The sequence below is a fragment of the Lentzea sp. HUAS TT2 genome (assembly GCF_051853195.1).
In the GTDB taxonomy this organism is placed as follows: Bacteria; Actinomycetota; Actinomycetes; order Mycobacteriales; family Pseudonocardiaceae; genus Lentzea.
The window spans coordinates 1915046-1968515 of record NZ_CP196667.1 but is presented as its reverse complement, the minus strand read 5'-3'; the positions used below and the strand labels follow the sequence as shown (position 1 = coordinate 1968515).

At 69.4% G+C, this 53470-nt stretch carries 59 protein-coding genes (1 of these 59 only partly in view); 23 read left to right on the top strand and 36 right to left on the bottom strand.

The genetic code is table 11. The features are described 5' to 3' along the window. The first annotated feature begins 78 nt into the window (after positions 1–78). Positions 79–615 (top strand): SMI1/KNR4 family protein, encoded by a 537-nt coding sequence (locus tag ACSHWB_RS09645; RefSeq protein WP_439661744.1) that lies wholly within the window; start codon positions 79–81, stop codon positions 613–615. Here ACSHWB_RS09645 and ACSHWB_RS09640 read toward each other — a convergent pair. The 5 genes from ACSHWB_RS09640 to ACSHWB_RS09620 form a co-directional block, all read right to left on the bottom strand. Then, complete coding sequence (locus tag ACSHWB_RS09640; RefSeq protein ID WP_439661743.1) at positions 612–1202, bottom strand: MarC family protein; 591 nt, start codon at positions 1200–1202, stop codon at positions 612–614. The genes ACSHWB_RS09645 and ACSHWB_RS09640 overlap by 4 nt on opposite strands. A gap of 66 nt (positions 1203–1268) precedes the next feature. Then, positions 1269–1727, bottom strand: coding sequence for a hypothetical protein (locus ACSHWB_RS09635; protein ID WP_439661742.1), 459 nt, complete (start codon positions 1725–1727; stop codon positions 1269–1271). Between the two features lie 48 nt (positions 1728–1775). Continuing rightward, a complete protein-coding gene (locus tag ACSHWB_RS09630) occupies positions 1776–2294 on the bottom strand; it encodes a VanZ family protein (protein ID WP_439661741.1) in 519 nt (172 codons plus the stop codon). A gap of 77 nt (positions 2295–2371) precedes the next feature. Then, positions 2372–4549, bottom strand: coding sequence for an FtsX-like permease family protein (locus tag ACSHWB_RS09625; RefSeq protein WP_439661740.1), 2178 nt, complete (start codon positions 4547–4549; stop codon positions 2372–2374). Then, positions 4546–5220: an ABC transporter ATP-binding protein gene (locus tag ACSHWB_RS09620; RefSeq protein ID WP_439661739.1), complete on the bottom strand. Its 675-nt coding sequence runs from the start codon at positions 5218–5220 to the stop codon at positions 4546–4548. Before ACSHWB_RS09620 ends, ACSHWB_RS09625 begins: the two co-directional genes overlap by 4 nt. 109 nt (positions 5221–5329) lie before the next feature. Here ACSHWB_RS09620 and ACSHWB_RS09615 point away from each other — a divergent pair, with 109 nt between their 5' ends. The 3 genes from ACSHWB_RS09615 to ACSHWB_RS09605 are packed head-to-tail and all read left to right on the top strand — an operon-like array spanning position 5330 to position 7277. After that, complete coding sequence (locus tag ACSHWB_RS09615; protein ID WP_439661738.1) at positions 5330–6460, top strand: sensor histidine kinase; 1131 nt, start codon at positions 5330–5332, stop codon at positions 6458–6460. Continuing rightward, on the top strand, positions 6457–7083 hold the full coding sequence (locus ACSHWB_RS09610; RefSeq protein WP_439661737.1) for a response regulator: 627 nt from the start codon (positions 6457–6459) through the stop codon (positions 7081–7083). The genes ACSHWB_RS09615 and ACSHWB_RS09610 overlap by 4 nt, the downstream gene beginning before the upstream one ends. After that, positions 7080–7277 (top strand): helix-hairpin-helix domain-containing protein, encoded by a 198-nt coding sequence (locus tag ACSHWB_RS09605; RefSeq protein WP_439661736.1) that lies wholly within the window; start codon positions 7080–7082, stop codon positions 7275–7277. Before ACSHWB_RS09610 ends, ACSHWB_RS09605 begins: the two co-directional genes overlap by 4 nt. A gap of 3 nt (positions 7278–7280) precedes the next feature. Here ACSHWB_RS09605 and ACSHWB_RS09600 read toward each other — a convergent pair whose 3' ends face one another. The 8 genes from ACSHWB_RS09600 to ACSHWB_RS09565 all read right to left on the bottom strand — a co-directional run bounded on the left by ACSHWB_RS09600 (position 7281) and on the right by ACSHWB_RS09565 (position 13555). Beyond that, positions 7281–8144, bottom strand: a complete 864-nt coding sequence (locus tag ACSHWB_RS09600; RefSeq protein WP_439661735.1) for an aldehyde dehydrogenase family protein — start codon at positions 8142–8144, stop codon at positions 7281–7283. Continuing rightward, positions 8137–9564, bottom strand: coding sequence for an aldehyde dehydrogenase family protein (locus tag ACSHWB_RS09595; protein WP_439661734.1), 1428 nt, complete (start codon positions 9562–9564; stop codon positions 8137–8139). The genes ACSHWB_RS09600 and ACSHWB_RS09595 overlap by 8 nt, the downstream gene beginning before the upstream one ends. 4 nt (positions 9565–9568) lie before the next feature. After that, entirely contained in the window at positions 9569–10525 is a 957-nt protein-coding gene (gene deoC / locus ACSHWB_RS09590; RefSeq protein ID WP_439661733.1) for a deoxyribose-phosphate aldolase, read from the bottom strand. A 55-nt stretch (positions 10526–10580) separates the two neighbouring features. Then, complete coding sequence (locus ACSHWB_RS09585; protein WP_439661732.1) at positions 10581–10919, bottom strand: hypothetical protein; 339 nt, start codon at positions 10917–10919, stop codon at positions 10581–10583. After that, positions 10919–11563, bottom strand: a complete 645-nt coding sequence (locus ACSHWB_RS09580; RefSeq protein ID WP_439661731.1) for a DUF1707 SHOCT-like domain-containing protein — start codon at positions 11561–11563, stop codon at positions 10919–10921. The genes ACSHWB_RS09585 and ACSHWB_RS09580 overlap by 1 nt, the downstream gene beginning before the upstream one ends. Positions 11564–11582: 19 nt before the next feature. Continuing rightward, the gene (locus ACSHWB_RS09575) at positions 11583–11780 is read right to left on the bottom strand and encodes a hypothetical protein (RefSeq protein ID WP_439661730.1); all 198 of its coding nucleotides are present in this window, start codon (positions 11778–11780) and stop codon (positions 11583–11585) included. 100 nt (positions 11781–11880) lie between these two features. Further along, positions 11881–12873 carry a Gfo/Idh/MocA family protein gene (locus ACSHWB_RS09570; protein ID WP_439661729.1) on the bottom strand — a complete coding sequence of 331 codons (993 nt, stop codon included), beginning with the start codon at positions 12871–12873 and terminating at the stop codon, positions 11881–11883. A 34-nt stretch (positions 12874–12907) separates the two neighbouring features. Then, positions 12908–13555, bottom strand: coding sequence for a maleylpyruvate isomerase N-terminal domain-containing protein (locus ACSHWB_RS09565; protein WP_439661728.1), 648 nt, complete (start codon positions 13553–13555; stop codon positions 12908–12910). On the opposite strand from ACSHWB_RS09565, the gene upp reads away from it, so the two are divergent. Both upp and ACSHWB_RS09555 read left to right on the top strand, forming a co-directional pair. Further along, entirely contained in the window at positions 13554–14177 is a 624-nt protein-coding gene (upp, locus tag ACSHWB_RS09560) for a uracil phosphoribosyltransferase (RefSeq protein ID WP_439661727.1), read from the top strand. The two genes, ACSHWB_RS09565 and upp, sit on opposite strands and share 2 nt — an antisense overlap. Before the next feature lie 95 nt (positions 14178–14272). Beyond that, positions 14273–15571, top strand: a complete 1299-nt coding sequence (locus ACSHWB_RS09555; protein ID WP_439661726.1) for a glycoside hydrolase family 18 protein — start codon at positions 14273–14275, stop codon at positions 15569–15571. Positions 15572–15609: 38 nt separating this feature from the next. On the opposite strand, the gene ACSHWB_RS09550 is transcribed toward ACSHWB_RS09555, so the two are convergent. Next, positions 15610–16251 (bottom strand): TetR/AcrR family transcriptional regulator, encoded by a 642-nt coding sequence (locus ACSHWB_RS09550; RefSeq protein WP_439661725.1) that lies wholly within the window; start codon positions 16249–16251, stop codon positions 15610–15612. 56 nt (positions 16252–16307) lie between these two features. On the opposite strand from ACSHWB_RS09550, the gene ACSHWB_RS09545 reads away from it, so the two are divergent. The 4 genes from ACSHWB_RS09545 to ACSHWB_RS09530 are packed head-to-tail and all read left to right on the top strand — an operon-like array spanning position 16308 to position 18307. Further along, a complete protein-coding gene (locus tag ACSHWB_RS09545) occupies positions 16308–16514 on the top strand; it encodes a ribbon-helix-helix protein, CopG family (RefSeq protein WP_093591654.1) in 207 nt (68 codons plus the stop codon). A gap of 32 nt (positions 16515–16546) precedes the next feature. Then, complete coding sequence (locus ACSHWB_RS09540) at positions 16547–16933, top strand: type II toxin-antitoxin system death-on-curing family toxin (RefSeq protein WP_093591657.1); 387 nt, start codon at positions 16547–16549, stop codon at positions 16931–16933. A gap of 34 nt (positions 16934–16967) precedes the next feature. Beyond that, positions 16968–17345, top strand: coding sequence for a MerR family transcriptional regulator (locus ACSHWB_RS09535; RefSeq protein ID WP_439661724.1), 378 nt, complete (start codon positions 16968–16970; stop codon positions 17343–17345). Positions 17346–17392: 47 nt separating this feature from the next. Further along, positions 17393–18307 (top strand): aldo/keto reductase, encoded by a 915-nt coding sequence (locus tag ACSHWB_RS09530; protein WP_439664555.1) that lies wholly within the window; start codon positions 17393–17395, stop codon positions 18305–18307. 70 nt (positions 18308–18377) lie between these two features. Here ACSHWB_RS09530 and ACSHWB_RS09525 read toward each other — a convergent pair whose 3' ends face one another. Continuing rightward, positions 18378–18830, bottom strand: a complete 453-nt coding sequence (locus tag ACSHWB_RS09525) for a flavodoxin family protein (protein ID WP_439661723.1) — start codon at positions 18828–18830, stop codon at positions 18378–18380. Beyond that, positions 18830–19297: a hypothetical protein gene (locus tag ACSHWB_RS09520; RefSeq protein ID WP_439661722.1), complete on the bottom strand. Its 468-nt coding sequence runs from the start codon at positions 19295–19297 to the stop codon at positions 18830–18832. The genes ACSHWB_RS09525 and ACSHWB_RS09520 overlap by 1 nt, the downstream gene beginning before the upstream one ends. A gap of 20 nt (positions 19298–19317) precedes the next feature. Here ACSHWB_RS09520 and ACSHWB_RS09515 point away from each other — a divergent pair, with 20 nt between their 5' ends. After that, positions 19318–19944, top strand: coding sequence for a class I SAM-dependent methyltransferase (locus ACSHWB_RS09515; RefSeq protein ID WP_439661721.1), 627 nt, complete (start codon positions 19318–19320; stop codon positions 19942–19944). Between the two features lie 39 nt (positions 19945–19983). Then, positions 19984–20307, top strand: coding sequence for a hypothetical protein (locus tag ACSHWB_RS09510; RefSeq protein ID WP_439661720.1), 324 nt, complete (start codon positions 19984–19986; stop codon positions 20305–20307). Here ACSHWB_RS09510 and ACSHWB_RS09505 read toward each other — a convergent pair. From ACSHWB_RS09505 to ACSHWB_RS09495, 3 genes are read right to left on the bottom strand one after another with little or no spacing between them, the layout of a single operon-like run. Further along, positions 20300–21901 (bottom strand): phospho-sugar mutase, encoded by a 1602-nt coding sequence (locus ACSHWB_RS09505; protein ID WP_439661719.1) that lies wholly within the window; start codon positions 21899–21901, stop codon positions 20300–20302. The two genes, ACSHWB_RS09510 and ACSHWB_RS09505, sit on opposite strands and share 8 nt — an antisense overlap. Further along, positions 21898–22689: a purine-nucleoside phosphorylase gene (locus tag ACSHWB_RS09500; RefSeq protein ID WP_439661718.1), complete on the bottom strand. Its 792-nt coding sequence runs from the start codon at positions 22687–22689 to the stop codon at positions 21898–21900. Before ACSHWB_RS09500 ends, ACSHWB_RS09505 begins: the two co-directional genes overlap by 4 nt. A gap of 9 nt (positions 22690–22698) precedes the next feature. Next, positions 22699–24336, bottom strand: a complete 1638-nt coding sequence (locus ACSHWB_RS09495) for a serine/threonine-protein kinase (RefSeq protein WP_439661717.1) — start codon at positions 24334–24336, stop codon at positions 22699–22701. A 93-nt stretch (positions 24337–24429) separates the two neighbouring features. Between ACSHWB_RS09495 and ACSHWB_RS09490 the strand changes: the two genes are divergently transcribed. The 6 genes from ACSHWB_RS09490 (at position 24430) to ACSHWB_RS09465 (ending at position 32263) form a co-directional block, all read left to right on the top strand. Continuing rightward, positions 24430–26145, top strand: coding sequence for a methylmalonyl-CoA mutase family protein (locus ACSHWB_RS09490; protein ID WP_439664554.1), 1716 nt, complete (start codon positions 24430–24432; stop codon positions 26143–26145). Further along, positions 26142–28277 carry a methylmalonyl-CoA mutase gene (scpA, locus tag ACSHWB_RS09485; RefSeq protein WP_439661716.1) on the top strand — a complete coding sequence of 712 codons (2136 nt, stop codon included), beginning with the start codon at positions 26142–26144 and terminating at the stop codon, positions 28275–28277. Before ACSHWB_RS09490 ends, scpA begins: the two co-directional genes overlap by 4 nt. Further along, a complete protein-coding gene (meaB, locus tag ACSHWB_RS09480) occupies positions 28270–29262 on the top strand; it encodes a methylmalonyl Co-A mutase-associated GTPase MeaB (protein ID WP_439661715.1) in 993 nt (330 codons plus the stop codon). The genes scpA and meaB overlap by 8 nt, the downstream gene beginning before the upstream one ends. A gap of 56 nt (positions 29263–29318) precedes the next feature. Next, a complete protein-coding gene (locus ACSHWB_RS09475) occupies positions 29319–29612 on the top strand; it encodes a hypothetical protein (RefSeq protein ID WP_439661714.1) in 294 nt (97 codons plus the stop codon). A 204-nt stretch (positions 29613–29816) separates the two neighbouring features. Continuing rightward, positions 29817–30989, top strand: a complete 1173-nt coding sequence (locus tag ACSHWB_RS09470; RefSeq protein ID WP_439661713.1) for a M20 family metallopeptidase — start codon at positions 29817–29819, stop codon at positions 30987–30989. Further along, positions 30986–32263 carry an amidohydrolase gene (locus ACSHWB_RS09465; RefSeq protein ID WP_439661712.1) on the top strand — a complete coding sequence of 426 codons (1278 nt, stop codon included), beginning with the start codon at positions 30986–30988 and terminating at the stop codon, positions 32261–32263. Before ACSHWB_RS09470 ends, ACSHWB_RS09465 begins: the two co-directional genes overlap by 4 nt. Before the next feature lie 55 nt (positions 32264–32318). Here ACSHWB_RS09465 and ACSHWB_RS09460 read toward each other — a convergent pair whose 3' ends face one another. Further along, positions 32319–33758, bottom strand: a complete 1440-nt coding sequence (locus ACSHWB_RS09460) for an alkaline phosphatase D family protein (protein WP_439661711.1) — start codon at positions 33756–33758, stop codon at positions 32319–32321. A gap of 30 nt (positions 33759–33788) precedes the next feature. Beyond that, entirely contained in the window at positions 33789–35498 is a 1710-nt protein-coding gene (locus ACSHWB_RS09455) for a glycerol-3-phosphate dehydrogenase/oxidase (protein WP_439664553.1), read from the bottom strand. A gap of 284 nt (positions 35499–35782) precedes the next feature. On the opposite strand from ACSHWB_RS09455, the gene ACSHWB_RS09450 reads away from it, so the two are divergent. Next, complete coding sequence (locus tag ACSHWB_RS09450; RefSeq protein ID WP_439661710.1) at positions 35783–36526, top strand: MIP/aquaporin family protein; 744 nt, start codon at positions 35783–35785, stop codon at positions 36524–36526. 13 nt (positions 36527–36539) lie between these two features. Beyond that, the gene (gene glpK / locus ACSHWB_RS09445; RefSeq protein ID WP_439661709.1) at positions 36540–38048 is read left to right on the top strand and encodes a glycerol kinase GlpK; all 1509 of its coding nucleotides are present in this window, start codon (positions 36540–36542) and stop codon (positions 38046–38048) included. 81 nt (positions 38049–38129) lie between these two features. Here the strand turns inward: glpK and ACSHWB_RS09440 are convergent, their stop codons facing one another. The 4 genes from ACSHWB_RS09440 to ACSHWB_RS09425 all read right to left on the bottom strand — a co-directional run bounded on the left by ACSHWB_RS09440 (position 38130) and on the right by ACSHWB_RS09425 (position 41492). Beyond that, positions 38130–38669, bottom strand: coding sequence for a sortase domain-containing protein (locus ACSHWB_RS09440; protein WP_439661708.1), 540 nt, complete (start codon positions 38667–38669; stop codon positions 38130–38132). A 66-nt stretch (positions 38670–38735) separates the two neighbouring features. Beyond that, the gene (locus ACSHWB_RS09435; protein WP_439661707.1) at positions 38736–39431 is read right to left on the bottom strand and encodes a hypothetical protein; all 696 of its coding nucleotides are present in this window, start codon (positions 39429–39431) and stop codon (positions 38736–38738) included. A gap of 10 nt (positions 39432–39441) precedes the next feature. Then, complete coding sequence (locus tag ACSHWB_RS09430) at positions 39442–40035, bottom strand: class F sortase (protein ID WP_439661706.1); 594 nt, start codon at positions 40033–40035, stop codon at positions 39442–39444. 53 nt (positions 40036–40088) lie between these two features. Beyond that, positions 40089–41492 carry an NAD(P)H-quinone dehydrogenase gene (locus tag ACSHWB_RS09425; protein WP_439661705.1) on the bottom strand — a complete coding sequence of 468 codons (1404 nt, stop codon included), beginning with the start codon at positions 41490–41492 and terminating at the stop codon, positions 40089–40091. A gap of 109 nt (positions 41493–41601) precedes the next feature. Between ACSHWB_RS09425 and ACSHWB_RS09420 the strand changes: the two genes are divergently transcribed. Continuing rightward, complete coding sequence (locus ACSHWB_RS09420; protein ID WP_439661704.1) at positions 41602–42069, top strand: gamma-glutamylcyclotransferase family protein; 468 nt, start codon at positions 41602–41604, stop codon at positions 42067–42069. On the opposite strand, the gene ACSHWB_RS09415 is transcribed toward ACSHWB_RS09420, so the two are convergent. The 5 genes from ACSHWB_RS09415 to ACSHWB_RS09395 form a co-directional block, all read right to left on the bottom strand. Continuing rightward, positions 42070–42876, bottom strand: a complete 807-nt coding sequence (locus ACSHWB_RS09415) for an ESX secretion-associated protein EspG (RefSeq protein ID WP_439661703.1) — start codon at positions 42874–42876, stop codon at positions 42070–42072. Next, a complete protein-coding gene (locus tag ACSHWB_RS09410; RefSeq protein WP_439661702.1) occupies positions 42876–44081 on the bottom strand; it encodes a PPE domain-containing protein in 1206 nt (401 codons plus the stop codon). The genes ACSHWB_RS09415 and ACSHWB_RS09410 overlap by 1 nt, the downstream gene beginning before the upstream one ends. 2 nt (positions 44082–44083) lie before the next feature. After that, on the bottom strand, positions 44084–44449 hold the full coding sequence (locus ACSHWB_RS09405; RefSeq protein WP_439661701.1) for a transcriptional regulator: 366 nt from the start codon (positions 44447–44449) through the stop codon (positions 44084–44086). Between the two features lie 97 nt (positions 44450–44546). Further along, entirely contained in the window at positions 44547–45131 is a 585-nt protein-coding gene (locus ACSHWB_RS09400; protein WP_439661700.1) for a DUF3558 domain-containing protein, read from the bottom strand. A 6-nt stretch (positions 45132–45137) separates the two neighbouring features. Continuing rightward, complete coding sequence (locus tag ACSHWB_RS09395) at positions 45138–45704, bottom strand: GNAT family N-acetyltransferase (protein WP_439661699.1); 567 nt, start codon at positions 45702–45704, stop codon at positions 45138–45140. Between the two features lie 81 nt (positions 45705–45785). Here ACSHWB_RS09395 and pip point away from each other — a divergent pair, with 81 nt between their 5' ends. After that, positions 45786–46745 (top strand): prolyl aminopeptidase, encoded by a 960-nt coding sequence (gene pip / locus ACSHWB_RS09390; protein ID WP_439661698.1) that lies wholly within the window; start codon positions 45786–45788, stop codon positions 46743–46745. On the opposite strand, the gene ACSHWB_RS09385 is transcribed toward pip, so the two are convergent. From ACSHWB_RS09385 to ACSHWB_RS09375, 3 genes are read right to left on the bottom strand one after another with little or no spacing between them, the layout of a single operon-like run. Continuing rightward, the gene (locus tag ACSHWB_RS09385) at positions 46742–47527 is read right to left on the bottom strand and encodes an HAD family hydrolase (RefSeq protein ID WP_439661697.1); all 786 of its coding nucleotides are present in this window, start codon (positions 47525–47527) and stop codon (positions 46742–46744) included. The two genes, pip and ACSHWB_RS09385, sit on opposite strands and share 4 nt — an antisense overlap. Continuing rightward, on the bottom strand, positions 47497–47883 hold the full coding sequence (locus ACSHWB_RS09380) for a DUF1707 SHOCT-like domain-containing protein (RefSeq protein ID WP_439661696.1): 387 nt from the start codon (positions 47881–47883) through the stop codon (positions 47497–47499). The genes ACSHWB_RS09385 and ACSHWB_RS09380 overlap by 31 nt, the downstream gene beginning before the upstream one ends. Before the next feature lie 30 nt (positions 47884–47913). Then, complete coding sequence (locus tag ACSHWB_RS09375) at positions 47914–49677, bottom strand: acetyl/propionyl/methylcrotonyl-CoA carboxylase subunit alpha (RefSeq protein ID WP_439661695.1); 1764 nt, start codon at positions 49675–49677, stop codon at positions 47914–47916. 134 nt (positions 49678–49811) lie between these two features. Here ACSHWB_RS09375 and ACSHWB_RS09370 point away from each other — a divergent pair, with 134 nt between their 5' ends. Beyond that, positions 49812–50468 carry a hypothetical protein gene (locus tag ACSHWB_RS09370; protein ID WP_439661694.1) on the top strand — a complete coding sequence of 219 codons (657 nt, stop codon included), beginning with the start codon at positions 49812–49814 and terminating at the stop codon, positions 50466–50468. On the opposite strand, the gene ACSHWB_RS09365 is transcribed toward ACSHWB_RS09370, so the two are convergent. The 3 genes from ACSHWB_RS09365 to ACSHWB_RS09355 form a co-directional block, all read right to left on the bottom strand. Next, positions 50465–51751 carry a dicarboxylate/amino acid:cation symporter gene (locus ACSHWB_RS09365; protein ID WP_439661693.1) on the bottom strand — a complete coding sequence of 429 codons (1287 nt, stop codon included), beginning with the start codon at positions 51749–51751 and terminating at the stop codon, positions 50465–50467. The genes ACSHWB_RS09370 and ACSHWB_RS09365 overlap by 4 nt on opposite strands. Before the next feature lie 184 nt (positions 51752–51935). Next, complete coding sequence (locus ACSHWB_RS09360; protein ID WP_439661692.1) at positions 51936–52535, bottom strand: Maf family protein; 600 nt, start codon at positions 52533–52535, stop codon at positions 51936–51938. Next, a protein-coding gene (locus ACSHWB_RS09355; RefSeq protein ID WP_439661691.1) for an MFS transporter crosses the window boundary here: on the bottom strand, positions 52495–53470 show its 3' portion. It continues 434 nt past the right edge of the window; the window shows 976 of its 1410 coding nt (coding positions 435–1410); its start codon lies off the right edge, out of view; the stop codon is at positions 52495–52497. Before ACSHWB_RS09355 ends, ACSHWB_RS09360 begins: the two co-directional genes overlap by 41 nt.

Below are 53470 nucleotides of genomic sequence, written 5' to 3'. Positions count from 1 at the left end.
CCCAGTAGTGACCTGTTCGCCTTGATCCTGCCCCGATGGGCGGTACCTCGCCCGCCGTTCCGCCAAGATCATGGAACGGTGGGTGTGATCGAGCACTGGAACCGGATCCTGGCATGGCTGGCGGAGCACGCTCCGGCCACCCGCGCCGTGTTGCGTCCGAGGTATGACGCGCTGCCGGATCTTCGGGTTCCGATCGATCTCCAGCTGTGGTGGAGCGTCTACGGCGGCACCGAGGAAGGCCTCTACGCCGAGATCCTGCCGCCCTTCTACACGCCGCTGGGCGCCGACCGCGCGTTCGTGCTCAGGGACACCCACGCGAGCACGGCCCTGGGCGCCTCCGAGGCGGGCTCACCGACGTCCGGCTTCCACCCCGAGTGGCTCCCGATCGCGTTCGACGGCACCGGCGACGTGCTCGCGGTGGACCTGCGGCCCGGCGTGCTGCGCGGCTGCGTGGTCGAGTGGGACCAGGAGCGCAACGAGATGGTCAAGCCGGAGTGGACGTCGATCCTGGAGATGTTCGGCCAGGTCGCGGTGGCCCTGGAGACGCGCAGCGCGGTCGGGCACTGCTTCCCGGAGGTCAACTCCGCGGGCGAGCTGGGCTGGCGAACCAGCTAGACCCGTTCGAGGATCCCGAGCGTGATCAGGCCCTCGACGATCTGGTCGACGCCCAGCGCCGCGAGCAGCACGCCCAGCACCCGCACGAGCACCCAGGCGTAGGTCATCTTGACCCAGCGCAGCGCGATGCCGAGCACCGCGATCGCCGCCAGGTCCAGCGCGATCACCGCGGCGAACCCGCCGGCCAGCACGAACGTCGTCTCGACCGACTTCGTGTCCGAGAGCAGGAACAGGTACGCCAGCGCGACGGGGTTCGCGTAGTAGGCGGTGGCGAGCTCGTGGGTGCCGCGGGTCTCGTCGTGCAACGGGTCCTGCTTGCGGCCCAGCACGAGGTCCAGCGCGTGCACGAACAGGATCACACCGCTCGCGAGGTACAGCGCGCCCTCGCTGATGTGGAAGATCGAGAGCAGCACCCGCCCGGCCACCACGACGAACAGGCCGACGCCCAGCGCGATCGCGGTCGAGGTGAACGCCACCCGCCAGCGCGTGCGGGCGTCGGCGCCCTCGGTGTCCATCAGGAACGCCAGGAGGATCTTCGGCGGGCCGACCACGGCGACCAGGATGCTGAACGCCTCCACGAACTTCATGGCGGCCATGATCAGGGGAAGGGCCCGGCGGCGCGCGTCACCTCACGCCGCCGGGTGAACGTGGGGTCAGGCTGGTCCTGTCACGCCGAGGTACTTGTCCTTGGCCCAGCCGAAGGAGTTCGCCGGGTCGCTGGAGGGGACGGACTGGCTGCGGCCGAAGCACACCGACCACGAGTTCGCCCCGACACCGGACGACGGGCACTCCCAGATGCCCATCTGGCCCCGTCCCGCTGACCACAGGTCCACCAGCGCCGTGGCGGAGAAGAGGCCGGACTGGTTGTTGCGCACGATCACCGCACCCTGCGCGGAGCCCCCGCTGGCAGACCTGATCGCGCACACCTGCGCGACGACGTTGGTCGTGACCGCCTTGCTGCCGGCGCAGACCCAGGTGTGCGGGCTGGACGTGATCGGGTTCGTGTTCCCGTACGCCTTCCAGTTGCCCGCCGCGGCCGAGGCGGGGCTCACCGTCATCGCGGTCAGGCCGAGAAGAGCGGCGGTGACCGCGATCGTTCGCTTGGCTCTCATGCGGCCCAGCATCCAGACGGCCCTTGCAGGTTTTCTGGAATCCGCAGGTCAGCGTGCGCTGACGAGCTCGCGCTGAGGCGCAACGGCCTTCACGCGGGCGTAGACCTTCACCGCGGCCAGCGCGCCGAGCCAGCCCAGCGCGGTGCCGGTGGTGTTGGTGATCAGGTCGTCGACGTCGAAGATCCGGTTCGCCCACATCAGCTGCGAGCCCTCGATCAGCAGCGAGACGCCGTAGCCGATCAGCGCGGCCTGGCCGACGGTGCGCCTGCCCCAGAACATCAGCATCGCGCCGAGCGGCACGAACAGCAGCACGTTCAGCGTCATCTGGTCGAACGCGATCTGCCCGTCGCGGAAGGTGTCGGCGATCCACTGGAACGGGACCAGCTGCACGGACTGGCGCGGCGCGACGGTCTGCATCGGCAGGAACGTCGCCGCGAACAGCATGCTCGCGTAGACGGTGATGGTGGCGCCGCGGAAGGTCAGCTGACGGAACAACAGCTGCGGGAGCAGGAAGACGACCGAAAGAAAAACGCCCCACTGGATGCTCGCGAGCTGTGCATTCGTCATGAATCAAAGTTATGAAAAAGGCCCTCGGCGCACATCGCGCTGAGGGCCAGTTCCATCCTCGTACTTCCGGCCGAGTGCTACTCCGCCGCGTAATCCCTCGGGCTGATGCCGCGTAGTACCGGACCGCACGCCAGGGCCGCTACCAGCGCGACCACGACGCCGACCCCCACCGGGGCGACGACCCACGGCGTGATCGGCATTTCGCCGTGGCCCACCAGTCCGCGCGCCAGGGTGAGCAGTCCGAGGCCCACGACAATTCCCGCTCCGCACGCCGCAATTGTGACGGCGAACACCGGCAGCATCACTTCCCGGCGCAATGCGTGAGCCAGCACGCGAATCGGAGTTCCCGCCGCGATCAACGCACCGAAAGTGCGCCTGCGGTCGATCACCGACCCGGCTGCCGCCACCGCCGCGCCGATGCCGCCGAGCACCGCCGCGATGGACAGGCCGATGACCGTGGCCCGTTGCAGGTCCGCCAGCAGCGTGTCGCCGAAGAGGTCCCGCTGTTCGCCGTCCACCAGCCGCACGCCCGGCAGCGTGCCGATCAGCGCGGTGTGCACGGCGTCGCGGTTCTCCGGTGTCGTCGGCACGCCGACCATCGACACCTGGCCGGCGAACGACGGCAGCAGGTCGCGGTCGATCACCGCGCTCACCCGTCCGTTGCCCTCGAACGGCCGCGTCTCGTACTGCGCCGGCAGCTGCGCGGTCGCCCCGTCCACCCCGCTGCTCGGCTTGAACTCGGTGCCCTGCAACGGTCCTGGCGCGTAGACGGCGGGTCCGGGCTGACAGTGCAGGCCGGTCAGCACCTGCGCGACCTCAGTGCAGTCGCCGACGACGACGTACGTGCCGTAGTCGCCGATCCTGATCGTGCCGTCGAGCATCGTGACGATCGGTCCCGAGGTCGCCAGGCGCAACGGCGTGATGTCGTGCGTCACCTCCTCCGCCACGATCGCGTTCTCCAGCCACGTCGAGTCGCGGTACGGGACCTGGCTCTCCAGCCCCGGCAGCATCGTGAGCGCCATCGAGCCGGTGAACACGGCGATCACCACGCCCGCCGAGCCGCGGAACGCCGCCACCGGGTCACCGGCGAGCCTGCGTCCCGCCAGCAACGTCGACGGCCTGCGCCACCGTCCGACGAAGAACCTGCCGACCCACGCCGTCAGCACGGGCCCCGCCAGCACCAGCGCGAGCGCCACCGCGCCCAGACCGAGGAGCACCACGGTGAACTGGCCGTCGCCGCTGGCCTCCTGCGCGTACATGATCCCGAGGAAGAACACGCCCAGCGCGCCGGCGATGGTCAGCAGCCGCCACGACCTGACCTTGCGCTTCGCCTCCGCCGCGAGCGGCTGGTTCACCACGCGCCGCAGCCCCATGATCGCGGCCCCGATGACCAGCAGTGGCGCGAGGACGGCCACCGCGGTCACGACCGCGGGTGACGGCACGAAGTCGCCGGGGTACCAGGTGCCGCCCTCCCACGGGACCTTCGCGGTGAGGTGGCTGAACGGCTGCGCGAGCAGCACACCCAGCACGCTGCCGACGACCGCGCCGATCGCGGTCTCGACGGCGGTCATCACCACGACCTGCCGCGGGCTGGCACCGGCGAGCCTGAGCGCGGCCAGCCGCCGTTCCCGTTTAGCCGCGGTCAGCCTGGCGGCCGAAGCGACCAGCACCAGGCACGGCACCACCAGCACCACGAGTCCGACGCGCGTGAGCAGGTAGAGCATGCCGTGGTAGTCGTCGCGGTACGAGCCGGCGCCGCCGCGCAGGCCTGCCGCGGGATAGCCGTTCCCGACCTTCTCGTGGCCGATGATCGCGACGAGCTCGTCGGGGTGCTTGAGCGCCTCCGGCCCCAGTTCCGCGATCCGCGTGCCGGGGAAGCGGTTGCCGAGCTTCTCCGCGGGAGTGCTGCGCACGAGGTCCGCGAGCGCGGGCGACAGCAGCACCTCGCCCGCCTCCGGGAACCGGGCGATGCCGGCCGCGACCGGGATCGCGCCCTGTTCGGTGCGGGCGACGTCGAACCGTTCGATGAGCTTGCCGTCGTAGGAGTCCTGGGTCGCGGCGACGGAGATGGCGCCCTTGTCGGTCTGGCCGAGCCCGTCGCGCCACGCCGTGCGGTCGGCGCGCGCCTGCAGGCCGTTCGGTGCGGCGAGCAGCCACAGCACCAGCGACACCGCGATCATCACGCCGAGCGCGACCAGCACCGTCGCGACCTGGCTGCGGCGGTCCCTGCGCAGCACCGCGAGAGCGATCCTCACGCCGACACCCCAGCCGCGATGCGCCCGTCCTGGATCTCGACGACGCGCAGCGCCCGGTCCGCGATCGCCTTGTCGTGCGTGACGATCACGATCGCCGCGCCGGTCTCCTCCGCCGCCTGCAGGAGCACGGTCATCATCTCCTGGCCGGTGCGCGTGTCCAGGGCGCCGGTCGGCTCGTCCGCGAAGATCACCCGCGGGCTGTGCGCGAGGGCACGCGCGATCGCGACGCGCTGCGCCTGCCCGCCGGAGAGCTCACCCGGCAGCCGCTTCTCCATGCCCTGCAGCCCGAGCCGCGACAGCCACAGCCTGGCCGCGCCGAGCGACTCCGCGCGCTCACCGCCGGCGAGCAGCATCGGCAGCGCCGCGTTCTCCTCCGCGGTCAGCTCGGCCACGAGCATCCCCGACTGGAACACGAACCCGAACGCCGTGCGCCGCAACGCGCTGCGGCCCGTCTCGTTCAGCTCGCCGATCGCACGCCCGTCGAGGAACACCTCGCCGCCGTCGGCGCGCAGGATGCCGGACAGCACGTGCAGGAGCGTCGTCTTGCCGGATCCGGACGGACCCACGACCGCCAGCACGTCCCCGGCCTTGATGTCGATGTCCACCCCGGCGAGCGCGTGCACGTCGCCGTAGGTCTTGACCAGGCCACGAGCGGCCAGAACCGAATTCATGTTCCTCAAGGTGCCGTGCACGACGAGGGAAAACCTCAGCCTTGACGACACACCGGATCAGCCGGATGACCGAGGCCGTAGAGGTGTGGTGGTCCTACCGTTGTCTTCCGTGGACAGTCATCGGGGCCAATGGCCGATCGCCGCCGTTCTCGCCTTGCTGATGCTGGGCGAGCTCCTCCTGATGAACGGCGTCGGCTCCGCCGAGGCGCTGGTGTGGCTGCTGACCGTGCCGCTGTGCATCGTGGCCGTCACGTCGTTCAAGTCGCGCGTCTTCACGATCCCGGTGGCCGTCGCGTCGATCTTCGTGTCGTCGTTCGTCATCCGGCTCTTCCACGTGGACCTGCCGACGCTGCTGAGCCCGCTGACCGTCGCCGAGACCGCGGCGTGCCTGGTCATCACGGCCGTGATCGTGCGGGAGGAACCACGCCGGTCCGCCACCTGGTCGGTCGGCTCGCTGGTCGCGGTGAGCTTCTTCGCCGCCATCGTCCGCGACAACTGGATCTCGTCGGGCAACTACAACGAGATGCTCGGCTCGCTCGTCCTGGGCTTCACCGCCGTCGGCACCGGCCTGTACTTCCGCGCCCGCGACACCGAGAGCGGCCGCCTGATCGCCGCCGCCGTCACCGACGCGCAGAAGGAAGAACGCATCGCACTGGCCCGCGAGCTGCACGACGTCGTCGCCCACCACGTGACGGGCATGCTCGTGCAGGCCCAGGCCGCGCTGGAGGTCTCCGACGACGACCCGCACGCCGCCCACCGCCTGCTGCCCGGCATCGTCCGTTCGGGCACCGAGGCCCTGGGGGCGATGCGCCGGCTCGTCGGCACCCTGCGCCAGGGCGAGAACGAGGCCGCCACCACGGACCTGGCCGCTGACGTCATCGAGACCGTCGAACGCACCCGCGAGCTCGGCTTCGAGACCCGCCTGCGCATCGACCTGCCGGACGTGGTGCCGCCGGAGCTCGGCCGGTCGGTGCTGCGCCTGGTCCAGGAGTCGCTCACCAACGTGCACAAACACGCCGTGTCCCCGACGATGATCGACGTCGAGATCTCCCGCACCGCCGGCGGGGCGTTGCGGGTGATCGTGGCCGACGACGGTCAGCTGCACGAGCTGAACCAGGGTGGCTACGGTCTCGTAGGCATGCGTGAGAGGGTCGACCTGCTGGGCGGCCTGTTCTCGGCGGGTCCGCGAGCGAACGGCTGGCAGGTCCTCGCCGAGCTACCCCTGGAAGGAACGAAGTGATCTCGGTCCTCATCGCCGACGACCAGGAGATGGTCCGCGTCGGCTTTCGGATGATCCTGGAGAAGCAGCAGGACATCACCGTCGTCGCCGACGTTCCGGACGGCATCTCGGCGGTCACCGCCGCCCGTGAGCTCAAGCCCGACGTGGCCCTGCTGGACATCCGCATGCCGGGGATGGACGGGCTGGAGGTGACCAAGAAGCTGTCGCCCACGACCAAGGTCGTCGTGGTGACGACGTTCGACCTGGACGAGTACGTGCACACGGCGCTGGAGAACGGCGCGTCCGGGTTCCTCACCAAGGACGCCGGGCCGGCTCTCCTGGTCGAGGCCGTCCGGGCCGCGGCTCAGGGCAACGCGCTGATCTCGCCCCAGGTGACCGTGCGGATGCTGGAGCACTTCGCCCGGCCGGCTCAGCGGCCCGACCTGTCGTTGCTCACGGCGCGCGAGCAGGACGTGGTCCGGGAGGTGGCGCGGGGGCTCAGCAACCAGGAGATCGCCTCGTCGCTGTTCCTGTCGTTGTCGACGGTGAAGACGCACCTGGCCTCGGTGCAGACGAAGCTGAACGTGCGCAACCGCGTCGGCATCGCCTCGTGGGCGTGGCGGGCGGGTCTGGTGAACTCGTGACCGAGCCGGAGTTCCCGCGCACGATCGGCAAGGTGGCGGCGCGCGAACTGGCGTCGCACGGCTACACGACGTTCGACTCGCTGACGAAGGTGTCCGCGAAGACGTTGCTCGAGATCCACGGTGTCGGTCCGAAGGCCGTCCGGATCCTGGGGGAGGAGCTGGCGGCGCAGGGCAGGGCCTACGCCGCCGACTAGGTCTCACACACCCATCGGGTGCCAGACCGTCTTCGTCTCCAGGTACGCGCGCAGGCGGGACATGTCCGGCGTGGCGGTGAAGTCCTCGCTGGCCTTGTTGCGCAGCACGCGCTTCACGGTGCCGGCCGCCGAACGTTCCAGGTCCGCGCGGAGCGAGTCAGGGGCCCCGGTGAGGTCCAGCGCGTTCACGTCGCCGTGCGAGGCGAGCCACGGCGCGATCTCCGCGGTGCGGCCGGTGATGATGTTGACGACGCCGCCGGGGACGTCGCTGGTGGCCAGGACCTCGGACAGCGTGATCGCGGGCAGCGGGCGGTCCTGCGAGGTGATGACCACGCAGGTGTTGCCGGACGCGATGACCGGTGCGATCACCGAGATCAGGCCCAGCAACGACGACTGCTGCGGCGCCAGGACGGCGACCACGCCCGTCGGTTCCGGGGTGGAGAACGAGAAGTACGGGCCCGCCACAGGGTTCGAGGAACCCAGCACGGCCGCGATCTTGTCGGTCCAGCCCGCGTACCAGACCCAGCGGTCGATGGCGGTGTCCACGAGGGACTGCGCCTTCTTCAGCGGGACGCCCTCGGAGCCGGCGACCTCGGTGATGAACTGCTCGCGGCGGCCTTCGAGCACCTCGGCCACGCGGTACAGGACCTGGCCGCGGTTGTACGCGGTGGTGCCGGACCAGCCGCCGAAAGCCTTGCGGGCGGCGGTGACCGCGTCACGGGCGTCCTTGCGGGAGCCCTGGGCGGCGTTCGCGAGGAAAGTGCCCTTCGCGTCGGTCACCGGGTAGCTGCGGCCCGACTCGGAGCGCGGGAACTTGCCGCCGATGTAGAGCTTGTAGGTCTTCGCGACCGTGATGCGATCAGACATCGAGGTAGGCCTCCAGACCGGTGCGGCCGCCCTCACGGCCGAAGCCCGACTCCTGGTAACCGCCGAACGGGGCGGTCGGGTCGAAGCGGTTGAACGTGTTGGACCAGACGACGCCGGCGCGCATGCGTTGTGCCATCCAGAGAATGCGCGAGCCCTTCTCGGTCCAGATGCCGGCGGACAGGCCGTACGGCGTGTTGTTCGCCTTGGCCACTGCCTCTTCCGGCGTGCGGAACGTCAGCACGGACAGCACCGGGCCGAAGATCTCCTCACGGGCGATGCGCATCGCCTGCGACACACCGGAGAACACGGTCGGGGCGAAGAAGAAACCCTTGTCCGGCAACGGGCACGACGACGTCCAGCGGGTGGCGCCCTCCGCCTCGCCCGCCGCGGTCAGCTCCTTGATCTTCGCGAGCTGCTCGCCGGAGTTGATCGCGCCGACGTCGGTGTTCTTGTCGAGCGGGTCGCCGACGCGCAACGTGCTGACGCGCGCGTGCAGCTTCTCGAGCAGCTCGTCGGCGATGGACTCCTGCACGAGCAGGCGGGATCCGGCGCAGCAGACGTGGCCCTGGTTGAAGAAGATGCCGTTGACGATGCCCTCGACGGCCTGGTCGAGCGGGGCGTCGTCGAACACGATGTTCGCCGCCTTGCCGCCCAGTTCCAGCGTGAGCTTCTTCGACGTGCCCGCGAGCTGACCCTGGATGATCTTGCCGACGTCGGTCGAGCCGGTGAAGGCGACCTTGTTGACGTCCGGGTGCTCGACGAGCGAGGCGCCGACGTCACCGGCACCGGGGATGATGTTCACGACGCCCGGCGGCAGGTCGCACTGCTGGATGATGTCCGCCAGCACCAGCGCCGTCAGCGGGGTGGTCTCGGCCGGCTTGAGCACGACGGTGTTGCCGCACGCCAGCGCCGGTGCGATCTTCCACGCGGCCATCAGCAGCGGGAAGTTCCACGGGATCACCTGTCCCGCGACACCCAGGGGCTTCGGGTCCGGCCCGTAGCCCGCGTAACCGAGCTTGTCCGCCCAGCCCGCGTGGTAGAAGAAGTGCGACGCGGCCGTCGGGATGTCGGTGTCGCGCGACTCCTTGATCGGCTTGCCGTTGTCGAGCGACTCCAGCACCGCGAGCTCACGGCCGCGTTCCTGGATCTGCCGCGCGATCCGGTAGATGTACTTGGCCCGCTCGGATCCGGGCATCTTCGACCACACGCGGTCGTAGGCCTTGCGCGCGGCCTTCACCGCGGTGTCCACATCGGACTGCGACGCCGTGGAGACCTCGGCGAGCACCTCCTCGGTGGCCGGGTTGATCGTCTTGAGCGGCTCGCCGGTGCCCTCGACGAACTTGCCGTCGACGAACATCTTGTACGAGGGCTTGAGGTTCGCGATGTCCCGCGACTCGGGCGCGGGGGCGTATTCCCACATGTCTTCAGTCCACCGTCACGTAGTCCGGGCCGCTGTAGTGGCCGTCCAACTGGGTCCGACGCTGCATGAGCAGGTCGTTGAGCAACGTCGACGCGCCGAACCGGAACAGGTGCGGGTCGAGCCACTCCGGACCGGCCACCTCGTGCACGGCCACCAGGTACTTGATCGCGTCCTTGGTCGTGCGGATGCCGCCCGCGGGCTTCACCCCGCGCAGCTCGCCGGTCTGGTCCTTCCAGTCCCGCACGGCCTGCAGCATCACGTGCGTGACCGGCAGCGTCGCGGCGGGCTGCACCTTGCCGGTCGACGTCTTGATGAAGTCGCCACCGGCCAGCAGCGCGAGCCACGACGCGCGGCGCACGTTGTCGTACGTCACGAGCTCGCCGGTCTCGAGGATCACCTTGAGGTGCGCGTCCCCGCAGGCTTGTTTGATCTTGACGATCTCCTCGAACACCTGCCCGTACCGGCCGCTCAGGAACGCGCCGCGGTCGATCACCATGTCGACCTCGGAAGCGCCCTGCTCGACGGCGAACCGGGTGTCGGCCAGCTTGATGTCCATCGTGCTGCGGCCGCTGGGGAACGCCGTCGCGACGCTGGCGACGTTGATGCCCGTCCCCACCAGGTCGTCGGCCGCCGTCTTCACCATGTCCGGGTAGACGCAGACCGCCGCGACCTTCGGCACGTCGGGCCGGTCGGGATCGGGCCTGCGGGCCTTGGCGGCGAGCGAGCGCACCTTGCCGGGCGTGTCAGCACCTTCGAGCGTCGTGAGGTCCACCATGCTGATCGCCAGGTCGATGGCGTGCAGCTTCGAGGCCTTCTTGATGCTCCGCGTGCCGAGGCCCGCGGCTCGTTGCTCGACGCCGACCTGGTCGACGCCGGGGAGCCCGTGCAGGAAACGCCGCAGCGACGATTCGTCGCGCACGGCGTCAGCCAGGGCCGACGGCGATGTCGTTGGAGCAGCCATGCCGCGAGTCTAAGCGGAATGGGACGCCCGTCCTAAGTGACGAAGTTCGCCCAGCTCAGGGTGCAGGTGAGGCGGGTAGGAGGGTCTGCTCGCCAGTACTGTCGATGATGATGATCGCGCCTCGGCGACCGAGTTCCTCGTAGTGATCGGCGAACTCGTCGAAGTCCTCGATCTCGTCGTCCAGCCACGACCACTCGCCCGGTAGCGCGGTCAACTCGTCCCGCACGATCTCGAGCACGTGGTCGAAGCGGTTGACGTCACGTCGGAATCGGAAGTCGGCGTGCGGGCAGGAGAGGATCACGGTCCACCGGTGGGTGGCGCGTTCCCCGTCCATCTTCAGCCACACGGCCGCGCCGGCGAACCCGGCGAGTTCGATCAGGTCGGCGACCTTCATCAGTCCAGCAGTTCGCGCAGGATGCTCGACTTCTTCCGCTTCGGCCCCTTCACCTCGACGCCACCCATGATCGCGAGCCCGGTGATCCGCACCGTCGGCGCGCCGGGGATGTGGCGCCGTCCGGGAGCGCGGTCCTCGAAGGCGCCCATGAACCCGAACCCGTCGACCTTGATGTTGATGTCGTCGGGCACGCGGATCTCGACGCCGCCCCAGAACGCGAAGCAGCTGATCGTGACCTCGGCCTCTTCGAAGCTCGCGTGGGTCAGGTCGATCTCGATGCCGCCCATGATCGCGACGGCGTTGTGCATGCGCGGCACGACCCACTGGCCCTTGCGGTTGACGCCGGACCAGAAGGCCACGGACACCGCGCTGCCGGGCGGGCCACCGATGCGGTCGCTCACGGCCGGCTGGTACTGCGGCACGGCGGGGGTCTGCGGCAGGCCGCTCAGCACCAGGTCGGCGGTGATGGGCACGAGTTCGCCGTAGGTCTTCGCGGCGTAGACGGCCACGAGACGCTCGTCGAGCTCGTGGATGTCGAGGCGGCCCTCGGCGGTCGCCTTGTGCAGCACCTGCGCGATCCGTTCCCGGTCCGCGTCCGAGGCGCGCATGTGACTCTGGTCAGCGGGTACCAGCTCGTCGCTCACCCGATCGAGTCTAGAACGCTCACTTGCGGTTCGGTGCGTACTTGACGGTGATCGCGAAAGTGATCACCAGGAGTGCCGCGATCGCCGCAGCCAGTGCCGGGCTGTAGCCCCACATCAGTGGCAGCACACCGATCACCACGGCGAGTGACCCCGAAACACCCAGGATGACCAGCGGGGATTCACACAACTGCTGGACGGGCTTCTGTTCGATCGTCACCGTTCGTACCTCCGCGTCTCAACTGGCTACGAGACTCTTCGGAGTCGATTCGGCGGTTCTGTACTCCCGGATCGGGTTGTCCGGCGCCCTGATCAGGTGGTCATGGCGTCGGCTGGCGTAGCGGCAGCCCTGCCGCGCGGTAGATCGAGTCGATCACGGTCATGTTGTTCACCGCGTCGTCCGCTGTGGTCGGGAACGGCTTGCCGTGCAGCACGGCGTCGGTGAACGCGTCGAGCTGGTAGGCGTACGTCGCGCGCTTCCCGAACGTCTCCGAGGACTTCTTGTCCTTGAGCTTCAACGACAAGCGGTGCAGCGTCTGCGGGCCGAGCGGGTTGAAGACGCTCAGCGTGCCGTTCTCGCCGATCGCCTTCATCGACAGCTTGAACACCGTCGACGACCACAGCGACGCGTGCACGGAACCCGTGTGGCCAGAGGGAAAACGCAGTGAGGCGCGCATGGCCCTGTCGATGGAAGGCCCGCGCAGCAACGCTTTCGCCGACTTCACCTCGGGCTCTTCACCGCCCAGCAGCCGTGTCATGTGCACGGCGTAGCAGCCGGCGTCCATCATCGCGCCGCCCGCGAGCGAGTAGTCGTAGCGGATGTTGGAGAACACCGGCAGCGGGAAGCAGACGGACGCCTCGACGTGCCGCAACGGGCCGAGCACGCCGGAGCCCATGATCTCGGCGACGCGCATCGCGAGCGGGTGGTAGCGGTAGTGGAACGCTTCCATCACCACCAGGCCGGACGCGGTGGCGGCCTTGGCGACGGTGGCCGCCTCGGCGGCGTTCGCGGTGAACGGCTTCTCGCACAACACGTGCTTACCGGCTTCCAGCGCGGCCAGCGTCCACTTGCCGTGCAGGCCGTTGGGCAGCGGGTTGTAGACGGCGTCGACGGCCGGGTCCGCCAGCAGGTCCTCGTACGAGCCGTGCACGCGCGCGATGCCGTGCTTGTCGGCGAAGGCCTTGGCGCGTTCGGCCGAGCGCGCGGCGACCGCGACGACTTCGGCGACCGTCGAGGAGCGGGCCGGGCGGATGACAGCGGGGGGCGCGATCATGGCCGCGCCGAGCACTCCGATGCGCACGTGGTCTGTCACGCGGCCGACCCTACACCTCTTCAGTTAACGGCGTTTACTCCACCAGGTCGGTCTCCCGCGCCGGGAAGAACGAGATCTTCTCGATCGGTGAGGGGTCCGACCAGTTCCACGACTCCATCTGACGGCGCGAGCGCCTGCCGAAGAACGCGCGCCACAACTCGTACCCCTCTACCTCCAGGGTGATCGGGCCGTCGCCGAGGTCGCCGAAGTCGGTCTTCACCGTCACGTCGGTCAGCACGCGCGGCGCCATCCACACCAGGGTCGGCTGCCACACGGTGTCCGGCAGGCGTTCGCGCCCGAGCGCCGCGCGCAGGTCGGCCTCGTGCGTGATCGCGTCCAGCGCGAGCTGGAACGGCAGCCGTGGCATCTCGCTGATCTGCTCGCCGAAGACGTTCCACTGCTCCAGCAGGTCCTGCACCGGGACGCCCTCGCGTTCGGCGACGTGCCGTGCCGTCCACTCGTCCGACGGCGCGCCCTCCATGCGCCCGGTCACCAGATCCGACGACTCGCCGGACAGGTGCGCGATCACCTGGTGCACGGTCCATTCAGGACAGGCGGGCACGGTCCGTGCGAGCTCGTCGGCGGTCAGGCCCATCGTCAGGCCGACGATGCGCTGACGTGCCTCGCGGTAGATCTCTTCGAACACCCCTAGCTCCTCCCAGCGGGTTACGGTGTCGAGCATGGACGTCCTGGTCGTCGATCATCCACTCGCCAAGGCGAGACTCACAACGATGCGTGACGCGCGCACGGACAATGCCGCCTTCCGCGCCGCGTTGCAGGAACTCACCGTGATGCTGGTCTACGAAGCGATGCGTGAGGCGCCGCTCAAGGAAGAGCGCACGCACACGCCGGTTGCTCGTACCACCGGCTACAAGCTCGCAAACCCGCCGCTGCTGGTGCCGGTGCTGCGGGCCGGCCTGGGCATGGCAGACCAGGCGCACAAGCTGATCCCGGACGCCCAGATGGGGTTCGTCGGTCTCGCCCGCGACGAGGAGACGCTGCAGCCGACGCCGTACATGGAGTCGTTGCCGGAGGACCTCGCCGGACGCCCCGTGTTCGTGCTCGACCCGATGCTCGCGACCGGTGGCTCGATGGCGTACACGATCCGCCTCCTGACCCAGCGCGGCGCGACGGACGTGACGGCCGTGTGCGTGCTCGCGGCGCCCGAGGGAATCAATCACCTGGAGGACTCGAAGCTGCCGTGCCGTCTCATCACAGCGTCGGTGGACGAGAGGCTGAACGACTCGGGCTTCATCGTCCCTGGCCTGGGTGACGCCGGTGACCGACTGTACGGGGCGGTTTAGGACATACCTCCGATCGGACGTAGCAGTGGTCTAGACCTCAGGCCTATCGTGCTGTGGACCACACTCGCCGCTGCCGCGAACGAACTAGGAGACTCATGTCCAGACGGAGATGGGGTGTCGCCGCTCTCGCGGTCGGCGCCCTGTCCGCGTCGCTGGCCGTTGCGCCCGCGAACGCCGACGTCGAGACCAATGGGCACCACGGTTACTCGAAGACCCGGACCGTCGGGTACTTCATCCAGTGGGGCGTGTACGACCGGAACTTCCGGGTCAAGAACCTCGTGGACAGCGGGGCCGCCGCGCGGCTCACGCACCTGAACTACGCCTTCGGTTTCCTCGACGAGGCCGGCAAGTGCGTCAGCGCCGACCCGTGGGCGGACTGGCAGATGCCGCACACCGCCGAGCAGTCCGTGAGCGGCAAGGCGGACGAGGCCGGTCAGGTGCTCGCGGGCAACCTGAACCAGCTCAAGCAGCTCAAGGCCAAGTACCCCAAGCTGAGGATCAACATCTCGCTGGGCGGTTGGACGGGCTCGCGCTACTTCTCCAACGCCGCGCTGACCGCCGAGTCGCGCGCCGCGCACGTCAAGTCGTGCACCGACATGTGGATCAAGGGCAACCTGCCGGGTCTGCCGGAAGGTGCCGCCAAGGGCGTCTTCGACGGCATCGACCTGGACTGGGAGTGGCCGGCGAGCGCGGGCAACCCCACGCCCCCGAACGTCATTCGCCCCGAGGACAAGCAGAACTTCACCAAGCTGCTCGCCGAGTACCGCAAGCAGATGGGCTGGAACCGCGACCTGACCGCGTTCCTGCCGGCCGACCCGGTGCAGGTGGATCGCGGCTTCGAGGTCTCGAAGGTGTTCTGCTACCTCACCTTCGGCACGTTGCAGGGCTACGACTACCACGGTGCCTGGGACGCCCCGGCGAACCAGCAGTCCGCGCTCCGGGTGCCCAAGGGCGACCCGTCGGAGTTCGAGTTCAGCTCCGAGGTGACGGTCAACGCGTGGCTCTCGCGCGGTGCCCCGCGGTCCAAGGCCGTGCTCGGCGTCCCGTTCTACGGCCGCGGCTGGGACGGCGTCGCCCCCGGCACGCGCAACGGCCTGTTCGGCACCGGTGTGCCGGCGCCCGCCAAGTACGAGGCCGGTTACGAGGACTTCCACCGCATCAAGGCGAAGCTCTCCGAGCCCGGCAACGCGTACAAGATCTACCGCGACGAGAAGGCCGGCTTCGCGTGGATCTACGACGGCAAGACCTGGTGGACCTACGACGACGCGACCGAGATGAAGCGCAAGGCGCGCTACATCAACGACCGCAGGCTCGGCGGCGCGATGATCTGGTCCCTCGACGGCGACACCGCCAACGGCGAACTGATCAAGGCGCTCGACGGAGCACTGAAGTGAGGCCGCACCACCGAGACGGACTGTCCTAACCGGACAGTTCAGCGGGTCCGGGGAGGTTTCGCGGCGGCCGCCTCCCCGGATTCCGCAATTTTCACGGAGTCCGTCCGCCAGCCACGGCCGTGCGCGCGCAACGCCAGTTCGTACGTGGCGGCCGCGTCGATGCCGGGCGGCAGGTTCCCGTTGAGCTCCAGGCTCACCAGGCCGTGCGCGATGCCCCACATCGACATCGCGATCTGCTCAGGGTCCTCCGCGAGGTAGACGCCCTGCTCCACCGCGCGCCGCACCGCGTTGATCACCGGCGCGAACGTCCTGCCCGCCGCGCGGCTCATCTCCTTCGTCGGTTCGACGACCTTCGAGTAGAGCACCGAGTAGAACTGCGGGTCCTCCAGCGCACCGCGCCGGTACGCGAGCCCGATCTGCAGCAGGTCCTCCGCCGGGTCGCCGGTCACGGGCACCGCCGCGAGGTTCTTCCCGAACTGGGTGAACGCCTCGTCGTAGAGCGCCTCGAGCAACGCCGGTTTTCCGCCGAAGAGGGAATAGACCGCCGTCGTCGAGGTGTTGACGTCGGTGGCGATCTTGCGCAGGCTCACCGCGGCGGGACCCTCGGTGCTGAGCAGCTCGCCCGCTCGCTCGAGCAGACGCCGTCGCAGAGCGTCGTCGTGGGTCTTGGGCCTGGGCATCAGGCAATCCTAACGGGCGCTGGCCCCAGTGGTATCAGGTTGATACCGTCACTGCCATGGCGATGACCTTGCGGTTGACCGAGGAGGAGAACCTGCGGCTCGCCGAACTGGCGCAGTCCGAGGGGCGCTCCAAGCAGGAGGTCGTGCGGCTGGCGATCGCGGATCGTTACCAGCGCATGCAGCAGGAGGAGAAGCTCGGCGAGGTGCTCGGGCGAGTCCTGCCCAAGTACCGAAGTCTTTTGGATAGGCTCGGTTCTTCCTGAATCTGTCAGACCTCTGTGATCAACTGGGTGCCGTGATCTCCTACCTCGACGCCGGGGACCTCTTAGTGCTGGCCACAGCCGTGACCGGCGGCGATCTCCTCGTCAGGGACATCGGCCTGCTGGACACGGCGGCCTACCGTCCCCGCGCCACCGTGCTCGGCGTGGAGGCCTACGACACGCTGTGGCTGAAGTCCTCCGCTCTGCTCGACTCGATCGTCAGAACCCGCCCCCTGGTCGAGGGGAACTGGCGGCTGGCCTGGGTGGCCGCCGTCACGATGTGCGACATCAACGGCTACTGGATCGACGCCGACGAGGACGACGCCCTCGACCTCGTCCGCGCGCTCGGCCGCGACAAGATCGACGTCCCGGAGATGGCCGGCCATCTCGAAGCGTGGGGACTCCCGAAGGATTCCGCTTGACCTAGAGTGCACTCCAGGTCTTAGCGTCGAGCCTGTGAGTTACTCGATAGCCCAAGCCGCGCAGCGCAGTGGGTTGTCCATCGACACCTTGCGCTACTACGAACGAATCGGGCTCGTCGACCCGCCCGCGCGAGACTCGGGCGGCCGTCGCAGCTACTCGGAGGAAGACCTCGGCTGGCTGGCCTTCGTGACGCGCCTGCGCACGACCGGCATGCCGATCCGCATGATGCGCGAGTTCGCGCAGCTCAGGCACCGCGGCAACCTGACGGCAGGCCGCCGCAAGCAGATCCTCGTCGAGCACCGGAGTGACGTCCGCGCCCGCATCGCGGAGCTGCAGACGTGCCTGGAGGTGCTCGACTACAAGATCGACCACTATGCGGTGGTCGAGCAGGACTTGGAGGCGACGGCGTGAGCCGTTTGTTGGGATCGCTGCAGGTCGGGCCGCAGGGCCTCGGCTGCATGGGAATGTCGGAGTTCTACGGCGCCGGTGACGAGCAGGAGTCGATCGCGGTGATCCACCGCGCGCTCGAGCTCGGCGTGACGCTGCTCGACACGGCCGACATGTACGGCCCGCACGTGAACGAGGAGCTGGTGGGCCGCGCGATCGCGGGCCGCCGTGCGGACGTCGTGCTGGCCACGAAGTTCGGCATCGTCCGGGAGGGCGGCACGCGCTCGGTGCGCGGCGACCGCGACTACGTGCGCTCGTCCGTCGAGGGCTCGCTCAAGCGCCTCGGCGTGGACGTCATCGACCTGTACTACCTGCACCGCGTGCCGGCCGACACGCCGATCGAGGAGACCGTCGGCGCGATGGGCGAGCTCGTGGCGGAGGGCAAGGTGCGCTTCCTCGGCCTGTCAGAGGCCGGTGCGTCGACCCTGCGCCGCGCCCACGCCGTGCACCCGATCACCGCGCTGCAGAGCGAGTGGTCGCTGTGGTCGCGCGACATCGAGGCGGAGATCGTCCCGACGGCCCGCGAACTGGGCGTCGGCCTCGTGCCGTACTCGCCGCTGGGCCGCGGCGTGCTGACCGGCCGCTTCACCTCGGCCGCGGACTTCGGCGACGGCGACTTCCGCGCCGCGAACCCGCGGTTCTCCGGCTCGAACCTCGACGTGAACCTCAAGATGGTGGAGGACCTGCGCGCCCTGGCCGCCGAGCGCGGCGTGACCGCGGGCCAACTGGCGCTCGCCTGGGTGCAGCACCGCGGGCAGGACGTCGTGCCGATTCCGGGGACCAAGCGCATCAAGTACCTGGAGGAGAACGTCGCGGCGGCGTCGCTGGAGCTGTCGGAGGCGGACCTGGCCGCGATCGAGGCCGCGGTCCCGGCGTCGGCGGTGGCCGGTGACCGGTACCCCGACATGAGCTCGATCGGCCGCTAGAACACACGTTCGAAAGCATCCCCAGGGTTGTCCACAGGTTGGGGACAACAGGCTGTGGACAACCCTGGTTTCATGTGGACAACTGAGCCGCAACGGTGGCCCCGAGCTCCCAGCACGCCTCCAGGTCGGCCTTCGACGGCTCACCCGTGACGACCACGTGCTGCGCCGCCTTCTCCCAGCCCAACCCGGTCGTGGCGGTCTCCACGCTGCGCACCGCACCCGTCGTGTCGTTGTTGCCGTGCACGTAAAGCCCGAACGGCCTGCCCCGCGTCGAGTCGAGACACGGGTAGTAGACGGTGTCGAAGAAGTGCTTCAGCGCACCGCTCATGTAGCCGAGGTTCGCGGGCGTGCCCAGCAGGAAACCGTCGGCTTCGAGGGTGTCCACAGCGGTTGTGGACAACGCGGCCCTGCGCACGACCTCGACGCCCTCGATCTCGGGTGTGGACGCGCCGGCGACCACGGCCTCGAACATCGCCTGGAGGGCGGGCGACGGCGTGTGGTGGACGATCAAGAGCCGCGCCATCAGTAGTCGATCTCGTAGTCGGAGCTGTTCGGCGGCGTGTCGTCCACACCGAGCGCCAGCAGGTCTGCGGAGGTCACCGTGTCGACGGTAGGACCCATGAGGCCGATCAGCTCGTCGGCGATGTCGAGGTGGGCCTCCCTGGACTGCTCGTTCAGCTTCCTGATGTCGCCGATGCGGCTGAGGACGCCGGTGTGCTCCAGTCGCTGCACGATCAGGCCGGCCTCACCGAAGCCGTCACCCGGCGAGGTGATCACGGCGTTCGTCCTGGCGGTCTTGCTGAGCATGAACGCCAGCACGGGCTCGGCTTCGAGGTCGACGCCGAAGGCTTTCAGCAGGCCGTCGCGGACGCGTTCCTGATGCGCCTTCATGGCGTCGCTGAATCCGCCGCGGAAGATGTCGAGGCCACGCTTGCTGTCCGGGTGTGCGTCGAGCACCGCCTGCGCCAAATCGCGCCGCGTGTAGTCCATGAGCGGCAACATAGATGACCATGACCCGAGCCTCCTACGACATCGTCGCCGCCAGTTACGCCGAGCTCCTCCCGGACGCGCACGACGGCCGCCCGCTCGACGCCGCGATCATGCGCGCGTTCGCCGAGCTCACCGAGGGCCCGGTCGGCGATCTCGGCTGCGGCACCGGCCGAATCACGCAGCACCTGCACGAGCTGGGCCTCGACACGTTCGGCATCGACCTCTCCGACGGCATGCTCGACCAGGCGCGGAAGCGGTACCCGCACCTCACCTTCACCCAGGGCGACATCACGGAGCTGGACCTCGCGGACGACAGCCTCGGCGGCGCCGTCGTCTGGTACTCCACGGTCCACATGCCGGCGGACGAGGTGCCCTGGCCGGAGTTCCACCGGGTCCTCAAGCCTGGCGGACACCTGTTGCACGCCTTCAAAATGGGTAACCGCAAGGGACACCTCGGCCACGCGTACGGCCACGACGTGGACCTCCACGTCCACTGGCACGACATGGACGAGACCGTGACCAACGCGACCGCGGCCGGGTTCAACGAAGTGGCACGCCTGCAACGTCAGAAGGGTGTGGACGAAGGCGGGCCGCAGGCGTTCTTGTTGCTGAGCAAACGGAACCCCGCGGCGGGAAGCGCGTCTTAACGGGTGTACACAGGAGGGACCATGAAGACCACTGCCCTAATGACCACCAGTCCCCGTCAGCGTCGCATCACCTGGGGTTTCGGCCTTGCGATCGGCATCGGGATGATCGGGATCGGGCCCCTCTTCGCGTCGGTGTGGCCGGGATTCGACCACAGCCCGTGGGACATCAACACGATGTTGCTCGGACTCGGCGTGGGGCTCTGCACCATCGCGTACATCTTCGGCCGGATCGCCGTCGCCGCGGTCACCGAGGGGCGTCGCAACGCGGTGTCCCCGCCGACCAGAAGGGCCTACTTCGTGGCCGGCGGGGGATTCGTCCTCGCCGCGCTCGCGTTGACGCTCGCTCTGGCGACGTCTAGCTGACGAGCGCCGCCACCCGTTCCCTCAGTTCAGCCAGCCGGGCCCTACCTGACGCACGGGCGGACTCCAGTCCGTCCGTGACTGGCTCGACCACTTCCAGGTATGCCTTGAGTTTCGGCTCGGTGCCGGACGGGCGCACGATCACCCGCACGCCGTCCGCCGTCCAGCGCAGCACGTCCGCGCCGGGCAGCAGGTCCTCCGACGTGAAGCCGGAGGGCGGGTCGTTGCGCAGCCGGGTCATCGTCGCCCCGATCAGGCTCAGATCGGTGTAGCGCAAGGAGACCTGGTCGGTCAGGTGCAGGCCGTGGTCCACCGCGAGCTGGTCCAGCGCGTCCAGCAACGTCCGTCCGGAGGCCTTCAGGCCCGCGGCCAGATCCGCGGCGACGACGGCGGCCGAGATGCCGTCCTTGTCGGCGACGTGCACGGGGTCGACGCAGTTGCCGAGTGCTTCCTCGTAGGCGAACACCAGGCCCTCGCCCGCGCGTGCCAGCCACTTGAAGCCCGTCAGCGTCTCCGCGTACCGGGCGCCGTGCGCGGCCGCGATCGACTTCAGCAGCGACGACGACACGATCGTCGTCGCCACCAACGGATCCGTGGACTCGGTGGTCGACAGCACGAGCGAGCCGAGCAGCACACCCGTCTCGTCACCGCGCAACATCCGCCACGACGAGCCGTCGCGAACGCCCAGCGCGCACCGGTCCGCGTCCGGGTCCAGCGCGATGGCCAGGTCCGCGTTCACCGACGCCGCGAGGGCGAGCAGCTCGTCGGACGCTCCCGGCTCCTCCGGGTTCGGGAACACCACGGTCGGGAAGTCCGGGTCCGGCACCGCCTGCGACCGCACCACGTGCACGTCGGTGAAACCCGCGCGCCGCAACGCTTCCACGGCGAATGCGCCGCCCACGCCGTGCATCGGCGTCAGCGCGATCTTCAACGAACGCGAGTTGCCGCGGGGCAGTGACGCCACCTGGTCCAGGTACGCGTCCACGTCGGCGTCGGAGACCGTTGTGTAGGTGACGTTGCGAGGCACGGACACCGCGGCCGGGACAGCCTCGATGGCCTTCTCGATCTCGCCGTCCGCGGGCGGCACGATCTGCGAACCGCCGGTCAGGTACAGCTTGTAGCCGTTGTCCGCGGGCGGGTTGTGCGACGCGGTGATCTGGATCCCCGCCACCGCACCGTGTGCGCGCACCAGGTAGGCCAGCACAGGCGTCGGCAACGGCCCCGGCAGCACCCGCACGTCGAAGCCCGCGGCCGCCATCACCTCGGCGGCGGCCGTGGCGAAGTCCTCCGACCCGTGCCGGGCGTCCCGGCCCACGAACACCAGGCCGGTCCCGCCGAGCCACGACGCCAGACCGGCCGTCGTGCGGACGACCGTGGCGACGTTCATGCCGTTCGTGCCCGCCCGCACCGGCCCGCGCAGCCCGGCGGTGCCGAAGGTCAGCGGCCCGGCCATCCGGTCCTGGAGGTCCTCCAGCGCGGCGGGGTCGCCGCCCATCGCCCGTGCCAACACGCCCTGCAGCTCTGTTCGAGTCGCGTCCGACGGATCGTCGGCGATCCACCGGAACGTCGCGTCACGCAGTGCCGGCGTCAGGCTCATGCGCGGTCCACCAGCTCGCGCAGCAGCGTGCCCATGCGCTCGGCCGCGGCGGCGCCGGCCTCCAGCACCTCCTGGTGGTTCAGCGGCTCGCCGGTGATGCCCGCCGCGAGGTTCGTGACCAGCGACAGCCCGAACACCTCGACGCCCTCGGCACGTGCGGCGATCGCCTCGTGCACGGTCGACATGCCGACCAGGTCCGCGCCCATCGTGCGGAGCATGCGGATCTCGGCGGGCGTCTCGAAGTGCGGTCCCGGCAGGCCCGCGTACACGCCCTCCTCCAGCGAGGAGTCGATCTGCTGGGCCAGCGCCCGCAGCCGCGGCGAGTAGAGGTCCGTGAGGTCCACGAACCGCGCGCCGACCAGCGGCGACAGCGCCGTCAGGTTGAGGTGGTCGGAGATCAGCACGGGCTGCCCGACGGACATGCCCTGCCGCAGGCCACCGGCCGCGTTCGTCAGCACGACCGTGGACACGCCCGCAGCCGCGACCGCGCGCACGGCGTGCACGACCTTCTGGACGCCCTTGCCCTCGTAGCCGTGCGTGCGGCCGAGAACGATGAGGACCTTCTTGCCACCGACGTCGACGGAACGGATGGTGCCGCCGTGGCCGAGCGCGGTCGGCGCCTCGAAGCCCGTCAGCTCGCCCACCGGGATCTCGGTGACGGGTTCGCCGATCACGTCGGCGGCGGGCCGCCAGCCGGAGCCGAGCACGATGGCGATGTCGTGCTTCGCGTTGCCGGTGCGGCTCTGGATCTCTTCCGCGGCCTTGCCGGCCAGCTCTTCTGGAGTCACCGCGAGAGCTTAAACCGGGGCGAACGTCGAGGCGATCGCGTCGAACAACCGCACGCGCGCCTCGTCCTCCTGCTCGGTCGGCACCACGACCTCGACGATCCACAGGTCGTTGCCGTGGGGGAGCAGGCGGGAGAAGTGCGACCGCCGCAGCGCGGTGGGCTCGCCACCCTCGACCGTCCGGTAGATGAACTGGACGCTGGCCTCGCTGCGCGGCCCGGCGAGGTCCGGTGTCGGCACCATCTCCCCGCCGAAGAACCGCCCTGGCCAGCGCCCCTGCACCCCGAGGACGTACGCCTTGATGTCGCGCTTCGGGTAGAACTCCGGGAATCGCTGCACCGTCACCTCGTACGCGCCGCTGCCGGACACGAAGTGCACCACCGCGGACGTCGGCAGCCGCGCGTCGGCGGCCCGTTGCTCGGTGTAGGTCGACCAGCTCTGCTCGACGTTCAGCGTGAACTTCCCGCCCTGGTCGCCGTTCGCCGTCAGCGCCGACGCGGTGCGCGGCTGCAGCGTCGCCGACGTGGGCAGCGTGGGCAGCGTGGGCAGCGTCTGCTCGGTCGGCGGCAGCAGCGGCGCGCCCGCGGCGAACCTGGTCAGCGCGAACCCGCCACCCGAGCCGGCCACGAACAGCAGCAGGGCCGCGACCAGCACGAACGTCGTGGCGACGCGTCCGCGCGGCTTGTTCTGCGCCATCGGCTTGGTGAGCATGAACGGCAACGGGCCGGGGTCGTCGGCCAGCGGCGCGTCCGGCTCGATCTTCGGCTTGGGCCGCACCACGATCGGCGGCTGCACGGGCGTGCGGACCTCGAACGCGTCCGTGCCCGGCTCCGGCAGCAGGGGGTAGACCTGCTTGCGCACGTCGACCAGCGACAGCCGCTCGTCCGCGTCCTTGCGCATCAACCCGCTGATCACCGGCGCGAGCCGCCCGGCGCCCGCCGGCACCGGCACGTCGCCGTGGATCACCGCGTTGATCGTCTGCATGACGTTCTTGCCCACGTACGGCGGCTCACCCGCCATCGCGGCCCACATCGTCGCGCCCAGCGACCACCTGTCCGCGGCCGCCGACACGTCACCGCCCTGCGCCACCTCGGGCGCGATGTAGGCGGGCGTGCCGAGCGTGATGCCGCGCGCGGTCATGGTGGCCTCGGCGACGTTGCGCGCGATGCCGAAGTCGGTGAGCTTGACGCGGCCGTCGTCCGCGATGAGCACGTTGCCGGGCTTCACGTCCCGATGCGTGATGCCGGCCCGATGCGCCGACGCCAGCGCCGCCGCGATCGCGTCCAGCACCGCAGCACCCTGCTTCTCGGTGAGGCAGCCCTGCTCCTGCAACACCTCGCCGAGACTGCGCGAGGGGACGATCTCCATCACGACGTACGGGTCGCCGTCGTGCTGCACCACGTCGTAGAGCGTTACGAGGTTCGGGTGGGAGAGCGCGGCAACGGCGCGCGCCTCGCGCATCGTCCGTTCCCGCAGCTGGTCTGCCTCGGCGTCGGGCATGCCGGGGGGCCGCAGGATCCCCTTGACCGCGACCTGCCTGCGCAGCACCTCGTCGTGAGCAGCCCAGACGGTGCCCATCGAGCCCTGACCCAGAAGGTGCAGCAGCCGGTACCTAGCCGCGATCAAGCGATCCTGGTCACCGTTCTCCACGTCCTCATTCTTCCTGACACACTGACTGCATCGTTAACGGCGGTGAACCTCACATAGCCGTGTCGGTACTGGTCGGTAACACTGCAACGCATGATGGAGTTGGCTTTGACCGCCGAATTCCGCCCGAACGAGTTTCCCTCAGCGTCGAGGGAACAATGGCGTGAGCTGGTCGACGCCGTCCTCCGCAAGACAGGTGCGAGCTTCGACTCGCTGGTCACGAAGACGTACGACGGCATCGAGCTGCAGCCGCTCTACACCCTCGACGACGCCCTCGAACCCTATGCGCTCGCGCCGGTGAAGCAGGGCTGGGACATCCGTCAGCGCCACGCCGTGCCCGATCCGGTCGCGTTGATGAACGACCTGGAGGGCGGCGTCACCTCGTTGTGGCTCGCCGTTCCGGCCGCGTCGCTGGAGGGCCTGCTCGACGGCGTCTACCTCGACCTCGCGCCGATCGTGCTCGACGGTTCCGTCGAGGCCGCCTCGGCGATGCTGCGGATCTACGACCAGGCGCCGGTGCTCGCCGACGAGGTGCGCGGCAACCTGGGGCTGGCGCCGTTCGGCCCCGCTCTGGACGTGATCCGGCAGGCCCGCTCGACGTTCCCGGGGCTGCGGACCGTGGTGGTGGACGCGTTGCCGTTCCACGACGCCGGCGGGTCCGACTCCGAGGAGCTGGGTGCTTCTCTGGCGTTGGCCGTCTCGTACCTGCGTGCTCTGACGGGGGCCGGCTTCAGCGCCGCGGAGGCGTTCGCGCAGCTGGAGTTCCGGTTCGCCGCGACAGCCGACCAGTTCATGACCATCGCGAAGCTGCGGGCCGCTCGCCGGCTGTGGGCGCGGGTGGCCGAGGTGTCCGGTGTTTCGGACTCAGTGCAGGTGCAGCACGCGGTGACGTCGTCGGCGATGATGACCCGCCGCGACCCGTGGGTGAACATGCTGCGCACGACGATCGCGACTTTGGCCGCTGGTCTCGGTGGGGCCGACGCGGTGACCGTGCAGCCGTTCGACGCTGCGATCGGGCTGCCGGACGAGTTCGCGCGGCGGATCGCGCGCAACACGCAGAACCTGCTGCTGGAGGAGTCGCACCTCGGTGAGGTGATCGATCCCGCGGCCGGGTCCTGGTACGTGGAGCAGCTGACCGACTCGCTGGCCGTTTCGGCCTGGGCGTGGTTCCAGGAGATCGAACGGGCGGGCGGGTTCGCGGAGGCGCGGTCGCTGGTCGCCTCGCGGATCGCGTCGACGTGGGCCGCGCGGTCGGCTCGGCTGGCGGATCGCAGCGACCCGATCACGGGGGTGAGCGAGTTCCCGAACCTCGGGGAGAAGCCGGTCGTGCGCGAACCCATGCCCGTGGCACCGGAAGGCGAGCTGCCGCGGGTCCGTTATGCACAGGCCTTCGAAGAGCTGCGTGACCTCGCCGACGCCCAGCCCGAACGCCCGCAGGTCTTCCTCGCCACCCTCGGCCCGGTAGCCGCTCACACCGCCCGAGCCACCTTCGCCGCGAACCTCTTCAACGCCGGCGGTTTCGCCACCCCGAACGCGGGCCCGACCAGGACCGCAGCCGACGTCGCCCAGAAGTTCAAGGAGTCCGGCGCGAAGGTCGCCGTCCTCTGTGGCAGCGACACCAGCTACGCCGACCAGGCTGTCCAGACCGTCGAGGCGCTGCGTCAAGCAGGAGCTGAACGGGTACTTCTGGCAGGCAAGAAAACAGACGCGACTGTCGACGGCTTCGTCTACACGGGCTGCCCGGCGCTGGAAATCCTCACCGACACGTACGTATTCCTTGCCATCAAGGAAGTCAAGGGAGTGGAGCGATGATCCCCAACTTCGCGGACATCGACCTCGGCCCCGTCCCGCAGGCGAAGTACGAGACCGACCTGCCGCCGTGGGAGACGCCGGAGGGCATCGCGGTCAAGCCGGTCTACGGCCCGTCCGATGTGGACGGTCTCGACTTCCTGCAGACCTACCCCGGCGTGGCGCCGTTCCTCCGGGGCCCGTACCCGACGATGTACGTCAACCAGCCGTGGACCGTCCGCCAGTACGCGGGCTTCTCCACGGCCGAGGAGTCGAACGCCTTCTACCGCCGCAACCTCGCGGCCGGTCAGAAGGGCCTGAGTGTCGCGTTCGACCTGGCCACGCACCGCGGCTACGACTCCGACCACCCGCGCGTGGCCGGTGACGTCGGCATGGCCGGCGTGGCGATCGACTCGATCTACGACATGCGCACGCTGTTCGACGGCATCCCGCTGGACAAGATGTCGGTGTCCATGACGATGAACGGCGCGGTGCTGCCGATCCTCGCGCTGTTCGTGGTCGCGGCGGAGGAGCAGGGGGTGAAGCCGGAGCAGCTCATGGGGACGATCCAGAACGACATCCTCAAGGAGTTCATGGTCCGCAACACCTACATCTACCCGCCCGCGGCGTCGATGCGGATCATCTCCGACATCTTCAGCTACACCAGCCAGCACATGCCGAAGTACAACTCCATCTCCATCTCCGGCTACCACATGCAGGAGGCAGGGGCGACGGCCGACCTGGAGCTGGCGTACACGCTCGCGGACGGCGTCGAGTACATCCGCGCGGGCCGCGAGGCCGGGCTGGACGTCGACAAGTTCGCGCCACGCCTGAGCTTCTTCTGGGCGATCGGCATGAACTACTTCATGGAGATCGCCAAGATGCGGGCCGCGCGCCTGCTCTGGGCGAAGCTGGTCAACGACTTCGAACCCAAGAGCCAGAAGTCTCTCAGCCTCAGGACCCACTGCCAGACGTCCGGCTGGAGCCTCACCGCGCAGGACGTCTACAACAACGTCGCACGCACGTGCGTCGAGGCGATGGCGGCGACGCAAGGCCACACGCAGTCGTTGCACACCAACGCACTCGACGAAGCGCTCGCGCTGCCCACGGACTTCTCCGCGCGCATCGCCCGCAACACGCAGCTGCTGCTCCAGCAGGAGTCCGGCACCACGCGCGTGATCGACCCGTGGGGCGGCAGCGCGTACGTCGAACGCCTCACGAACGAGCTCGCCGCCAAGGCGTGGGAGCACATCAGCGAGGTCGAGAAGGCCGGCGGCATGGCCCGCGCGATCGACGAGGGCATCCCCAAGCTGCGCATCGAGGAGGCCGCGGCCCGCACGCAGGCGCGCATCGACTCCGGCCGCCAGCCCGTCATCGGCGTCAACAAGTACCTCGTGGGCAACGACGAGAAGATCGACGTGCTCAAGGTCGACAACGCCGGCGTGCGCACCCAGCAGCTGGAGAAGCTGCGCAGGCTCAGGGAAGAACGCGACCAGTCCGCAGTGGACAGTGCGCTCGACGCCCTCACGAACGCCGCGAACGGCGGCGGTAACCTGCTGGAGCTGGCGATCGACGCCGCCCGCGCCAAGGCCACGGTCGGCGAGATCTCCGAGTCGCTGGGCAAGGTGTGGGGGCGGCACACCGCCCAGATCCGCACCATTTCCGGCGTCTACCGGCAGGAGGTCGGCTCAGTGTCCAACGTGGACGCCTGCCGCGAGGTCGTCGAGACGTTCGCACGTGAAGAGGGCCGCCGCCCGCGCATCCTGGTCGCCAAGATGGGCCAGGACGGCCACGACCGCGGCCAGAAGGTCATCGCCACCGCGTTCGCCGACCTCGGCTTCGACGTCGACGTCGGCCCGCTGTTCCAGACGCCGGACGAGGTCGCGCGCCAGGCCACGGAGGCCGACGTGCACATCGTCGGCGTCTCGTCGCTCGCCGCGGGCCACCTCACCCTGGTGCCGGCACTCAGGGAGGAACTCGCCAAGCTCGGCCGCGAGGACATCATGATCGTGGTCGGCGGCGTGATCCCGCCGCAGGACTTCGACGAGCTGTACGCGGCGGGTGCGGCGGCGATCTTCCCGCCCGGCACCGTGATCGCGGACGCGGCGAAGGACCTACTGGTGAAACTCGCGAAGCAACTCGAGCACCATGGCTAGGGTGATCGACGTCGCCGAGTACACGAAAGGCGTCCTCGACGGCAACCGCGGCGTGCTGGCCAGGGCCATCACGCTGGTCGAGTCGACGCGCGCGGACCACCGGGCCAAGGCCCAGGAGCTGCTGATCGAGCTGCTGCCGAAGTCGGGCGGTGCGATCAGGGTCGGCATAACCGGCGTGCCCGGCGTGGGCAAGTCGACCTTCATCGACGCCCTCGGCACCACGCTGACCGAGCAGGGGCACCGGGTGGCGGTCCTTGCCGTCGACCCGTCCTCCACCCGCACGGGCGGCAGCATTCTGGGTGACAAGACGCGGATGCAGCGGCTGTCGGTGAACCCGGACGCGTTCATCCGGCCCTCGCCGACGTCCGGGACGCTCGGTGGCGTCGCGCAGGCCACCCGCGAGACGATCGTGCTGGTCGAGGCCGCGGGCTTCGACGTGGTGCTGGTCGAGACCGTCGGGGTCGGGCAGTCCGAGGTGGCCGTCGCGAACATGACGGACTGCTCGCTGTTCCTGACCCTCGCGCGCACCGGCGACCAGCTGCAGGGGATCAAGAAGGGCATCCTGGAGCTCGCGGACGTCATCGCGGTCAACAAGGCGGACGGCGAGCACGAGCTGGACGCCCGCAAGGCCGCCCGCGAACTGGCCGGCGCGCTGAAGCTGCTGCGCCCGCCGGACGCCCTGTGGCACCCGCCGGTCCTGACGTGTTCCGGCCTCACCGGTGCCGGTCTCGACGAGCTGTGGTCCCGAGTGCTGGAACACCGCCGCACCCTCGAGAACGCCGGGGAACTGGACGAACGCCGTCGCCGCCAGCAGGTCGAATGGACCTGGATGATGGTCCACGACGAGCTGTGGCGGCAGGTGCGCGAGAGCACCGCCGTGCGGTCGCTCGCGCCCTCCCTGGAGGAGAAGGTCCGGCTGGGAGAGCTCACCGCCACCCTTGCGGCCGAGCAGATTTTGAAGGCGTTCCAATCGGACTCACGGTGAGCGCTTAACTAGTTTGGGTGACCTTCGATCGTGGTATTCGAGGTAGAGTTCAGGCCATGTCGAGGTTGCTGCTGGCCTGCGTGTTCTCGCTGATGAGCGTTCTCGGGATCGCCGGAGTGGCGTCCGCGCAAGAGGCGGCGAACGCGCCTGTGGCGGCCGCGCAGCAGACGACAGTGAATCCGGCTCCCGACGTGAACGCGCCGCAGGCGCCGTCGCCTGAATCCCGTGAAGAGACCAAGCGCAAGCTGTGGATCGGCGGCATCGCCGTGCTGCTGTTCGTGCTGGTCTACTACCGCAACAAGAAGCGGTGGACGAAGTGGCGCAAGGAACGGGCTGCCAAGAAGGGCTAGCCGGTCGGTAACACCGCTGAGACAGCGCGTCCCACATGTTGGGACGTAATAGTCAAAATTAAGCGTGTCTCGCGACCATTTGCGTCATCGTTGATCGGTCAGACCGAAACTCGCTCGCCGCTCGGCGCAGCGCTGCGACCGGCCGTCCGGTTGATCATCATCAGCGCGTCGCGTCCCACGGGCGGTGATGCAGGATGGTGGCAAATGAGTACCGACTTGAAGATCAGCACACGCTCGACCCTCGAGCGGTACTCGGACGCGTTGCTGGACCTGTCGCACTCGATCCACGCCGAGCCTGAGCTGGCCTTCGAGGAGCACCGCAGCGTCGAGAAGATCACCTCCCTGCTCGCCCGCGAGGGTTTCAAGATCGATCGCGGGGTCGCTGATCTCGACACCGCGTTCGTCGCGACGTACGGCGACGGCGAGCTGGTGCTGGGACTTTGTGCCGAGTACGACGCGTTGCCCGAGGTCGGGCACGCGTGCGGGCACAACGTCATCGCCGCCGCTTCCGTCGGCTCCGCACTCGCTCTGCGTGACATCGCCGACCAACTGGGTATCACCGTCAAGGTGATCGGAACACCAGCGGAAGAGGTCGGCGGCGGCAAGGTGCTCATGCTGGAACGAGGCGTGTTCGACGACGTCTCGCTCTCGATGATGGTGCACCCGGCGCCGTACGAGTCGTGCGCCGCCAAATCGCTCGCCATCACCGACCTCGAGGTGCGCTACACCGGCAAGCCGTCACACGCGGCCGCCGCCCCGCACCTGGGGGTCAACGCCGCGGACGCGGTGACCGTCGCGCAGATCTCGATCAGCCTGCTGCGGCAGCACTTCGAGCCGGGCCAGATGGTGAGCGGCATCGTCACCAACGGCGGCACCGTGCCGAACGTAATACCCGCCCGCGCATCGGCGATGTTCGACGTGAGGGCGGAAAACCTGGAATCGTTGCAGCGCCTGGAGAACCGGATCCGGGACTGCTTCTCAGCCGGTGCGCTCGCGACCGGCTGCACCCATGAGGTGGTGCAGGTCTCCCCGATCTACGCCGAGTTGACTCCCGATCCGTGGCTCGCCGACGCCTACCGGCGTGCGGCCACTGAGCTGGGAAGACGACCGCTCTCGCCCGAACAGGAACAACGAGAGAAGATCGGGAGCACCGACATGGGCAACGTCACCAGAGTGTTGCCCGCAATCCACCCGACCATCGCCATCGACTGCGGAGACGCGGTGAACCACCAACTAGAGTTCGCGACCGCCTGTGCCTCGGCGTCGGCCGACCGTGCGCTCCTCGACGGAGCTCTTGCCATGGCTTGGACGACGATCGCGACAGCCACCGATTCCCAGCAGCGAGCACGGCTGCTGGCCCGCGGAGGTGCGGCATGACGGTTCTGGACTCCCGGCCTTCGGGCTCCTCAACTGTGAAGACGTCCACCGAGATGCTCGTGGACCCCACCGGGGTGAGCATGTCTCCTGTGGATGATCTGGGAGAAGGCCGTGGCCCCGCCTGGCTCGACGACTGGCTGAAGGCGAACTCCGCCGACGTCGTCGCCTGGCGCAGGCACATCCACGCCAACCCCGAGCTCTCCCGGCGCGAGTACAACACCACCGAGCTCGTCGCGAAGCTGTTGCGCGAGGTCGGCCTCAAGCCGCGCATCCTCCCCGGCGGCACGGGCCTGATCTGCGACATCGGCCACGGCCCTCGCTGCGTGGCCCTCCGCGCGGACATGGACGCCCTGCCGCTGCACGAGAACACCGGCCTGCCGTTCGGGTCCACTGTGGACGGTGTGTCGCACGCGTGCGGTCACGACGCCCACACGACGGTCCTGCTCGGTGCCGCGCTGGCCCTCGCCTCGGCGACGGAGCTGCCCGGCCGCGTCCGGCTGGTGTTCCAGCCGGCGGAGGAGGTCATGCCGGGCGGTGCGCTCGACGTGCTCGCCGCGGGCGGACTCGACGGCGTGGAGCGAATTTTCGGTCTGCACTGCGACCCGCGCCTGCAGGTCGGCCGCATCGGCACGCGCATCGGCGCCATCACGTCGGCCTCCGACCTGCTGGAGCTGCGGCTGTCCTCGCCGGGCGGCCACACCTCGCGCCCGCACCTCACCGCGGACCTGGTGCACGCGCTCGGCACGGTCATCACCGGCCTGCCGACGATGTTGTCGCGCCGCGTCGACCCCCGCTCCGGCACCGTCCTGGTGTGGGGCGCGGTGCACGCGGGCGAGGCGCCGAACGCCGTGCCGCAGGACGGCCTGGTGCGCGGCACGCTGCGCACCGGTGACCGCGACATCTGGGCCGAGCTGGAGCCGCTGGTCAAGGACCTGGTGACGGGCCTGCTGGCCCCCACCGGTGTCGGCTTCGACCTGCACCACCGCCGCGGTGTGCCGCCCGTGGTCAACGAACGCGAGTCCACCCAGATCCTGCGCGCCGGCATCGAGGCCGCACTGGGCGACGACGCGCTCGCGGGCACCGAGCAGTCCTCCGGCGGTGAGGACTTCGGCTGGTACCTGGAGCACGTGCCCGGCTCGTTCGCGCGCCTCGGCGTGTGGAACGGCCAGGAGAAGCAGCGCGACCTGCACCAGCCGACGTTCGACCTGGACGAGCGCGCGTTGCTCGTCGGCGTCCGCGTCATGGTGCACACCGCCCTGGCCGCGCTGGCCTGATCTGGAACGAACGGCGAACCCCCTGAGCTTCACGGCTCAGGGGGTTCGCGCGTGTTCAGGGCAGTACGCGCTCGACCTGAGCGGTGTCGTGCAGCGTCCGGAACGAGTGGGCCAGCGTGGTGGTGGCGTTCGGGTCCCGCTTGTCGGAGACGTAGTGCCAGTCGACGCGGACCTCCTCCGGCGTGACCGTGAGCACCGAGGCGCCGTGCGAGTCGAGCTCCACGAACTTGACGTGCGGGTTCAGCGCCATGAACTGCGCCTCGACCACCAGCGACCCGGTCCGCGGCGGAACGCCGATGCGCTCGTCGAAGTTGTCCGACGTCACCGAGGTCGCGACGAACTCCGATGCCACCGACCTGTCGCCCAGCGGCACGTTGATCGCCCAGGACGAGTGGATGTCGCCGGTCAGGAACACGGTGTTCTTCATCCCGGCCCGGTCCAGCGCCTTCAGCACGGTCTCCCGGTCGGCGGGATAACCGTCCCACTGGTCGGTGTTCGTGGTGGGCTGACCCGGCAGCGGCGGGATCTTCAGCGGCGCCATCATCACGGAGTTGCCGACGAGCTTCCACCGGGCGCAGCCGTCGGTCAGCGTCTCCACGAGCCACGACCGCTGCGCGTCGCCCAGGATCGTCGAGGGCGTGCGGTAGCTGCGGAGATCCAGCATCGTCAGGTCGGCGAGCCGGCCGAACCGCACGCGCCGGCTGAGTTTGCCCTCCCGCACCGGCATCCACTCGAAGTAGGCCTGGGTCGCCGCGGCCAGCCGGGCACCCCACGGGCCCTCGGTGGCCGGGTCGTGCACCGGCGAGCCGATGGACGACGAGTTCTCGGCCGACTCGTGATCGTCCCAGGTGACGATGAACGGGTGCGTCGCGTGCAACTGCTGCAGGTGCGGGTCGGTCTTGTACTGCGCGTGCCGGATCCGGTAGTCGGCCAGCGTCTCGCACTCGCGCTGCGGTTCGGTGACGCGGACGCCGGGATCGGAGTACTCGTAGATGTAGTCGCCGAGGTGGATCACGGCGTCGAGGTCGTCCCGCGAGGCCAGGTAGCCGTAGGCGGCGAAGTAGCCCGCGATCCAGTTCGAGCAGGCCGCCACGCCGAAGCGCAGCGAAGCGCAGTCGTCGGTGGGCGCGGGCGCGGTCTTGGTGCGGCCCACCGGTGACACGACGCCGTCGGCGCGGAAGCGGTACCAGTAACGGGTCGCCGGCCGCAGCCCGGACACCTCGACCTTCACGGTGTGGTCGCGCCAAGGCCCGGTGTGCGTCACGCCGCGCCGGACGATCCGCGCGAACGACGCGTCGGCCGCGACCTCCCAGCGCACGGGCGACGACGTCACGACCCGCGTCCACAGCAGGATCCCGTCCGGCAACGGGTCACCGGACGCGACTCCGTGCTGGAACACCGCTTCCTCGGCGGAAGCGGGAAGGGAAGTACCGGCGGTGACAGCGCCTGCCACCGCACCGGCCTTCAGAAAAGTTCGACGATCAACCCCAGTCATGCCTTCCAGCATGCCGGGGTTCGCTCACAGTCAGCTCACGGGTTCGATCAACTGCGGTCGTGCTTCCGGTGCCGCGGCGCGAACCGCGTCCGCCGCCTGGTCGTCCGGCTTGGTCTGCGACGTGCGCTCGGCTTCCACGCGGACGTTGTAGACCTCGACCTCCCGCTTGATCGTGTCCTCGTCCCACCCGAGGATCGGCGCGATCAGCCGAGCCACCGCCTCCGACGAGTCGACGCCGCGGTGGGCGTACTCGATGGAGATGCGGGTGCGCCGCGTCAGCACGTCCTCCAGGTGCATCGCGCCCTCGTGCGAGACCGCGTACACCGCCTCGACCTGCAGGTAGTCCGGTGAGGCCGGGATCGGCTTGAGCAGCTCGGGGTTGTCGGCCGCGAGCGAGAGCACCTCGTGCACCAGCGAGCCGTAGCGGTCCAGCAGGTGCCGGACGCGGTACGGGTGCAGCCCGTGCTTGGCCGCGAGCTGGTCGGCCTGGTTCACCAGCGCGTGGTAACCGTCGGCGCCGACCAGCGGCACCTTGTCGGTGATGGACGGCTGGATCCGGCCCGGCACGTCGACCTGCGCCGCGTCGACGGCGTCCGCGCCCATCACCCGGTACGTCGTGTACTTGCCGCCCGCGATCGCCACCAGGCCAGGGGAGACCCGTGCGACGGCGTGTTCGCGCGACAGCTTCGACGTCGAGTCGGACTCGCCCGCCAGCAACGGCCGCAGGCCCGCGTAGACGCCCTCGATGTCGTCGTGCGTCAACGGGGTCGCGAGCACGGAGTTGACGTGTTCGAGGATGTAGTCGATGTCGTGCTTGGTGGCCGCGGGGTGTGCCAGGTCGAGGTTCCAGTCGGTGTCCGTGGTGCCGACGATCCAGTGGTTGCGCCACGGGATCACGAACAGCACGGACTTCTCCGTGCGCAGGATCATCCCGGCCTCGGCGACGATCCGGTCGCGCGGGACCACGATGTGCACGCCCTTCGACGCGCGCACCCGGAACCGGCCGCGCGAGCCGGAAAGCCGCTGCAGTTCGTCCGTCCAGACACCGGTCGCGTTGATCACGGCGTGCGCCCGCACGTCGACCTCGCGCCCGTCCTCGACGTCCTTCACCCGCACACCGGACACGCGGTCAGCCTCGCGCAGGAACCCGACCACCTGGGTCGACGTGCGCACCACGGCGCCGTAGTGGGCGGCCGTGCGGCCGACCATCATCGTGTGCCGGGCGTCGTCGGCCTGCGCGTCGTAGTAGCGGATTCCGCCGATCAGCGCATCGCGCTTCAACGCGGGCACCAGCCGGAGCGCGCCCGCTCGGGTGAGGTGTTTCTGCCCCGGCACGGACCGGGCGCCGCCCATCGTGTCGTACAGCAGCAGGCCGGCCGCCGAGTACGGGCGTTCCCAGATCCGGTTGCTCAGCGGGTAGAGGAACGCGACCGGCTTCACCAGGTGCGGCGCGATGCGCGTGAGCATCAGCTCGCGTTCGCGCAGTGCCTCGCGGACCAGCCCGAACTCCAGCTGCTCCAGGTAGCGCAGGCCGCCGTGGAAGAGCTTGGAGGACCGGCTCGACGTGCCGGACGCGAGGTCACGGGCCTCGACGAGCGCGACCCGCAGGCCTCGCGTGGCCGCGTCCAGCGCAGCGCCGACACCGACGACACCGCCGCCGATCACGACGACGTCGAACGTCTCCGCGCCCAGCCGCTGCCAGGACTCCTCGCGTTCGGCAGGCCCGAGCCGGCCGGTGATCGGCGGCTCGGCATGGGTTCGTGGTGGTGCAGCTGCGTTCTTGCGCGTGGCCACGACAGACGCCTCCCTGCTACGACTTCGCCTCACGCTACCTTCAGCGACCGCCGTCCGCCCACGGGCGCGCAGGCCAGATCCCTTCGGCCTGCAAATGGCCCCACCACAGGCGCTTGGCGTGGACAACTGATCAGCTCGGTAATAGCGTCCGAGCACGTTGTAGGCGGGCGGCGCGGCCCTGACCTCGGGTTTGCGCGTCCTGTCTGGCCGCAAACGAGTGGAGGTCGACGATGAGCGCAGGCTCGATCTTCGTCTGGGAGACGCTGGGGACCGCGGTCCTCATCCTCCTGGGCACCGGTGTCGTCGCGAACCAGGTGCTCAAGAACACCCTCGGAAACAGCACGGGCTTCCTGTTCGTCAACGTCGGCTGGGCCTTCGCGGTCTTCGCCGGCGCGAGCATCGCCAACCCCAGTGGGGCGCACCTCAACCCCGCCGTCACCCTCGGCCTCGCCATCGCGGACAAGACCCCGTGGGGCGACGTGCCCGTCTACATCCTCGGACAGATGGTCGGCGCGATCATCGGTGCGATGTTGTGCTGGGCGACGTACAAGCTGCAGTTCGACACGCACGACGAACCGCAGAACACGCTCGGCATCTTCTCCACCGGGCCGACGGTGCCGAACGCTCCGTGGAACCTCGTCTCCGAGGTCATCGGCACGTTCGTGCTCGTCGCGTGGATCCTGTTGTCGCCGGGGGCGAAGGTGGCCGTGGACGGGGTGCCGACGTTCGGCAACTCGGCACTCGGTTACGCCGGCGTCGCGTTCGTAGTGCTGGTGATCGGCACGTCGCTCGGCGGCCCGACCGGGTACGCCATCAACCCGGCGCGCGACCTCGGTCCGCGCATCGCCTACGCCTTCATGATGCCGATCCACAACAAGGGCAACGCCAACTGGGGCTATTCGTGGGTCCCCGTCGTCGGCCCGCTCGTGGGTGGCGCGCTCGCCGCGCTGCTCTACCTGGTTCTCCCGGTCTGAAAGGACTTCTCGCATGACGCAGTACGTGGCCGCGATCGACCAGGGCACCACGTCCACCCGGTGCATGATCTTCGACCACTCGGGTCGGGTGGTGTCGGTCGACCAGAAGGAGCACGAGCAGATCTTCCCCAGGGCGGGGTGGGTCGAGCACGACCCGAAGGAGGTCTGGCAGAACACCCGCCAGGTCGCCGCCGGCGCGCTGGCGAAGGCCGATCTGTCCACTTCGGACATCGCCGCCGTCGGCATCACCAACCAGCGCGAGACAGCGCTGGTGTGGGACCGCAACACCGGCGAACCCGTCTACAACGCGATCGTGTGGCAGGACACGCGCACCGACAAGATCGTGCAGGAACTGGGTGCGCTCGGCGGCGGGCAGGAGCGCTACCGCCAGAAGGTCGGCCTGCCGCTGGCGACCTACTTCTCCGGCCCCAAGGTCCGCTGGATCCTCGACAACGTCGAGGGGGCGCGGGAGAAGGCCGAGGCGGGCGACCTGCTGTTCGGCAACATGGACACGTGGGTGCTGTGGAACATGACGGGCGGCGTGAACGGCGGCGTGCACGTCACCGACCCGACGAACGCCTCGCGCACCATGCTGATGGACCTCGACACGCTGCAGTGGGACGCCTCGATCGCTGAGGACATGGGCATCCCGATGTCGATGCTGCCGGAGATCCGGTCGTCTTCCGAGGTCTACGGCCAGGTGCGCGAACGCGGCGCACTCGCGGGCGTGCCGATCGCAGGCATCCTCGGCGACCAGCAGGCCGCGACGTTCGGCCAGGCCTGCCTGTCGCCCGGCGAGGCCAAGAACACCTACGGCACCGGCAACTTCATGCTTCTCAACACCGGCACAGAGAAGGTGATGAGCGAGAACGGTCTGCTCACCACCATCTGCTACAAGATCGGTGAGGCGCCCGCGGTCTACGCCCTGGAGGGCTCGATCGCGGTCACCGGTTCGCTGGTGCAGTGGCTGCGCGACAACCTCGGCATGATCTCGACCGCGGCCGAGATCGAGGAGTTCGCGAAGACCGTCGACGACAACGGCGGCGCGTACTTCGTGCCCGCGTTCTCCGGCCTTTTCGCGCCGTACTGGCGTTCCGACGCCCGCGGCGCGATCGTGGGCCTGACCCGGTTCGTCAACAAGGGCCACCTCGCGCGGGCCGTGCTGGAGGCGACGGCCTTCCAGACGCGGGAGGTGCTCGACGCGATGAACGCCGACTCCGGCGTCGACCTGACCGCGTTGAAGGTCGACGGCGGCATGGTCGTGAACGAGCTGCTGATGCAGTTCCAGGCGGACATCCTCGGTGTGCCGGTGATCCGGCCGGTCGTCAACGAGACCACCGCGCTGGGTGCGGCCTACGCCGCCGGACTCGCGGTCGGGTTCTGGAAGACCGAGGACGAGATCCGCGAGAACTGGGCGCAGGACAAGCAGTGGGAGCCGCAGATGGACGAGGCCCGCCGCACGTCGGAGTACGCGAACTGGAAGAAGGCGGTGACGAAGACCTTCGACTGGGTAGAGGACTGATTTTTTGGTCGCTGCTCCGCAGACTCCGAGTTGGGCCGCGGACAGCCGGCAACCCCTTCGGCCTGATCGGGCTTCGCCGAGTCAGGCCGAAGGGGCTGCGTGCACGATCACGTTGTCACGGGTGCCACACGTGATCAACCGCAGTCCCTGCTCGTTCTCGTCCCGCGCGACGGCCTCGGCGAAGAAGTCGTCGCGGATGATCCTCTCCGTGCGCGTCACGGTGAAGCGGGCGACCGTACCGTCCTTCTTGGACACTTCGAGGACGTCGCCCTCCAGCAGGTCGTTCAGCCGGTAGAAGACGCCGCGCGCCCTGTTGCTCTCGATCCGGCCGACGACGATCCACTGCTTCGGCTGCGTCTGGTACCAGCCGGCCTGCATGCCCTCGTTGGCCGGCGGCATCTGGACGGCGCCCTGCTGGTCGAGGCCGAGCGCCACCAATGACGACCGCACGCCGATCCGTTCGATCCGCAGTTCCATCGGGTCGGAGGTGCCCAGCGGTGAGGAGATCACCGACGGCGGAGCGCTCTCACTGGTCGCCGCCGACGATTTCGGTGCCGGTGCCTGCGAACAGGCGGTGGCGAGTGCCGCACAAAGCACCGCGATCAAGACACGAGTCCCCACGTACTAATTGACGCACATCCGGTGGCCTCGTTGCTCGTCCAATCGAGACGGATCACACATTGCTTTTCAGGCGGTGCCTCCGCCACCGGTGTCCGCGGCGCCCTTCGGCTTGATGATCGGGGGCTTGCGGACGGGCGGTTTCGTGGTGGGAGGTGTGGTCGTGACCGGTCCGGCCTTGATAGCGAACGTGGTGACGAAGATGTAGTCCGGGCACTGGATCGAGGCCTGGTAGGTACCGGGTGTGTCGATCGCCGTGGTCTCGCCGGCGAGGCGGCTGTGGCCGTGGGCCGGCGGGTGGAGCTTGGCCGGTGCGGTGAACCCCGGCGACTCCGCGGCGCCGGCCAGGCCCTTGCAGGCCATCAGACCGTTCTCGAGCAGGATGTCGATGGCCTCGCCCGGCGCGTACTCGGTCTTGTCCAGGAACGGGCTCGGCTGCGTGATCCGCTCGGCGAGCTCGAAGCTGTAGGTGCCCTCCGCGGTGGTGTCCTTGCACTTCAGCGTCGCGGTGTAGGAGCCGGCGGTGTTCACGAAGGTGCCGGACTTCGACGCCAGGTCGAACGTCGCGATGGCCGGTGATGTCAGGGACACCGGGCCGCCGGGGCAGGTTCCTTCCTCGATCATCGCGTAGAACCTGTTGCCCACTCGGCGGTCGGTCAGCGAGAACTTCGGCGTCACGTCTTCTTGTGCGCCTGCGGCCGGTGTCAACGCGAACAAGGTGCCGAACGCAGTCAATGCGACGGCGGTCCTGGTGAGGCCCCTCATGGATTTCCCCTCAGATGAGCGTTGCGTAGACGATGATGTTGTCCCGGTAGCTGTGCGCGGCCTGGTCGAAGCCGCCCCCGCAGGTGATCAGCCGCAGCTCGGGTTCGTCGGTCTCGCCGTAGACGGCGTCGGTCGGGAAGCTGTCCTTGGCGATCTGCTCGGTCCTGCGCACGTGGAACCGCGCCGTGGTTCCGTCCTTTCTGGACACCTCGACCTCGTCGCCCTCGGCGAGTTCCTTGAGGCGGAAGAAGATTCCCGGCTGCTTGTTGCCGTCGACGTGGCCGAGCAGCACGGCGGGACCGGGCTCTCCCGGTGTTCGGGCGTGCTTGTACCAACCGGCCTGCATCGGCTGTTCGACCGGCGGCACCTCGACCGTCTCGTCCGGGTTGAGGCCGAGCGGGACGAGCGAGGACCTCGCGCCGATCTTCGGGATGCGCACCTCGGTCGGTTCCGACGGCGGCAGGCCTCTGTCCACTTCGGACGTGACGGTGGTGGTGCTGGTCCGCTGGGTCGGTACCGGCGCGGTGGGCAACGTGACTTCAGGTGCCCTGGCGCAGCCCGTCAGCAACGCCAGAGCCACCAACGACCCCCACAACGCACGCATGCCCCGGACACGCTGGTGTCCGGGGCACGGTTGCCGTGGGGGTGCTGCGTTACCTAATCGAGATCGTCGTGCCGCATGAGCTGACGGCCGGCCTCGGTGATGGAGCCCGACAGCGACGGGTACACCGAGAACGTCGTCGCGAGGTGCTCGACGGTGAGCTGGTTCTGCACGGCCAGCGCGATCGGCAGGATCAGCTCGCTCGCGTTGGGGGCGACCACCACGCCACCGATGACCACACCGGTCGCCGGGCGGCAGAACAGCTTCACGAAACCGCGGCGCAGACCCTCCATCTTGGCGCGGGGGTTCGTGGCGAGCGGCAGCATGATCGTGCGCGCGGGCACCTCGCCCGAGTCGATCGCCTGCTGGCTGATGCCGACGCTCGCGATCTCCGGGTTGGTGAAGACGTTCGCGGCGACGGTCTTGAGCTTGATCGGGCTGACGCCCTCGCCCAGCGCGTGCCACATCGCGATGCGCCCCTGCATGGCGGCGACGGACGCGAGCAGCAGCACACCGGTGCAGTCGCCGGCCGCGTAGACGCCACTGACGTTGGTCCGGCTGACCCGGTCGACCGGGATGTAGCCGCCACGCCCGAGCTCGATACCGATCTTGTCGAGGCCGATGTCGGTCGTGTTCGGCACCGAACCGACGGTCATGAGGGCGTGTGATGCCTCGATCGTGCGACCGTCTTCCAGGTGGATCAGAACGCCGTCGCCGGTGTTCTCGACCTTGTCCGCGCGGGCGTGCTTGACGACGGCCGTGCCGCGCTCGGCGAACACGTCCTCCAGCACCGCGGCCGCGTCGGCGTCCTCGTGCGGCAGGACGCGGTCCCGGCTGGAGACCATCGTCACCTTCACGCCCATCTCGGTGTAGGCGCTGGCGAACTCGACACCGGTGACGCCGGAACCGATCACCGCGAGGTGTTCGGGCAGCTCAGGCAGGTCGTAGATCTGCCGCCAGGTGAGGATTCGCTTGCCGTCGGGCTCGGCGCCCTGCAACACGCGCGGCGTCGCACCGGTTGCGATGAGCACCACATCGGCGTTGAGGATCTCGTCGCTGCCGTCCGCGGCGGTCGCCACGACCTGGTGCTGGGCGAGCCCGCGGGAGTCGTCGACGAACTTCGCGCGGCCGTTGATCAGCCGCACGCCCTCGCGCTGCAGACGTGCGCGCACGTCCGCGGACTGGGCCAGGGCGAGGCCCTTCACCCGTCCGTGCACGACCGGGAGATCCACGGTCGCGAGCTCGTTGTGGGTCTGAATGCCCAGCTCACCGGCGTTGCGGAAGGCGCTGCGGGCCCCCGCGGAGGCGATGAAGGTCTTGGACGGCACGCAGTCGTACAACACGCACGCGCCACCTGCCCCGTCGTTCTCCACCACGGTCACGTCGGCGCCGTGCTGCGCCGCGACCAGGGCTGCTTCGTAACCTGCGGGTCCGCCGCCGATGATGACGATGCGGGTCACGATCAGTTCCTTTCGCGAGCTTGCTGGGGCGGCTCAACCGTACGCGTTGACCGAATCGCCCGTGTCGTCAGTACCGAAAGCTGATCGCCGGGTCGCTACGCTGTCGGACGTGCCGCTCTATGCCGCGTACGGGTCGAACATGGATCCGAACCAGATGATGGAGCGAGCCCCGTACTCCCCGCTCGCGGGGACCGGCTGGCTCGTTGGTTGGCGCATGACGTTCGGTGGCGAGGACCTCGGCTGGGAGGGTGCCCTCGCGACGATCGTCGAGGAGCCAGACCACCAGACGTTCTGCGTGCTCTACGACGTGTCACCGCGCGATGAATCGCGGCTGGACCGCTGGGAGGGTGCGCTCGGTCTGTACAAGAAGATCCGGTTGCGGGTGCAGACCCTCGAGGGGTCCGTGGTCGCCTGGCTCTACGTGCTGGACGCCTACGAGGGCGGTCTGCCGTCCGCCCGCTACATCGGGGTGGTCGCCGACGCGGCGGAGGCCGCCGGTGCGCCCGACGACTACGTGAACGACCTGCGGACCCGGCCCTGCCAGGGCATCGGGCCAGGGGACCGCCCCGGCTCCTGATCAGGAGCCGGCGGCCTCCGCCAGCAGTTCCACCAGGTGGTGGTGCAGGCGCCGGTAGTCGACGGGGGTGACCGTCGACCAGGGCTCCTGCCCCTCCGTCGCGCGCCGCATCTGCAGGTAGCGGCCCTTGGGCGTGTCGTAGAACGCCACCACGCGGTCCGGGCGGACCCGCTTGCCCCACTTGTCGCGGGCGGCGGCGCCGAACTGGCCGCGGTTCGAGGCGTCCCTGACCATCTCGGCCAGCGTGTGGGCGTCGTCCGCGCGCAGGTGGCCGCGCAACGCCTCCTCCAACTCCTCCGGTGATCCGGCTGAGGCAGCCGCTGCGTCGAGGTCTGCCGAGGGCAGGGTGATCGAGTGGCCCTCACCCGCCGGAGCGGCGGGGAGGGCGGTGAGGGCCTCGCGGGGCAGTCCGTCGGCCTCCGCGGGACGCAGGATCAGCTGGGTACCGTCGAGGATCGCGAGGACACCGGCCTGGCCCTTGCCCGCGGCCAGCACGCGCAGGCTGCGTTCGTGCAGCCACATGCGGGCGTCGACCTCCTGCTGCGGCCGGTTCAGGACGTGCAGCAGGTCCTCGAGGGTCGGGTCCAGGGAACGCGGGCCGCCCAGACCTCGGGCGCCGAGCTGCAACCAGACCCGGTCCTCGACGGCACGCCGTTCCTCGGTGGTCTTGCCCGGTGAGGGGACCTTCAGGACCAGCGGCATCGTCTCCAGGCCGAGGTGCTCCCAGAGAACGTCGAACTCCAGCGTGGAGATGACCACCGGGTCGCGCGTGTCGCTCGACCCGGCGTCCAAGCCGAACAGAGTCATCAGTCGGTCGTGCTCTCCCCGATGACGGGCAACGTGTAGCTGCCCACGCCGTAGATGTCGTCGCGCTCGCGGAGGTAGTCGGCGGCCTTGTGCTCCAAGTCCTCCTCTTCCTCCCCCTTGCGCCCGCCGCCCATGCCGCCGAACGGGTCGAACGACTGCGGCATCGGCACGGCCCTGCGGTGGACCTGGTCGTTGTTCTGCGCGCCGACCGTGCCCATCGAACCCATGGCGGAGCCGGCGCCGTTCGCGACACCGGCGGCCTGGCCGTGGTTCATGACCGCACCCGCGGCGGCGGCACCGGAGGCCGCGGTCGCGCCGTCCTCCATCTGCTTCACCTCGGAGCCGTTGCCCGTTCCCGAGCCCGAACGGCTGCCGGTGCGCTGGCCCGGCAGGCCGACGCCCGCGGTGCCCGTGCCGCCAGGACCGGTGCTGCCGGTCGTGACCGAGTTGTGGGTGCCCTTGACCAGGGGCGTGCTGCTGCTCCCCGTGCTCGAGGTGCGCGTGGTCGAGCCCGGCGCGGGCGTGCCTCCGCGCGGCGGCGGGGCGACGGTGCCACGCGTGCCCGTCGAGGTGCGGCCGCGGGTGGCGCTGCCGCCGGTGCCGTGCGGGCCGATGCCCCAGACAGCGGCCGTGCCCACCTGGGCGCCACCGCCGTGCACGGTGCCGGAGCCGCTGATCTGCAGCTGCGGCGGCTGGCTGAACTGGCCGAGCGTCGAGGTGTTCGCCGTCGTGGACGACGCGTAGGTGGACATGACCTCACGGGCGCGGCGCTCGGCGGCGTCCTGGGCCGCCTCCTGCTTCTCGTGGTCGGTCTGCCCGCCGAAGAGGTGGGTGATGCCGGAGACCAGCGCGCCCGGCTGCTCGGCGGTCACGGTGACCGGGGCCGGCATGTCCGCGCGGGCCTTCGAGACGTACCCGGCCTGCAGTTCGGCCGAGTAGCGCATGACGTCCGAGCCGGTGCGCGCGCTGTCCGCCCACGCGGCGATCGGGTTCAGGCCGGCCTGTGCCATGTCGGCGGCCTTGCCCGACCACTTCGCACCCGACAGCGCGATGCCGCTGTGCAGGTCGTCGTTGATCTCGCTCAGCGCGGCCGACACGCCCTGCCAGCGTTCCATCGACGCGAACGACGCCGAGGCGCCCGGACCCGAGTGAATGCGTTCGTACAGCTCTTTGTGGCTGTAGCCCTGCCAGCGGTGATCGGCCATGGTCAGCACCCGCTCTTGTTCATCATGCCGGTGTTGTCGCCCTCGACCACGTTGTACTGGCGCTCGATCTGGTTGAGGTTGTCCATCGCGGTCTTGAGCTGGCGCTGGTAGTTCAACAGGGCCTGCAGAGCCGAGTCACCGTCCGCGATCGAGCGGTCGTTGAACTTCTCCGCGGCCTCCGCGCTGACCGGGTCACCCGCCCACGGGCGCACGCGGAACTCGGTGATCGCCATCTCGATCTGCTTGTCCAGCTTGATCAGGGCGGCCGAGAACGTGCTGCGCAACGCCGGGATCGCCTCTGGTTCCACGTTCAGCTGATGCTGGACGGGCGGCGAGGAGTCTGCCCCGCTGCGTCCCCCTGGCGGCATGGTGAAACCTCCGGCGGTTGTACCTACAAGCGCTTGCACACTCTAACCACCGAAGGTAACGCTGTGGAGTGCGATCAGTGACATCCGCCCGTGTGGGTCAGCGCTTCTGGAGCAAACTGGCCATCGCGGCCTCTGCCACCCGCTGCGCCCCGAGGCACAGATGATCTTGTTGCACCGCAGTGGAATTGCCGCCGTCGCGGAACATGACGTCCAGGAACTGCCCATCGGCGACGTCTATTTCCACATTGCAGACGTTGTGCACGTCGGGTGTGCGGACAGTGATCGCCGCGAATCCCTCGATCGCGCTCACCGTGTAGTCGACCTGGGCGTTCTCCGAGAGCCACACGTCGGCACCCGAGACGACCACGAGTGCGATCCTCGCCACATTCCCGCTCGTCGTGCTGCGGATGGTGCACGCCCTCGCGCTGCCGAAGCTCGGGTCGACGTACGCGCTGGGCGGGTTGTCGAGGCTCAGCGAGGTGCGCTGCTCGGGCGTGAGCACCGCGCACGGGTCAACCTTGTCGAGCGGCACCGACCGAGGCCGTGGCGGGAAGTCGAGCTGCGACGGCGTCGTCGTGAGGACCGGTGGCGGTGACGGCGGGGTGGTCAGCGAACTCTGCTTGGGCGCTGCCGTGCACCCGGCCAGCGCCAACGCGACGATGAGGAGCCCCGTGGTCCGCATGGCCGGTCACCGTAGCTGCTCCGGGTAGGGGTCCGACGCCAGGCGTGACCACAGCAACTGGTCTTCGCGCTGATCACCGACGATCGCCTCCTCGCGAAGTCGACCCTCCAGGGTGAATCCGCACTTCTCCGCGACCCGCTGTGACGCCGTGTTCGAGACCGCGTGCCGATAGGTGACCCGGTGCATCTCCATCGCGCCGTAGACCCAGCCCAGCACCGAGTTCAGCGCGGCCGCCAGCACGCCCTTGCCGCGGTGCTCCGGCTGGCTCCAGCACATGACCTCGGCCGCTCCGAGACGGAGGTCGACGTCGTGGATGACGATCCCGGCCATCACCTCCGCGGTGACGGCGTCGCACACCGCCCACGACCAGCGGTAGTCCTTCTCCCAGCCGTCGGTCAGCAGCAGGACGAGCGTCTCCGCCGACGGCGCGTCGTCCGCGGTCAGGCGGGGCATGTACCGCTTGGTCTCCGGGTCCGCGAAGGCCGCTGCCAGCGCCGGCACGTCGTCGATGCGGTTGTCGCTGCGGAAGGCGCGCAGGTAGTACTCGCCCGCGTTGATCTCAACTGGCTCCACGGCCTGAGGCTAATGTCCCGGCGCGCCGAACCCGTGTTCAACCTCGTTTCGCGTCGCGCGCCGGTACGCGATCATGGCCGCATGGGGACGACATCCGACGGGCGTTATTCATGGAGCGAGCCGCACGAGTCGGGCATGTTGGACGTCGGCGACGGGCACTCGCTGTACTGGGAGGTGTCGGGCAACCCCGGCGGCAAGCCCGCCGTCGTGCTGCACGGTGGTCCCGGCGCCGGGAGCTCGCCGAACAAGCGGGGCCTGTTCGACCCCGACCGCTACCGCGTGGTCCAGTTCGACCAGCGCAACGCCGGGCTCAGCACCCCCTCCGCCGCCGACCCGGTCGTCGACCTGTCGGCCAACACCACCCAGCACCTCATCGCCGACATCGAGGCGTTGCGGGTCCACCTGGGCGTCGAGCGCTGGCTTGTGCAGGGCGGTTCGTGGGGCGTCACGCTCGCGCTGGCCTACGCGCAGGCACACCCGGAGCGGGTGACCGAGCTGGTGCTCGCGGCCGTGACCGACGGCACCCGCCGCGACACCGACTGGATCACGCGTGACATGGGCCGCGTCTTCCCGCGCGAGTGGGAACGGTTCCGCGACGTAGTGCCCGCAGCCGAACGCGACGGCGACCTGGCCGCCGCCTACGACCGGCTGCTGCACGACCCCGACCCCCAGGTCCGGGCCACGGCCGCGCACGAGTGGTGCCTGTGGGAGGACACCCACATGTCGCTGGCCCCCGACGCCGAGCCGTTCCTGTCGGTCGCCGAGCCGGCGTTCCAGCTGACCTTCGCCCGCCTGGTGACCCACTTCTGGGCGCGGGGCTGCTTCCTGGAGGAGGGCCAGCTGCTGCGGGACATCGAGCGGCTGCACGGGATTCCGGCCGTGCTGATCCACGGCCGTTACGACGTCAGCGCGCCGCTCGGCGTGGCATGGGCGCTGCACCGGGCGTGGCCGGACAGCGAGCTCGTGGTCCTCGACGACACCGGGCACGGCGGCGGCAGCCTGGCCGCGGCGATCGTCGCCGCCACCGACCGCTTCGCCTAACCCTCGCCGGTGAACCCGTCGTGCTGCTCGGCCAGGTCGTCGAGCTCGGCGCGGTGCGCGGACGCCGGCAGCCCGTCCGGCGCGGTGGTCAGCTCGACCACCCAGTCCACGGCCTCGGCGTCGTCCTCGCCAGCCAGCATGTCCCTGTGCACGGCGCACGGACCCCAGCCGGCCTCCAGCAGCTCCGCCGCCAGCTCCTCTGCCTCGTCGCGGTCCGGCAGGATCAGCAGCACGGTCGGCGGGATCAGCCCGCGCACGGCCAGCGCCGTCCGCAACGCCGCCGTGTCCGGCACGTGCACGCCGTCGAGCCCCGCCGCACGCGCGGCGGCCGCGTTCTCCGCGTCGTCGTCGCAGAACAAGCCCGTCGAGTACCCGAGCTCGTCGAGCACCCTGCGGTAGATCGCGGGATCCGGCTTCGCGAGGCCGAGGCGGGAGGAGTTGAACACCGCGTCGACCTCACCGTCGAGGCCGAGCGTCGCGAGGTCCACCTCCAGCCGCGTGGTCGCGTTGGACAGCAACGCCACGAAGCACTGCCGCCGCGCCATCCGCACCAGCGCCAGCGCCTCGGTGATCACCCCGCCGGTGGTGACCGCGAAGTCCGGGCCGACCTCCTGCCGCCACTGCTCGTCGGTGATCTCCCCGGTGATCGCGCGGCGCAGCAGCGACGGCTCGAAGGCGCGCGCGGCCAGTTCGGCCGGCATCGGCGGGAAGGAACGCAGCACGCCGTCGAGATCCAGCAACAGCAACGGTTTCATCGACGGCGGCCGTTCCACTGCCCCCACAGGATCGCCACCGCGGGCACGAGCAGGAAGATCAGCGGGTTCCTCACCAACACGAAGAACACGATCGCCACGGCGACGCCCACCACGGGGATGACCGCGCCCTCCCACCGGCGCGCGGGCGCCCTGAGAGGCTCGTTGAACATCGGCACGGGCGCCACGAACTGCGGCCGCGGGTCCGGCAGGTCGTAGAACAACGCCATCAGCTCGCCGCGGGTCTTCGCGGTGGTGATCTTCGCGGACCGGTCGCCGTACTCGTCGATGTCGATGCGGCCCGCGCTCATGTGCTCACCGAGCACCTGCAACGCCTGCTGACGCTCGGTGTCACCGATGCGGATGTCCCTGCTCGGGTCGCTCACAACGCAATCGTAGGTGAGCGACCCGGCCGGTCAGTCCTTCAGCTCGCAGATCACGGTGCCCTGCGTGATCGGGTCGCCGGGCGCGGCCGCGAGACCCGTCACCGTGCCGGCCTTGTGCGCCGTCACCGGGTTCTCCATCTTCATGGCCTCCAGCACCACGATCAGGTCGCCGGCTTCGACGGTCTGCCCGTCCTCGACGGCCACCTTGACGATCGTGCCCTGCATCGGCGCCGCCACCGCGTCCCCGGACACAGCCGCGGAACTGCCACCCGCACGCTTCGTCTTCGGCTTCTTCACCGCAGCAGCAGGCCGCGAACCAACCGCGAGATCCCCGGGCAGCGACACCTCAAGCCGACGCCCACCGACCTCGACCACCACGGTCTGCCGCGGCGTCTCGTCCTCGCCGGCCTCGGCAGCACCCGCGAAAGGCGCGATCTGGTTGTCGAACTCGGTCTCGATCCACCGCGTGTGCACGGTGAACCCCTCGGGCTTCTCGGCGGTGAACGCCGCGTCCCGCACGATCACCCGGTGGAACGGCAGCACGGTCGCCATGCCCTCGACGACCATCTCGTCCAGCGCGCGCCGTGCACGGGCCAGGGCCTCGTCGCGGTTCTCGCCGGTCACGATCAGCTTGGCCAGCAACGAGTCGAACTGCCCGCCGATCACCGAACCCGACTCGACACCGGCGTCCACGCGGACACCGGGACCGGACGGCGCGATGAACGTCGTGACGGTGCCCGGCGCGGGCAGGAAGCCGCGACCGGCGTCCTCGCCGTTGATCCGGAACTCGATGGAGTGCGCGCGCGGCGCCGGGTCCTCGGTGAACCGCAGCTTCTCGCCGGCCGCGATGCGGAACTGCTCGCGCACCAGGTCGAGGCCCGTGGTCTCCTCGGACACCGGGTGTTCGACCTGCAGGCGCGTGTTGACCTCCAGGAACGAGATCGACCCGTCCATCCCGACGAGGTACTCGACCGTGCCGGCGCCGTGGTAGCCGGCTTCCAGGCAGATCGCGCGGGCGGAGGAGTGGATCGTGGCGCGCTGCTCGTCGGTCAGGAACGGCGCGGGCGCCTCCTCGACCAGCTTCTGGTGGCGGCGCTGCAACGAGCAGTCGCGCGTGCCGACGACGATCACGTTGCCGTGGGTGTCGGCGAGGACCTGCGCCTCGACGTGGCGCGGCTTGTCCAGGTAGCGCTCGACGAAGCACTCGCCGCGGCCGAACGCCGTGACGGCCTCGCGGACCGCGGAGTCGAACAGCTCGGGGATCTCCTCCATCGTGCGCGCGACCTTCAGGCCACGGCCGCCACCGCCGAACGCCGCCTTGATCGCGACGGGCAGCCCGTGCTCGGAGGCGAACGCGATGATCTCGTCCGGCCCGTTGACCGGGTCCTTCGTACCGGGCACCAGCGGCGCGCCCGCGCGCATCGCGATGTGCCGCGCCGTCACCTTGTCCCCGAGGTCGCGGATCGCCTGCGGCGTCGGGCCGATCCAGGTCAGGCCAGCGTCGATCACGGCCTGCGCGAACTCGGCGTTCTCGGACAGGAAGCCGTAGCCGGGGTGCACGGAGTCGGCGCCGGACTGGGCGGCCGCCGCCAGCACCTTCTCGAACGACAGGTAGCTCTCACCGGGGGTGTTGCCGCCCAGCGCGAACGCCTCGTCGGCGAGCCGCACGAACGGCGCGTCGCGGTCGGGGTCTGCGTAGACGGCGACGCTCGTCAGACCGGCGTCACGGCAGGCGCGGATGACCCGGACGGCGATCTCACCGCGATTGGCGATGAGGACCTTGCGCAGCGACACGGCGTCGTACCTCCTGCTGGACCGGTTAATTACGGCTCTGGCTGGTGCCGCAGTCTACGGAAATCAATGAACTGGGAGAGGGAGAGACGGCTCACTTCACATCCATCGTCAGTCCATCGGCCACAATCTGCGACGTGGGTGGAACCAGGTCCGTGCAGGCTATCGCCGTCGTCGCCGCCGCGGTCGTCGTCGCAGGGGTGGTGTTCGCCTATTTCCAGAGACCCGGCAACATCGATTCAGGTCAATCCGGCACCGACACCGGAATGCGCTGCGGTACCACCGTCTGCCAGGTCGTCATCGGCAAATCGGTCGGCAAGGACCTCGTCGAGCTGCTCTCGGGGACGGGCGGCGGGCGGATCAGGGTGACCGGCGCGTCGGGCCCGTTCATCTTCGAGATGACCATCGCCGAGCTCGGCGCGACGGTGACCGACAAGTCGCTGGAGTGCCGGGAGGCGGCGGTCAGCGTGTGCCTCGTGCGCGGCGACGGCGGCGGCAAGGTTTTCGGCGAGGTGCTGTTCCGCAAGGACGGCACGTGGACGCGCGCGCAAACCGCCTATCTGTCCAGTGCCGGGTACCTCGGGCTGCACGACGTCAACGAGGACGGCACGGCGGACGTCGTGTCGGCCCAGCGCGCGTGCGACGGCCAGTGCAACGACTCGTTCGTCCAGGTGTTCTCGGCGCTCGGCGCGAACGTCGGCTGCACTACGCCGGCACCGGCGCGGGAGCAGCTTCCTGGCTGGCCCGCACCGGTGCCGAAGTTGTCGCAACTACGTCCGTGCGCCGACAGTTAAGCGTTGACGAGTTCCTTCTCGTCCGCCGCGGCCGGCTCCTCGATCAGGTTCTCGCTGCGCGCCACCAGCACCGGCACGGTGATCTGCCCGGCCACGTTGGTCGCGGTGCGCATCATGTCGAGGATCGGGTCGATCGCGTAGACCACGGCCACCCCGGTCGCGATCACGGCCGGCGGCAGGCCGACGACGCTCAGGGTCAGCGTGAGCATCGTGTACCAGCCGGTCGTCCCGGCCGTGGCGAGCGCGCCGAACACGGCGACGAGCACGATGCCGACGTACTGCCACACCGAGAGCTGGATGCCGAACAGGTTCGCGATGAAGATCGTCGCGATGGCCGGGTAGACCGCGGCGCACCCGTCCATCTTGGTCGTGGTGCCCAGCGGCACGGCGAAGTTCGCGTACTCCTGCGGCACGCCGAGGTCGGTGGCCGCCTTGCGGGACAACGGAAGCGTGGCACCGGAGGACCGCGACACGAACGCGAACTGCAGCGCCGTGCCCGCCTTGCGGAAGAACTCGACCGGCGAGGTCTTGCCGACGAACTTCAGCAGCACCGGGTAGACGACGAACAGCACGAGCGCGGAACCGAGGTACACGGCCAGGATCAACGAGAACAGCGGCTTCACGAACCCGTTGCCGTAGGACGCGACGGCGTTGCCGATGAGGCCGAAGATGCCGATCGGCGCCAGCAGGATGATCCAGCCGACGACCTTCTGGATGATGTCGAAGAACGAGCGGACCAGGTTCGTGAACGGCGCGGCCTTGTCCCCGAGCGCGTACGCGGCGAAGCCGACCAGCACCGCGATGAACACGACCTGCAGCACGTCGCCCTCGGTGAACGAGCTGAAGATGTTGGTGGGCACCAGGTTGTCGAGCAGCGCCTGCCACGAGCCGGACGCGCGCTTGGCGAGCTTGTCGACGGCTCCGGCGGCGGGTTCGATCTGCACGCCCTGGCCGAGCCGCAGGACCGAGGCGACCGCGATGCCGATCAGCACCGCGATGAACGACGTGATGGCGAACCACAGGAACGTCTTGCCGCCCAGGCGCGCCGCGGTGCGGCCGCCGCCGAGGTTCCGCAGCGACGCGATGCCGACGACGATCGCGGTGAAGACGAGCGGGATGACGGTGAGCTGCAGCAGCGCCGTGAAGGTGGAGCCGATCTTGGCGAGGACGGGCGCGAGCCACGTGCCCTTGCCGAGCCAGCCGGCCAGCGCGCCGAGGACGAGCGCGCCTAGAACTGTCAGTCCGAAGACCTTGGGCTTGCGGTATGTCTGGACGAACGACATCGGAACATCTCCTGGGCAGGGATGAGCTGAGTGAGGGGTGGCGGAGGCGTTAGCTCCGACAACCCGTGCTCGTCCTGCGTGCCAGGTCGATGTTCCTGCGACGCGTCAAGTACTCGTTCACCGCTAGCCCTCAACGCCGGCGTTGAGGGCAGACTTCCTCGATCGGGTGAACTGTGACCAGCGTCTACCAGAGTGCGGACACCGGAACACCCACCTGGCCGAGGAGCCTTCGGGTGAGGGGCAGGCTGATCCCGATGACCGAGGTGTGGTCGCCGTCGATGCCGTCGATGAACCAGCCGCCGCGCCCGTCGATCGTGAAGCCGCCCGCGACGTGCAGCGGCTCGCCCGTCGCGATGTAGGCCTCGAGCTCCTCGTCCGACGGCGTGCCGAACCGCACGGTCGTCGACTCGGCGGCCGAGGCGCGGCCCGTGATCTCTCCCGCGACGACCCGCAGCACGGTGTGCCCGGTGATCAGCACGCCGCTCTTGCCCGCGACCCGCCGCCACCGGTCCAGCGCGACCTCCGGCGTGCCGGGCTTGCCCACGAGTTCGCCCTCGAACAGCAGCATCGAGTCGCAGCCGACGACCACGCAGTCGTCGTCGTGCTCGATCGCCTCTGCCTTGGCCGCCGACAGCACGACGACGGTCTCCTCCGGCGTCGGGTTGTCGAGCGACGCGATCAGCGCGTCCTCGTCGACACCGGAGACCCGGACGACGGGTTCGATGCCCGCGGACCGCAGGACGCTAAGACGGGCGGGTGACTGGGAGGCCAGGATCAGACGCACGAGCCGAGTCTGTCACGCTCGGGGCGGCGACCTGTCGAAAGGCGAACGCGGCCACGATGCCGATCGCGGTGACCGCCAGCAGCAGGTAGAACGCCGCTCGCACGGCCGTGGTGAAGTCGCCGGTGGCCGCGAGCACGATCTGCAGCACCGCACCCGTCACCGCGCTGCCGAGCACGTTCCCGAACTGCCGCGACGTGTTGTAGATGCCGGATCCCGCGCCCAGCAGCGACCGGTCGAGCGTGCGCGTGGAGATGTTCGTCAGCGGCGAGAACACGAGCCCCATGCCGATGCCCAGGGCCACCATCGACGGCAGCAGCACCCACTGGGAACCGTCGCCGAGCAAGAAAGTCATGGCCAGGACGCCCGCGCCCATCAGCGCGAACCCGGTGATCGGCAGGTACTTGGCGTCCGCCCGGTTCGACAGCCGTCCCGCGAACACGGCCACCACGCCGGACATCAGCGACGCCGGCGCCGTGACCAGGCCCGTCTCCAGCGGCGACAGCTTCGGCACGGTCTGCAGGAACAGCGCCAGCGGCACGAACACACCGGTCACGGTGATGCCGATCATGATGTTCGCGACGTTGCCGAGCGAGAAGTTGCGGTTGCGGAAGATCTTGAGCGGCATCAGCGGCTCGGGGTTGCGCGCGGACGCCTGCCACAGCACGAACGCCACGAGGAACAGCACACCGGCCGCGATGATCTCGGCGACGTTGATCGGTCCCGCCACCCGGCCCCACTGGTAGTGCTCGCCGTTCTGGATCCCGAACACCAGCAGCCCGAGCCCGAGGCAGCACAGCACGACGCCGAGCACGTCGAAGCGCGGCGCCCGGTTCGGCCGCAGGTCAGGCACCCACAGGAACAGCAGCACCAGCGCGAGCACGCCGATCGGGAGGTTCACGAAGAAGATCCACTCCCAGCCCAGGTGCGTGACCAGC

Excerpts from the sequence above, each read along its gene's own strand:
- ACSHWB_RS09515 (WP_439661721.1), top strand. The coding sequence starts at position 19,318 with ATGACCCGAGCCTCCTACGACATCGTCGCCGCCAGTTACGCCGAGCTC.
- ACSHWB_RS09545 (WP_093591654.1), top strand. The coding sequence starts at position 16,308 with ATGGCGATGACCTTGCGGTTGACCGAGGAGGAGAACCTGCGGCTCGCC.
- ACSHWB_RS09430 (WP_439661706.1), bottom strand. The coding sequence starts at position 40,035 with ATGCGTGCGTTGTGGGGGTCGTTGGTGGCTCTGGCGTTGCTGACGGGC.
- ACSHWB_RS09405 (WP_439661701.1), bottom strand. The coding sequence starts at position 44,449 with ATGCCGCCAGGGGGACGCAGCGGGGCAGACTCCTCGCCGCCCGTCCAG.
- ACSHWB_RS09550 (WP_439661725.1), bottom strand. The coding sequence starts at position 16,251 with ATGCCCAGGCCCAAGACCCACGACGACGCTCTGCGACGGCGTCTGCTC.
- glpK (WP_439661709.1), top strand. The coding sequence starts at position 36,540 with ATGACGCAGTACGTGGCCGCGATCGACCAGGGCACCACGTCCACCCGG.
- meaB (WP_439661715.1), top strand. The coding sequence starts at position 28,270 with ATGGCTAGGGTGATCGACGTCGCCGAGTACACGAAAGGCGTCCTCGAC.
- ACSHWB_RS09505 (WP_439661719.1), bottom strand. The coding sequence starts at position 21,901 with ATGAGCCTGACGCCGGCACTGCGTGACGCGACGTTCCGGTGGATCGCC.
- pip (WP_439661698.1), top strand. The coding sequence starts at position 45,786 with ATGGGGACGACATCCGACGGGCGTTATTCATGGAGCGAGCCGCACGAG.
- ACSHWB_RS09470 (WP_439661713.1), top strand. The coding sequence starts at position 29,817 with ATGAGTACCGACTTGAAGATCAGCACACGCTCGACCCTCGAGCGGTAC.
- ACSHWB_RS09410 (WP_439661702.1), bottom strand. The coding sequence starts at position 44,081 with ATGGCCGATCACCGCTGGCAGGGCTACAGCCACAAAGAGCTGTACGAA.
- scpA (WP_439661716.1), top strand. The coding sequence starts at position 26,142 with ATGATCCCCAACTTCGCGGACATCGACCTCGGCCCCGTCCCGCAGGCG.
- ACSHWB_RS09530 (WP_439664555.1), top strand. The coding sequence starts at position 17,393 with ATGGGAATGTCGGAGTTCTACGGCGCCGGTGACGAGCAGGAGTCGATC.
- ACSHWB_RS09640 (WP_439661743.1), bottom strand. The coding sequence starts at position 1,202 with ATGAAGTTCGTGGAGGCGTTCAGCATCCTGGTCGCCGTGGTCGGCCCG.
- ACSHWB_RS09490 (WP_439664554.1), top strand. The coding sequence starts at position 24,430 with ATGGAGTTGGCTTTGACCGCCGAATTCCGCCCGAACGAGTTTCCCTCA.
- ACSHWB_RS09460 (WP_439661711.1), bottom strand. The coding sequence starts at position 33,758 with ATGACTGGGGTTGATCGTCGAACTTTTCTGAAGGCCGGTGCGGTGGCA.
- deoC (WP_439661733.1), bottom strand. The coding sequence starts at position 10,525 with ATGGCTGCTCCAACGACATCGCCGTCGGCCCTGGCTGACGCCGTGCGC.
- ACSHWB_RS09525 (WP_439661723.1), bottom strand. The coding sequence starts at position 18,830 with ATGGCGCGGCTCTTGATCGTCCACCACACGCCGTCGCCCGCCCTCCAG.
- ACSHWB_RS09635 (WP_439661742.1), bottom strand. The coding sequence starts at position 1,727 with ATGAGAGCCAAGCGAACGATCGCGGTCACCGCCGCTCTTCTCGGCCTG.
- ACSHWB_RS09555 (WP_439661726.1), top strand. The coding sequence starts at position 14,273 with ATGTCCAGACGGAGATGGGGTGTCGCCGCTCTCGCGGTCGGCGCCCTG.
- ACSHWB_RS09450 (WP_439661710.1), top strand. The coding sequence starts at position 35,783 with ATGAGCGCAGGCTCGATCTTCGTCTGGGAGACGCTGGGGACCGCGGTC.
- upp (WP_439661727.1), top strand. The coding sequence starts at position 13,554 with ATGGACGTCCTGGTCGTCGATCATCCACTCGCCAAGGCGAGACTCACA.
- ACSHWB_RS09465 (WP_439661712.1), top strand. The coding sequence starts at position 30,986 with ATGACGGTTCTGGACTCCCGGCCTTCGGGCTCCTCAACTGTGAAGACG.
- ACSHWB_RS09475 (WP_439661714.1), top strand. The coding sequence starts at position 29,319 with ATGTCGAGGTTGCTGCTGGCCTGCGTGTTCTCGCTGATGAGCGTTCTC.
- ACSHWB_RS09600 (WP_439661735.1), bottom strand. The coding sequence starts at position 8,144 with ATGTCTGATCGCATCACGGTCGCGAAGACCTACAAGCTCTACATCGGC.
- ACSHWB_RS09620 (WP_439661739.1), bottom strand. The coding sequence starts at position 5,220 with ATGAATTCGGTTCTGGCCGCTCGTGGCCTGGTCAAGACCTACGGCGAC.
- ACSHWB_RS09400 (WP_439661700.1), bottom strand. The coding sequence starts at position 45,131 with ATGCGGACCACGGGGCTCCTCATCGTCGCGTTGGCGCTGGCCGGGTGC.
- ACSHWB_RS09365 (WP_439661693.1), bottom strand. The coding sequence starts at position 51,751 with ATGTCGTTCGTCCAGACATACCGCAAGCCCAAGGTCTTCGGACTGACA.
- ACSHWB_RS09435 (WP_439661707.1), bottom strand. The coding sequence starts at position 39,431 with ATGAGGGGCCTCACCAGGACCGCCGTCGCATTGACTGCGTTCGGCACC.
- ACSHWB_RS09415 (WP_439661703.1), bottom strand. The coding sequence starts at position 42,876 with ATGACTCTGTTCGGCTTGGACGCCGGGTCGAGCGACACGCGCGACCCG.
- ACSHWB_RS09595 (WP_439661734.1), bottom strand. The coding sequence starts at position 9,564 with ATGTGGGAATACGCCCCCGCGCCCGAGTCGCGGGACATCGCGAACCTC.
- ACSHWB_RS09510 (WP_439661720.1), top strand. The coding sequence starts at position 19,984 with ATGACCACCAGTCCCCGTCAGCGTCGCATCACCTGGGGTTTCGGCCTT.
- ACSHWB_RS09630 (WP_439661741.1), bottom strand. The coding sequence starts at position 2,294 with ATGACGAATGCACAGCTCGCGAGCATCCAGTGGGGCGTTTTTCTTTCG.
- ACSHWB_RS09520 (WP_439661722.1), bottom strand. The coding sequence starts at position 19,297 with ATGGACTACACGCGGCGCGATTTGGCGCAGGCGGTGCTCGACGCACAC.
- ACSHWB_RS09565 (WP_439661728.1), bottom strand. The coding sequence starts at position 13,555 with ATGCTCGACACCGTAACCCGCTGGGAGGAGCTAGGGGTGTTCGAAGAG.
- ACSHWB_RS09585 (WP_439661732.1), bottom strand. The coding sequence starts at position 10,919 with ATGAAGGTCGCCGACCTGATCGAACTCGCCGGGTTCGCCGGCGCGGCC.